Source organism: Winogradskyella psychrotolerans, from assembly GCF_018860545.1.
Classification (GTDB): domain Bacteria; phylum Bacteroidota; class Bacteroidia; order Flavobacteriales; family Flavobacteriaceae; genus Winogradskyella; species Winogradskyella psychrotolerans_A.
Window position 1 is genome coordinate 1 of the sequence record NZ_JAHKPN010000052.1, and the last position, 57671, is coordinate 57671.

Consider the following 57671-nt stretch of genomic DNA (forward strand, 5'->3'; position numbering starts at 1 on the left):
CATATTTCAGGACGAGACAGTTGATAAAACTTACGAATGACCAATAAACATCCAATAACTGAAGAATTAAGTTCATCAAAAAAGTATGCTGGAATACCTCAATTAGTTGATTTAAGTTTTGACTTATGGACATTAAAAGTTAAGCTTGAGTTTTCTGATTTGCAAAATCCAATTTATCTGACTTTTAAAAATGTGCAAGGGTTTAGAGTTTTGGACGAAGGAAATTTAATGGAGTTTTGGAACAACGAAACACGAAGTAATGGTTGGTTGTGGAAAGTAAAAAAAGGTGGATGGCACGACCAAGAAAAAGAACGTGACGGATTTTTTACTGGTAAAGCACATTTAATCGATTATGATGAATATATGATTGTCGGAATAGGAATGTGCTTGAATCTAATTGGAGGAATCGAACCGATAATTACTGAACCTTAAAAATTGGAATGAATAAAAAACTGAATCAAACAATTCAATGGTCAATGTCGTTTACGACACTTATGACTTATTTGGTTTTCATATTAGCTGGTAGAATATTGGCGGACATTATGAATCTGAATGATATTTCTGGTTGGCAAATGCAAATTAGAAACTCTGGAATTGATGGAATATTTGAAATATCTCTGATTATATTCCTCATAACTTATTTAATACTTGACATTAAAAAACAATACCGAAATATTCTGATTTCAAAATTTCATTTAGTCAGCATTTCAATATGTGCAATAATTAACAGTTTCGGAAATATTGATATTAAAATATATTTGAGCTTTGTTGTATATGCAATATTTTTGTTTTTAATTAATGTTTATTTGACTGTAAAAAACGTTGCACAACACCGTGTATAATTAATTGCTAGGTTCTTCCCTACTTGCGGATATTCCTGCGGAATTTTCATGGGTTCGTAAAAGTTTACTAACTTAGTTGCTGAACCACGCAACTAACCATACAAAATCACCTTTACCACAAGCATGAACACCCAATGAAATTCAACAAAACATTCATATTCTTATTGCTTATAATAAGTTGTTCAGACATAAAACCTGATAACCAAACTTCCGAATTTGAAAAAGTGTTAGGAATTGAAAATGTTGCGACGTTGGACTTTCTTGTTTCTGATTTTGAGAATGATTTCCTAAAAAGACAATATCCGAATTTAAAAACTGAAAATGCTTACCGACAGTTTTTAATCGAATTACGTGATGAAAAAACCGAAAACTGGAAACACATATCCGAAAAGGCAAGAACCAAATTTAAAACGAGTGACTTACGACTCGAAATGTACGAATACCCAGATTCAGTATGGATTATAGAAAATAGTGATTTTGACAAAATAGAGTCTGATTCTTTGGAATACATAAAACATCCTGTTCCTTACATAAAATCGAGATTTAAATACGCTAGTCCAGACGGAACTATAGAATATTCATATATAAGAAGTCATTCTTCAGAACTTAAGCCAAATTCCAATTTTGAATCTATTATAAACCACGAATTAAATTCACCGCATTTTAATTACATCGGAAAATATCTGCAAGCACTAGAATCTATAAAAAACAAAAATAAGTTTTACGACAAATTATTCGATGTAAAAAAGGAATTTGGCTATGTGTCACCAAAACTAACTGCTTTTGAAATGTTGGATTATGGCTTTGATTTAAATGATGAGTTGAATAGACAAATAATAGTACTTGAATTAGCTTATTGAAAATAAAAAATATACGTTTGCTAACAACGTACTTTGGCCGTAAAAAGTAAAACTTCATTAATTTTTCACCAAAGCACATTTATAATTCCATTAAAATAATAAAATCTAAAACAGTGCCGGATAAAGTAACAAAAAGAATCTATCAATTAGACTTATTGAGATTTATAGCGGCTTTAATTGTTGTACTTTATCACTATTTTTTTAGAGGTTTTTCAGCAGATAATTTGTCTGATTTAAACTTTAATGAGATCAGTAATTACTTTAAATATGGCTTCTTAGGTGTTAATATCTTCTTTATTATTAGTGGCTTTGTGATTTCACTTTCTATTAAAGATAGATCGATTATAAAGTTTATAATTTCTAGAATTTCACGGTTATATCCAATGTATTGGATTTGCGTTTTACTAACCTTCCTAGTCATTGTCTTCTTTGGAGCGCCAAGATTTACGGCCGAATTAAATCAGTTCTTTTATAACCTTACTATGTTTCATAATTACATAGGAGTCGAAAGTATTGATGGTGTTTATTGGACGCTTTTTATAGAAATGAAATTCTATATTTTTGTCATTGGATCGTATCTCGTCTTAAACAAATTGAAGGCTATAAAATTAGATTATCTAATTTATACTTGGCTAACACTGTCAGTATTCTATTTCTTTTTTAACGAGTATTTTATTTTTAAGATTGCTAAATCTCTCTTTATTTTAGACTGGAGCTCTTATTTTATAGCAGGAATTATTTTTTATCAGATCTATAAAAGCAAACTGAATTTAAAATATACTTTTCTATTGTTAATTACCATATTATTATCCATACAACACACTATTATAGAGACTGCAAAAAAAGCTAGGCATTTTAATATTGAATTCTCCCCTTTTATTGCTTGTGGGATAATTGTTCTATTTTATGTGCTCATATTATTAGTGGCTTGCCATAAATTGAAATACTTAAATTCTTCAAAGTTTATAAAAATAGGACTGCTCACCTATCCCCTATACTTAATTCATCAAAAAATTGGGTATATCATTTTTGATAATTTCGGAAATGATGCGAATAAATATGTCGTCGTAATTGCGACAACTTTTTTTATGATCTTTATATCGTTTATTTTAAGTGAGTTTTTTGAACCAAAAGCATCTCACTATTTAAAATCCAAATTAAAACAGCTATCGACAAAGTATATAACGAACTCGACTCATTAAGTCTTAGATGAAAGTATTATTAAACAATATCGAAGTCACTAAGTAAACATTAACCGTAAATAGTGGTATGAACTACGGTAGAAACTCTAACGAATATACCGAAGCTTATGAAATTCAATTAAGCACGTCTGTCAATTAAAATATTTACCCTAAAATCTTAACCAACAACTCTTTAAGTAAGTCTCCTTGAGGTATTGCATTAGCACCAACACCTTTGCTTTTTACATCCGTTTCGCGAAGTATACCAATGATATAGCTTACTTTTTTCATCGGATAGTTCCTGGCAGCATCTAAATATTCATTTACAAAATAAGGATTCACTTTTAATGCTGAAGCAACACTACGCGGATTTCTATCCGACATCCCATGAAGATGTAATAATTGAGAAAAGAAGCTAAATAACAAGGCGACAGAAACCACAATAGGATTATCTTTTGGGTTTTCTGCAAAGTATTTCGCTATTTGATGTGCTTTTAAGACATTACGCTGACCAACGGCCTTTCGTAATTCAAAATTATTAAAATCCTTACTGATTCCAATGTTTTCTTCAATATGATCTGGTGTAATCTGTGTGCCTTCTGGTAAAACGATTTTAAGCTTATTAAGCTCGTTATCAATTTTACTAAGATTCGTACCTAGAAACTCCACTAGCATCTGAGCAGCTTTAGGTGAGATATTATAATTCTGACCCGCTAAAACACGTCTAATCCAATCGGCAACTTGGTTTTCATACATTTTCTTACTTTCGAAAACAATCCCACCATTTTTATTAATCGCCTTAAATAACGCCTTACGCTTATCTAATTTCTTGTACTTATAATTAAGAACTAAAACGGTTGATGGTTGCGGATTATTGGCATATTCTACTAACTTCTCAATGGTTCTGCTTAAATCTTGCGCTTCCTTTACAATTACAACTTGGCGTTCTGCCATCATAGGATATCGCTTGGCGTTACTTACAATGTCATCTATAGTGACATCACGACCATAAAGCACCATTTGGTTGAATCCCTTTTCGGAGTCGTCTAATACGTTGTCTTCAATATAATCTGAAATCTTATCTATATAATAGGCTTCCTCACCCATTAAAAAATAGATAGGTTTAAGGTCTCCCTTTTTTATTGCAGCTACTAGTTGTTTTACGTCGTCCAAAATTGATATAAATTCCAAAAATTATATTCCAAATTTCCATGGTTTGTATTCAACATTATATTAAATAAAATGGATTTTGGTAATCGAAAATTGTGATTTGTGGTATACTACTTTAACTTTGAAAAAAATTAGCGATTCTAAGTGTTGCAAGAACTCAACTTTCCAAAGTTTGAATACCGTTTCAAAAGTACAGAAAATAAAGTTTCTATTTTTGATGTCATTCGTAAAAAATTCATCATTCTTCAACCCGAAGAATGGGTGAGACAACATTGTGTGCATTATTTAATGTCGATTAAGAACTACCCAAAGTCATTGATTAATGTTGAAAAAGAACTGATTATAAATGGCTTAAAAAAACGATACGATATTGTTATTTTTAATTCGGATGGTAGCATTCATTTAATTGTAGAATGTAAATCGCACAGCATTGAAATAGACCAAACCACCTTCGACCAAATTGCACGTTATAACTTGACTTTAAATGCCTCGTATTTAATGGTAACTAACGGTTTAAATCATTATTATTGTGAAATGGATATGGACGCAGAACGGTTTTCGTTTTTAAAAGACATCCCTAATTATACTCAGAAGTAAATGCTACAAACCAAGGACTTAGCAATTGTTATTTTAAACTGGAATGGAAAAGCCTTACTCAAACAGTTTTTGCCTTCTATTATTAATTATTCTGATGATGCTGTAATTTATGTAGCTGATAATGCCTCAACCGATGATTCTGTAGCTTTTCTTAAGGAACATTTTCCAACAGTAAAAATTATTCAGAATACAGAAAATGGAGGCTATGCCAAAGGGTATAATGATGCCTTAAAACATATTGAAGAACCCCTACTCTGCTTATTGAATAGCGATATTGAAGTGACCGAAAATTGGCTTCAACCTATCATTTCTGAATTTAATAGTAACGCTACTACAGCGATTATTCAACCAAAGATTTTAGATTTTAAAAATAAATCTCTTTTTGAATATGCAGGAGCTGCTGGTGGCTTTATAGATAAATATGCTTATCCCTATTGCAGAGGTCGAATTTTTGACACGATTGAAGAAGACAAAGGGCAATACAACGATACCAAAACTATTTTTTGGGCGTCAGGAGCTTGTTTTTTTACTAGAAATGAGGTGTTTCAAAACTTAAAGGGGTTTGATGAATCGTATTTCGCTCACATGGAAGAGATTGATTTGTGTTGGAGGGCCTTCAATTCTAATTATATTGTAAAATATGTTGGCGCTTCTACCATATATCATGTTGGTGGTGCTACATTGAATAATACCAACTCTAAAAAAACCTATCTCAATTTTAGAAATAGTCTGTTTACACTAGTAAAAAATACGGATTCTCATGTGTTATTTAGAGTATTATTTAAAATGGGGTTAGATGGTATAGCTGGTATACGCTTCTTGTTTCAATTAAAACCGGCATTTTTATTAGCCATTTTAAAAGCCCATATGTCGTTTTATTACAATTTACCTCGACTTTTAAAGCAGCGAAAACAATTTTCTCAACGTTCTAGCTATTACGAAACAGTGTCCATTGTGTGGTCTTATTTTATAAAAAAACGAACACAATTTTAATTGTTTATAAAACTGTTAAAATTTATGTTAATCCATGTCCAACGGACTTTTGTTTTCCATAATTTTGTTACGTTAAACTTAACAATTTAAACTAGAGTTCAATTATGAAAAAATTAATGTTATTAGGTGTTTGCTCAATGGTATTTTTGGCATCTTGTGTGTCTAAAAAAGATTATTTAGCACTAGAAGCACAACAAAAAGAAACCCAAGATTTATTAAATACCGCAACCGTTAAACTAAATAGTTGTTTATCTGATGTCGCGGCAGCTAATGCAAGAGTGGAAACTATGAAAGATCAATTGGCTGATTTACGTAGAAGTAATGAAGCATTGATAAAGAGCTCTCAAGATATGACAGAGCTTACTAGCCAAGGAGCAAAAAATATAGAGGCTTCTTTAGAGAGTCTTAAGGAAAGTAACTTGAAAATATCACGATTACAAGATGCATTAACGCGTAAAGACAGTGTTACCCTTGCAATTGTTACAAGTCTTAAAAAATCTGTAGGTATTAATGATCCAGATATTGAAATTAATGTTGAAAAAGGAGTTGTATTTATTTCTATTGCAGATAAACTGTTATTCCAAAGTGGAAGTTACAACGTATCTTCAAAAGCTAATGAAATCTTAGCGAAAGTTGCTAAAGTCATTAATAGCAAGCCTGATTTTGAAGCTATGGTAGAATCTCATACAGATAATGTATCTTACAGTAGACCTCCATTATTAGATAACTGGGATTTAAGTGTTAAACGTGCGACTTCTGTTGTAAGAGTTTTAGAAAGCTTAGATGTAAACCCTCAGCAATTAATTGCAGCTGGTCGTAGTCATTACGTGCCTTTAGTAGAAAATGATACTGCAGAAAATAAAGCAAAAAACAGACGTACACGTATTGTTGTAATGCCTAAAATTGATCAGTTCTACGAAATGGTTGAATCTGAAATGAAAAACTTATCTGAAGGAAACTAATTCTGAAAGATTTTTGATATAAGAAAACCCAATGCGTTTGCATTGGGTTTTTGTTTTTTATAAGGTTATTGTTTCAACTTTACGTTTAGTGTCCTCATCACTAAGTCTAAATACTTTTATTTCTTTCTCTTCATTGGGCTTTCCATAATTCCTAAAAATAGTCACTTTTAAACCTGCTGGACCTGTGATTTTTTGAACACTATCAGAATAGTAGTCTACAGAAATTTCATAATTTCCTTTTTGAGCTTTTTTAATCCAATAGCTTTCTGGTCCATAGCCATCAACTAAATCTTCAGATATTCTACCACCAAATTTTGAAGTGTCATGACCATAGTAAATCTCTTCATCATCTGGATTTTTAACATATAAATCTAAATCCGTTTCGCCATGATTCCAATCGACAACAACTCTAATATCCGTTTCAATAGGTTCATAGGTTCCTCTCAATGCTATAGCTCTTTCACTATGGTTTGTATTCACTAAATGGCATAATTCAACATAGGCAATTTGCTCTATACCATAGTATAATTCGTCTTCGTCTTTCTCTAATAGCTGGCCATTAACAATTTTTAATAATAAATCAATGGCAGCGTCTATGTCTCCATTAGCTTCATAAGCCAATGCTAAATCTCTATAAGATTGTGGATGTTCTGGTCGTAACTCTAATACATTTTTGTAAACATAAATCGCTAAGTCATATTTTTTATATTGCTCAAGTTTATAGGCTAAGGCTCTAATGAGTTCATGATTATCTAAATCAATCTCTATGAGGTTGGTCGCTACTCTTAAAGCAATATCAATTCTATTTTTACTTTCAAAGAAATCAGCTATATCTAAAAAGAACGACGGAGTATTTCTATAATTTTCTCTAATTTTCAAATAGGCTTTATATGCTTCTTCAACTGAATTCTGAGCCTTTAAATACTGGATATAAGACGCATTCTTATCCCAATTTTGTAATGTTGATTGCTCTACTATTTTTTCATTAAGTACTTCTATTTCTTTTTTATGATTTACCGCTCCATTCTTTGTTGTAATTACAACAATTCCGTTAGATCCTCTTGAACCATAGATTGCAGTTGCAGCTGTATCCTTTAGAACTGTTGTTGAAATTATTTCATCTGTACTAATTTTAGATAAATCACCTACATAAGGTATTCCATCAACAATATATAATGGTTCCCTATTTCCATTCATAGTACCAAAGCCTCTAATTTTAATGGTTGTATTTGATCCAGTAGTTCCGTTTACAGTATTAACATTGACACCTGCTACTTGACCAGATAACAATTGCGTTGCTATACTTTCAGACCTTACTGTAGTTACTGCTCCTGTAAAAGCTTCCTTGGTTGTTGTGCCATAGCCGATAACGATAACTTCATCTAGAGTTGACGCGTCTTCATTCAACTCCATATTTAAAGTAGTATCAGAACTTAACCTCTGTTCTACAGTAGTCATACCTACAAATGAAAACACTAAGGTTTCATTCGGAGATGCGTTAATTACAAACTTTCCATCAAAATCAGTTTGCACTCCTCTACTTGTACCTTTAACAATAACTGAAGCCCCTGGTAACGGTAAGCCATCACTTGATGTCGTAACAACACCATGAACAAATGCTTTAGTAGAATCTATATTATGTGTAACAACTAGTCTCGTGTTTGTGCTTTGATTGTTACTAGTATTGGTTGAAGTTGTTTCAGAGGTATTGTTAGTATTTGGGTTAGTATGAGCAACCTTTTTCTCTGGTTTATTCGCTTTTGGATTAAAGTCTTTATCATACCATGATCGAATTGATTCATAATCCGATTTCAGCTCTTCTCTTCTATCAAATAATGCATCACGTGAATGCTGTTGTTGTAATTTTGATTGTGCTAACCTACGATTGTATTCTTCTTTTAATTCTGAAGGAGGTTCTATTTTGTAGCGCACATAATCTTCTATTCTATCTAATACAATCATAGAGGTATAAGGAGAAATTAAATGATACGCTTTAGCTAATTCTATAATGTCATTTTTATTTTCTTCTTTCTTTTTCGTCAAATGCTGAAGTTTAGCTTTTGCCCAAAGACGCTTAGATACTTCAGAGTTTGAAGAGGATGTCAAATCTACAAATATACGTTCTGTGATTTCATTGCCATAACCAAATAGCAATTCAATAGACTTCTCTTCCATAAACTTACCACTTAAATTAAAGTTTTCGTTAACGCTACTTTTCGGTTTGGGATACACTTCAAATAGTGAGTTATCATGATTTACACCAAGAAATTGAATGGCTTCATGTTTTAATAAATCTACCGCTGAATTATTAGTGAGACTATTCAAATTGATATAATTTCCACTGTTTTCTGTCGCTAAATCATTTAGTAATTGATGATTTGCAGAATTGACTGAATTAATACAATATAGCCTAGAACTATTACTTAGTTCTAATTCTCCTAGATTATGCAATCCGTCCGAAAACAATAATATGTCATCAGATTTTGGAATTGATAAACCTTTATAAGATGTTCCTCCATCGTATGTAATCTTTTTTAAGGTATTTATTAGCTCTTGGCTATCTCCATTTTTTATTCTAAAAGTAGAATTGCTAATTAGAGTATTACTGAACACCACTAACGATACCTTTACATCTTCTAAGGATTTTAAATAACTAGTAATTAAGTTTAACTCTGCTTCTAATTTTTTATAGTGCATGGAATAAGATGCATCCCATAAAATTGTAATTGATTTCGCCTTTGATTTTAATCTTCTTTTCGGAACAAAGGTTTTATTAATATGAAAATACGCTTCGAAAGTCTGCAATGCAAATACATCTTTTATAGGTATAGATAGTTTTAAGTTTCTATTTAGGTCAACAGAATTTGCTACATATGTTCCGACAACATTTTTTCCTTTCTTAATGAATTTAAGATCCTTTTTAAAGCTTTCAGTTACCGATGGTAATTGCTCTAGATTATGACAAACAATGTCAATGCTAAAATCATTCAAAGGCTTACTAAATCCAAGAGGCATATTAAATTGATAGTGATTGTCATTAACCAATAAATTTTGCTCGTAAGTAATAACGATTCTCTTATGGCCTTTTGCAGGAATAGGATAAACTCTAGCTTTGTAATTGTTTCCCTGAGTTTGCTCCAACAATGCAGGGTCTATACGTTGCCTAATTGTATTTTCATAAGCAACTCTTCCAAGCTCTTTTTCTACGATAACTGCTGATCGTAATTTTCCATTTAAGTCCATGGCAAAATGCGATACACTTTGTCCTTCTGCCAATGGAAATGCTAGTTCACCTTCTAAAACTCTGTCATGACCATTATAAAATGTCATGTCGTAAGTTACTGTCGCATAATTTCCTGATATTTCTGCATTTATTCGCAGTTTATCAAGCATTAACTCAGACTTGTCTTCTAATGTTACGGTTGGAAAATTTTGTGATTGAATTGATATGGATAGCATCAATACAATCAAAAAGGGTATTATTTTTTTCATTGGTTTGGCATTTAAAGTTTAATCAAAACTAAATGTCATACCAATAAAATAAAACCCAAAATGAGTAAACTCCTTCTTTGAATGAGTTAACGTCCTAAAACAGCTTTTAAGGTTTTTTTACGTTGAATTTTCCCGTTTACAGTTTCTGAGAACTGGTCTACAGTATAAATTTCCTTTGGAATTTCGAACTTATCTAAAGTCTTCAATTCTTTAATTGCCTTTGCAATATCTTCTTTAGAATCTGATGGGTTTTCAACAATAAGAATCAACTTTTCTCCAAGTGTTACATCATCTTCACCTGCCACTATATAACGTTGTTTGATAGCTGGCTGTAATTTGTCTTCAATTTGTTCTGGGAATAATTTTACGCCACCAGAATTTATTACATTATCAAAACGCCCAAATAACTGAAAACTGGTTTCAGATTTTAACGTTACAATATCATTAGTGATTAAATCTTCTTCAACGAGTTTTGGTGCATGTATAATTAAACAATTTCTATCATCTTGGGCAAAGGTAACATGTTCTAAAGCTTTAAAATACACTTCTTTTTCAGCAGACTTAGACTGTAACTGTCTTACAGCAACGTGTGTTACGGTTTCTGTCATTCCATACGTTTCATAAAACTTAGGCTCACAGTTTTTTATTTGTTCTAAAAGTGGCTTAGTGACTTTAGATCCACCAACAATAATCGATTTTATATTATGGATGTAATTAATGGTATGTTTTAATTGCAATGGTACCATAGCACAGAAATCATAAGTCTTTTCATAGTCAAAAATTGGCTGAGCAGATGGCTCTACAAAATCAATTTCTAGACCCAAAACTAAAGCACGTATAAACATCATTTTACCTGCAATAAAATGACTTGGTAAACAATGTAATGCTTTATCTCCTGGTTCTAACCCGAAAAAATTACCTGTTGCTATAGAAGAATTAACCATTGCTTGTTTCATCAGCTTAATTTCCTTTGGCTTCCCAGTAGAACCCGATGTGGTTACATATAAATAGTCCTTATTATTTAACCAATCAATTAAAAAATCACCAGTCACTTTTTCATAGGGTTCTCCTTCTTTTATGAGACTATATGCCACTTCTTTTAGCTCTTCATGACTAAAATGAAGTCCATTAAACTTAAAACGGTTGTGTACTTTGTTGTATTCTGGTGTCATATTCTAATCGATTATTTTATAATTATCTTTTGGTGGTTCTTCAACTGTTCCGAATAATTTATCTTTCCAATTGGTCCATCCGTATTTTTTTGAAAGTATCAATAGCATTATAGGGTATACAATTAAGACAGGCAACATAATTTCTGAAATTGATCCTAATCCTGGTTCAGACATATCTTTAAATAACGCATCAGTTTGCAATGCTGTCCAATCTGCGGTTACTAATAAAGAGGCAATTAAGTTATTACCTAAATGAAAACCTAAAGCTAACTCTAAACCTTCATCCATTAACGTCATGATCCCTAAGAGTAATCCTGTTCCTATATAAAATATCATCATTTGCCAAAATCCAACAGCGCCTACCTCTGGGTTTGCACTATGAGCAATACCAAACAAGATCGAGGTAAAAATTAACGGAAACCATTTATTCTTAACTAAAACACCAATGTGTTGCATTAAATACCCTCTAAAGAGATACTCTTCTAGTCCAATTTGAAATGGAAATAAAATAATACTTACTATAAATAAAATAGAAAATTTAACAGGATTAAACTGAAATACAATATCAGATGAATCTATAGTATACATTGTAAAAAAGGAAACAATGGTATAGATTGTAATCATTAAGAACGAAAATAAGATACGTTTATAGTCGACCTTAGGTCTCGAAGTTGTTAATGACAAAAGGCTTCGCTGGTGAATAAATTTAACTAAAACAAATAAGAGGCCAAGCAAAAACACAAAGGGCAATAAGTTAATGACTAACAATACACTTGAAGGTAAATTCCAGCTCTTCATGGCATCCATCGCAGCATCTAAGTCACTTGGGTCTGTCATTAGATAAAACACAAAATTACTAATAAAGATGCCTGCAACTAAAATTGTAGTTAGGATAAACATCCAAAGTTCGCGTTGTCCTTTGTAGGCTTGTTGTATATAATTCATTCTATAAATTAAATTTCCAATGTTGTTCTGAATTGTAATGCAAAGTACCATTTTTTACGCTTAATGGAGAAAGAAAATTGTTAGTAAATAAACTTCCTGTTCCTAAACCTTGAGGCATGCTATTTTTTAAGGTATAAGTCCACTGTGCAATAGCATTTAAACCAATATTGCTTTCTAATGCGCTGGTAATCCACCAATTAATATTCAAATTTTCTGCACTTCTAATCCACTGCTCACTTCCAGTAAAACCACCCACCAAACTCGGTTTTAAAATTATATATTGCGGTTTTATAGTTTGAAGTAACTCTTGTTTATAATCTTCTGAAAATACTCCAATCAATTCTTCATCTAAAGCAATTGGTAAAGGCGTTTCTTTACAAAGTTGAGCCATCGCTTCAAATTGCTTCGGCTTTATAGGTTGTTCTATGGAATGTAATTGATATTCTGAAAGGCGATTTAACTTTTCTAAAGCATCATTAGGTGAAAATGCACCATTGGCATCCACTCTTAGTTCAATATCAGACACTGAAAACTCTTGTCGTATCGATTTTAAAATGTCTAATTCGGTTTGAAAATCAATAGCTCCTATTTTTAATTTGATACAATTAAATCCGGTTTCAATTTTTTCTTTGATTTGGGTTCGCATAAAATGGTCATCACCCATCCAAACTAAACCATTAATTGGAATACTGTCTTCACCTCTTGAAAATTGAGATGGAAATAGTTGAAACTGATTTGCACTATTTAATGATTTAAAAGCAGTCTCTAGTCCAAACTGAATACTTGGAAATTCAACTAATTCTAATAAAAGCTTATCTAAGCCAAGCTGAATATTGTTGCAAGTCCATTTTAATTTAGCTTCATAATCTGATCTATCATCAATTGACAAACCTCTTAAAATACCACACTCACCTACTCCTTTACTATGGTCATTTTCTAATAAAATAAACCACGTTTCTTTAGTGGTCATTACACCTCGCGATGTACCACTTGGACGTTTAAAGTCTAAAATATACTTATGGTAAGTTGCATTTATCATAGATATCAAAAATAGTTAAATAATTTCGTAAATTACAGATCCAATATCGACTGTTAATGCCTGATTTCCCAAATATTATTCTATATGCTATACCATTTTTTGTATTGGCCATGTTGTTGGAATTATATGTAACTACAAAACAACACATTAACACGTATGAAACTAAAGACGCCTTCTCATCTATTGCTATGGGCTTGGGCAATGTCATTTTAGGGTTTGCAAGTAAAGCGCTAGTTATATTAGTCTTCTTTTGGGTTTATGACAACGTTAGACTGTTTACAATTCCTGTAGCATGGTGGTCGTTTTTATTCATATTCTTTGCAGATGACTTGGCGTATTATTGGTTTCACCGTGTATCGCATGAATGTCGCCTATTTTGGGCATCACATGTCGTTCATCATTCTTCAAAGTATTATAATTTAAGCACTGCACTGAGACAAACTTGGTCTGGCGGCTTTTATACGTTTATATTTTGGTTGTGGTTACCCTTGTTAGGCTTTCATCCAGCAATGATATTATTACAAATGTCTATTAGTTTGTTGTATCAATTTTGGATTCATACAGAAGCCATTAAAAAAATGCCAAAGTGGTTTGAAGCTGTTTTTAATACTCCATCACACCACAGAGTGCATCATGGTAGTAATCCTATTTATTTAGATCGTAATCATGCTGGAATTTTAATTATTTGGGATCGCTTATTTGGTACTTTTCAACCTGAACTAGACGATGAAAAAGTAATCTATGGTTTAGTAACAAATATTAAAAGTTATAATCCAGTTAAAATAGCTTTTGTTGAATGGTGGCAATTATTGAAAGGTGCATTTACTGGACGAATGTCTATAAAGCACAGATTCCTATACCTCTTTAAATCGCCTGGATGGAAACATGATGGAAGTGGAAAAGTTAGTGATGACTTACGTAATCAGTGGTTAGGTAAAAAAAATCAATAATGATAGCACTTTCATTATTTTAAAGCTGTTAGCTTATAAACTTCAAGCAATTTATCAATCATTAAATGTTCTGAAAAATTATTAACCGAATGGTCATATGCTTTTTCACCCATGCCATGTAAAACGTCGGGATTTAAAGTGATGTCTTCAATTATATCCGCTAATTGAAGAAAATTTTCAGACTCAAAAAGGAAGCCTGTTTCTCCTTCTATAATTTGATCTAAAGCTCCTTGTATATTCGAACGAATTACTGGTTTTTTCATCATCATTGCTTCCAATGGTACTAAAGGAAAACCTTCAACTCTCGATGGAAGAACTAATACATCTATAATATTATAGATATCGGAAGGATCACTAAAAGGAATTAACGTAATTAGATGTCTTACTTCACACGCATTGATTAAACTGTTTAACCATTCAATATTACCATCTCCAAGAATAATAAGATGCATTTTTAAGTGTTTACAGCGTTCAATCGCATGAATTAAAATATCTATGCCTTTACGCTTACCGATTGTTCCGACGAAACCAAATATAACATGATTTGCAGGTGTTTTGTAACGCTCTTTTAACTTTTGAATTGCAATGCTATCAAGCGGTTGTTTATGATTTTTAACACCATTAAATATAAGTTTCACAGCAGTTTTATCATAGTTATAATCCGAAACTAAACTTGATTCTAATTCTCTACTAATCGCTATAGCATAATCCCCTTTTTTATTTAAAAAATGCTTAGGAATATTCATGTTATGATGCGTTACAATAAACTTTTTACCACACATTAATCTGTATATCGCACCTAAATATGTTGTCACAGGATAATGCGCATGTACAATATCAGGTTTTATTTTATATAATTGAAATAAGCCAAATGGTGTCGCAGTGATATATGATAGTAATTGTTGGAATCTCGTGAAATAATTAATTTTATTGTAAAGAGGAAAAGGGACTTTGACAAATTGAACTCCGTTTACTTTAGCTTTCTCAAATAACTTTATAGCATTGTAATCCTGACCAGGACCTCTAGATAATATATAAACTTCATTTCCTCGTTTTATAAGGTTTTCAGCTAAGGTATACATATGGGTGGTAGAACCTTCAGCCGGTAAATATCTTGCAAAGAAAATAATTTTCATAAGGCTCTAAATATTAATCGAATCCACTTTACTGATCTTTTTATAGAATATCTTAAACGCCTATGCTACATTGACGATTAAAATTCTAAACCTACATATTATTTATATATATTCATAGATTATTCGATAATATTCACATATTTTAATATTAATAAACAACAATGGATAGGAAACGACATACAACATGATAACTATTAAAATAATATAACAAAGATTTGTCTAAGTTTTGTTTATACTATACTGGCCATTAAAGCTTTAATAGTGTTGGCTCATCTCAAAGACCACTATATGGAATGATTAAGAAGTTCCGTATTTTCGAAACGTTTGCTCCATAAAGTTATTAGGAAAGTCAAGTAAGGTGAGCTTAAATGGATTTGAATTTCCAAAATTTATTATTAGGTAAAGGGGCTTCAAAGGTATGCATAGCCTCAGAATTAGAATCTTTATATGTTATTTTCCACGCATGAAGACAAACAGCTAATGGTAAATAATTTTGATCTGATCCATATTTTTCATCTCCAAGAATTGGAAGTCCAATATGTGCCAATTGCGCTCTTATTTGATGAAATCGACCCGTTTTTGGTTGTATTTCTAAAAGGTAGCCAAAGTCGTTTTGATCAATCACTTTGTAAGAAAGTCTACAATCTAAAGTGTTTTTTGATTTTGATTGAACGATATCCGCTCTTTTTTCTAAGTTATTCTTCACAAGAAAATTGATCAAGTGACCTTTAGTCTTGGTCGGTTTATTTTTAACAATTGCTAAATACGTTTTTTGAACTTTCCGACTGCTGAACAACGAATTAAATGTTACTAGACTACTTTTTTTCTTAGCAAATATAAGCACACCACTTGTGACACGATCTAATCGATGAATAACACCAACATAAGGTTTTCGTTTACTTTTAATAAGATGGTTAAATACTTGATTTTCAACTGTGATATTTTCATAAAGACTTTTTTCTGTAATAAGTCCTGCTGATTTATTAACGACAATATAATCGTTAGTTTCCTCTATTATTTCAAGTTTTGACATGAGACTACACTTTATTAGCGTCTTTTCTTTCTCGATTTATGCTTCTTTTTTCGTCTATGCCCTTTTGAAAAACTTGAATCTGTTGAAGGAATGGCATCATCAAATGTATTTTTAACCGCTTTAAGATTTACACTCTTCCACCCTTTTTCTTTAGTTTCAGGTAGAAGTACGTTCAATAAGTCTTGTCTACCTACCTTGTTTAAGGTCTTTCTAATCCAGTCTTTGTTTTCTTTTTTATACCAAAAGAAGAAGCGATGTTGTTCCTCTTTTTCCTTTCTAGATTTTGGTGTTTTTGTGGGTTTTAGAGTATATGGATGGTAACCACTATAATAAATAACTGTAGCAACGGTCATTGGTGTTGGTGTAAAGCCTTGAACTTGCTCTAACTGAAAGCCCATATCTTTAGTTTCGGCAGCTAAATTTGCCATATCCTCCACCTCACATGCTGGATGGTTTGAGATAAAATAAGGAATCAACTGAAGTTTAAGATCTTTCTTAATATTAATCTTGTCAAAGCGCTCTTTAAACTTATGAAAATATTTAAACGAGGGTTTACGCATCAATTTCAAAACAGGATCAGACGTGTGCTCTGGTGCCACTTTTAAACGACCAGAAATATGTTTTGTCATCACCTCTTCCGTATAATCATCTAATTCTTTAGGGTCGGCATTTTTATTAAATTCTGGCACCAACATATCATGACGAATACCACTTCCAATAAATGACTTTTTAATTTTAGGATGCTTATCAACGGCTTGATATAATTGCGTTAACGGCTTATGAGACGTGTCTAAATTACTACAAATTACTGGCGAAATACACGAAGGTGCCACACATTTATCGCATATAGACTGCACCTTGCCTTTCATTTTATACATATTAGCAGAAGGTCCACCAATATCTGACAAATAGCCTTTAAAATCTGGCATATTTGCGACTTTATCAACTTCTTTTAAAACCGATTCTTGACTACGACTTGCAATAAATTTCCCTTGGTGAGCAGAAATGGTACAAAAACTACAACCTCCAAAACAACCACGATGAATGTTGATGGAAAATTTAATCATTTCAAACGCAGGAATTGGTCCACGTTTATTATATTTTGGATGCGGTAATCTTGTGTAAGGTAAATCAAAAGAGGCATCAATCTCTTCTTCCAACATTGTTGGAAATGGTGGGTTAATAACTAAAGTTTTATCATTTATCTGCTGAAATATGCGGTTGGCTTTCAACTTATTTGATTCTTGTTCAATAACCTTGAAGTTAGAAGCAAATTTTTTCTTATCGCTTAAACAAACTGTATGGGAATGAATTTCCACATCATCCCAATTTTTATTCTTAGGAATCGCTTCATTTTTATCGACTAAAACAGCGGTTTGTTTAATAGTCGTTAAGCTCGAGAAAGGCACTCCTTTTTGTAATAACTCTACAATTTCTCGCAAAGGTTGTTCCCCCATACCATACACCAACATGTCCGCTTTAGACGTTTCTAAGATGGATGGCATGAGTTTATCACTCCAATAGTCATAATGGGTTACACGACGTAATGACGCTTCAATACCACCTATTAAAACAGGGACATCTGGAAATTTTTCTTTTAATATATTTGAATATACAGAGGTTGCATAATCGGGTCTAAATCCTATATCACCATTTGGTGTATAAGCATCTTTATCACGACGCCTTTTACTAGCAGTATAGTTACTCACCATAGGATCCATACAACCACCTGTAACTCCAAAAAATAATTTTGGAGTTCCTAGCTTCGTAAAATCTTGTAAATTATCGTTTACACTTGGCTGTGGAACAATAGCCACTTTAAGTCCATAACTCTCTAAAATACGACCAATTACGGCAGGTCCAAATGATGGATGGTCCACATAAGCATCTCCACTAAAAAGTATCACATCGAGCTCTTGCCAACCCCTGATTTTTACTTCTTTCTTTGTTGTGGGTAACCAATCTGTAAGTTTATTCATTTCCATAGTGCTGCAAAGATACAGTTAAATTTGTTTCACAACTCAACACTGAATATATTACATATATAGAATTAATCTCTATAACCGTTTAAAATCCAAATTAAGGCTTTCTCTTTAGTAGCCCTAAAAATGGTATTGTGTTTTTCTTTTGGCTCATCTGAATATGTCCAAGTTAAGGATTCAGGCGCATAAGTTTCTAATGTAGTAGCTAAATTATTGGTATGAATGGAAATGTCTTCAGTATCAGAACCTGCAAACCAAAGGCGCGTACTTTGGTTTGGAAAACGTTCTAAGTAATGCTTTGCCTGTCGTTCTAAATAATGATCATTCCACCATAACGACGGATCCATAGCGATATAAAAATCGAAAATGTTTGGTTTAAGGAGAAACGTTTCCATCACAAACAAGCCTGCTAAGGATTCTCCTATGATACCTTTTTCCTCTGTTGTTCTATACTTACCGTTTATTTCAGGCATTAATTCGTCGGTAATAAAAGCTCTAAAATATTTTGCTCCATCTGTTAATGGACAATACGCTTCATCTGCTTTTACCTCAGAAGCTCCAGATAAATCTTTCCGTCTATCAATATTTTCTATTCCAACAAGTATAATTGGTGGAATACTCTTGTTTTCAACTAATTTTGAAATTGTATTTGCTATATGTGGAAAATCTTCCATAACAATTCCACCATCAGGCATATAAATTACAGGTAAAGAGTCATTACTCGTTTTATAATTTGGTGGAGTCCATACATTTATAACGCGTGTTTCTCCTAATACTGATGACTCTAATTTAAAATTATCGTGAGGTGGAATGGGATCCTCATATTGAGGTGCATTAGCGCAACTTAACATAAGTACGAGCAATATTAATGCGAAAGATAATTTATGCATAATTTATATATTAAATTGGTCTAATATTTGGAAAATAAGCACTACCAAGATAGGCAACTATTATAAGCTATTTTCTATCTGCCATACCCAGTTATCTATTGAATTTTTTATAAAACAATAGAATATTTATAGCTCTATCTGCTCACCAATCTCTAATAACATTAGATCTTTTCCTTTATCGAAGAATTTTCGTTTGGCGTCTTCATGATTAATCTCTATATACCCAAACGTGTCGTAATGGTAGCCTAGAATTTTATCACATTCAATAAAATCACTCGCAAGAATAGCATCTTCAATTCCCATCGTAAAATTATCACCGATTGGTAAAATTGCTAAATCAAGTTTAGTTTGCATCGGAATTAATTTCATATCCATAGTTAATGCTGTATCACCAGCAATGTAAATGGTTTTATGCTCTCCTTCAATAATGAATCCACCTGGTTGTCCACCATAAGATCCATCAGGAAAAGAGGACGTATGAATAGCATTAACATATTTTAAATTTCCAAATTCAAAATCCCAAGATCCTCCGTGATTCATAGGATGACCTTCTAATCCTTTATTTTGAAAATGGGTTACGATTTCAAAATTAGAAATTATAACAGCCCCTGTGCGTTTCGCAATAGCTTCAACATCTAAAATATGATCTTGATGTGCATGTGTAACGAGTATATAATCGGCCTTTAATGTGTTAATATCTATATTAGAAGCTTTGTCGTTTCCTGTAATAAAAGGATCGACTAAAATATAAAGATCCTTCATTTGAATACCTAAAGCGGCGTGACCGTAAAATTTGATTTTCATAAGTTTTTAATTTAAAATCTAAATACCTCTTTAAATTTAATACAAAATATAGCCAACTCCTAAAAGAATAGCCATTAGGAATGTGGATAAGGCTAAAACTTTTAATTGACCGTCAAAATCTTGAGCGTCTTTTGCTGCGTTTATCTTTTTGATATGAATTAATAAAGGTATAAAAGCAATTAGATACAAGAAATTATAGGGCTCAACATAATACAATAATGAAAATAATAAAGTAACCAACATAGCTCCTAGGATAAGGGCAAAATGATAACGTTTAGCATCTTTTTTACCTAATTTTATAGCTAGTGTGATTTTCCCTGCATTAGTATCCGATTCAATGTCTCTCATATTATTTAAGTTCAACACTCCCATACTCAACAAACCAACTGAAATCGCAGGTAAAATAACAACATGGTCAATAGCATGCGCAAAAAGGAAATAACTCCCCAATGTGCTTACCAATCCAAAAAAGATAAATACAAAAACATCTCCTAAAGCACGGTAACCATAAGGAGAATTACCCATAGTGTAATTTAAAGCCGCATAAACTGAAAGTCCTCCAAGCAGTAAAAACAATAGAATATTTAATATACTCCCAGAATCGAATGCGTTCCAAATAAGAACCATTGTAGACATAATAACGAAAATGATATTAAACTTTATACCATCCATCATTTCCTTTGGAGAAATTGCACCACTTTGAATAGCCCGTTGCGGTCCTAAACGTTCATCATTATCAGTACCTCGTACACCATCACCATAATCATTAGCTAGGTTTGATAATATTTGTAAACTTATAGTGGTTAATATGGCAAAGCCAAAAACCCAATAATTAAACTGACCATTATAGTAGGCAAAACATCCACCAAGTATAATTCCGGAAACAGAGAGTGGTAACGTTCTTAAACGCATAGCACTAAGCCATGGTGAAATTTTATTCATGTAATTGAATTTAAATTAAGGAATCCATTTTTTTGGAAAGTTAGGCTTCCTTTTTTCTAAAAAGGCATCTCTCCCTTCTTTAGCTTCATCTGTCATATAAGCTAATCTTGTTGCTTCACCAGCAAAAACTTGCTGACCAACCATACCATCATCAGTAAGGTTCATAGCAAACTTCAACATTTTTATAGAGGTTGGTGATTTTTCTAATATTTCTTGAGCCCATTCATAGGCTGTAGCTTCTAATTCATCGTGTGGAATAACGGCATTGACCATACCCATTTCAAAGGCTTCTTGTGCAGAATAATTGCGTCCTAAGAAAAAGATTTCTCTAGCTTTTTTCTGTCCAACCATTTTTGCTAAATACGCAGAACCATAACCTCCATCAAAACTTGTAACATCAGCATCTGTTTGTTTAAAAATGGCGTGCTCTTTACTCGCTAATGTTAAATCGCAAACTACGTGTAAACTATGTCCACCTCCTACAGCCCATCCAGGCACAACGGCGATCACAGCCTTAGGCATAAAACGTATTAATCGTTGAACTTCTAAAATATTTAAACGATGATAACCATCGTCCCCTACATACCCTTGATGTCCTCTGGCTTTTTGGTCTCCACCAGAACAAAAACTCCAAATGCCATCTTTACTAGATGGGCCTTCTGCACTTAAAAGTACGACTCCAATGTTAACATCTTCACCTGCATCATAAAAGGCATCATAAAGTTCTGAAGTGGTTTTTGGACGAAAGGCATTTCGTATATCTGGTCTGTTAAATGCAATTCTGGCAACGCCATTACATTTATGATAGGTTATATCTTCATAAGACTTGGCAACTTTCCAATCTATATGGCTCATATTTATTACGGTTTTGACCGTAAAAGTAAGAAATTAATAATAATAAAATAAACTCTCTTTTTTACTAGATTTTATTATGCGCGCATAGTACATTTGCGCACAAATTATTAATATAGAATGAATTATAACCCTGAAATAATTAATAAAGCATACACTGTCTACAATATAAAATTAGGAACTGTATATTTTTACGAAAATTTTTTGGTAGCAGAGTTTAAAGAAGGAGTAGATATCACTTTCAAAAACTTTGATGAACTCTCTTTTCTAATAAAAACGCACTTTAAGGATAAACCTATTGGTTTTATAACTAATAGAGTAAATTCGTATTCAGTCAACGTTAATGATGCCAAAGATTTCAACAAAACATTTGTTAATCTAAAAGCATACGCTACAGTATGTTATAACAGTCTAACTGAAGGTGTTATTGAAATAGAAAGTCAATTTTTTAAATTCAACAGAAAAGTGTTCAAAAACATGGACACTGCTATAAGTTGGGTTGAAAAAACATTGGCTGAACAAGATCTCGAACTTTATAATAAATAAATTCCGTCTTCTTTTATTTCTATCTGACGTTCTTTATATAAGGAACCAATCGCTTTTTTAAAGCTTTTTTTACTCATTTGAAGTAATTCCTTAATTTGTTCTGGATTCGATTTATCGTGCACAGGTAAAAAGCCACCATTATCATGCAATTCATTTAAGATAAATTCAGCATTAGGTTCAATATTTCTATACCCTATTTGATTTAATGAAATATCTAATTTATTATCATCGCGGACTTTTTTAATAATTCCTTTCAGTCTATCCCCAACACTTATATCTTTATAAATATCATCATGAAAAACTAAACCTAAGTGGGTTTTATTGACAATGACATTCATTCCTAATTCTGAAGGATGAGACACAATAAGATCAACCTCGTCAAATTGCGCAACAGTTAATTCTTTATTATCTAAAAATCGATTTGTTTTACTAGATGCCACAAGTCGTTCTGTTTCTTCATCAAGATAGCAGTGTACTAAATACCATCCGCCTGATTTCATTTTGAATGCTTGTTCTCTAAAAGGACAAAACAATTCCTTTACCAAACCCCAATCTAGGAATGCACCATAATCAGTAACCTGATTACAACGTAGCAATACAAAATCACCTTTTTTAATATAAGGTTGATCTGTAGTGGCAACTGGTCGTTCTTCGTTATCTAAATAAACAAAGACCTCTATTTTATCCCCAATTTCAAATACTTTTGGCACATACCTATTTGGTAAAAGTACTTCACCCTCTTCACCATCACCTAAAAATAATCCAGGTTCGGTATCTCTTAAAATTTCTAATGTATTGTATTCGCCTAAATGTATCATTCTGCAAAGGTAAATATATTTTTATGAGATATAATAGGAATTTGAATGGATAGTGAAATATATTAAGCATAAAAAAAGCGTTATAACTATAAAATTATAACGCTCATTTATGATATACAATATTACTTACGAGTAAATAGCTTCTTTTTTAAAGTGTTTCGTCAATAAATAATATACGACTACTCTATATTTTGATCTATTAGAACGACCATATGTTTCCATTACACCGTCAATAGCTTTATCTAATTCAGCACTATCTGCTAAACCTAATTTCTTAATTAAAAAATTATTTTTTACTGTTGCTAGTTCTTTTTCATCAGAACCAGATACTGTAGATGAATCTGCATTATAAATCGAAGGACCTAAACCTACAGTGACTTTAGTTAATAAATCCATATCTGGATTAACACCACATTTGTCTTTTAAATCTGCCGCATACTTTACGATTAAATCATCTCTTTTACTCATCTTTATATTTGTTTTATGTTAAAAAATTATCTCTTTAAAGATACTAATATTTAGACACAATAAAAATCTAAAAGTCACATCTTAATAATTTCTTTCTAATTATTTAATATATTTAAAGAAGTCTAATAAAATTTTATCGTTTATCCGCGATGGTGTAAATATTTCTAATAACTTTGGATGTTTAGTACCTTTATAAAATGTTTCTAATTGTTCTTCCAATTGCTTTTCATCTTTAGCTGCACTATATTCTAAGCTATACATTTCACATAATTGCTTTGCTGATAAATGATGTTTGGTTTCAAAGAAGCGGTCAAAGTTTTCTGTGTTTTTATTACCTGGTAAAATTCTAAATATTCCACCTCCTTCATTATTAATGACTATAATTCTAAACGTTTTGGGAATATGATTATTCCAAAGTGCATTACTATCGTAAAAAAAACTTAGATCACCTGTAATAAAAGTAGTTCGCTTTTCTGATACTGTTGACGCCCCTATTGCTGTACTTGTACTTCCATCAATACCGCTTGTACCTCTATTACAAAACACATCAATAGTTTTACCTAATTGAAACAATTGTGCGTAACGTATTGCAGAACTATTACCAACTTGCAGCTGACTTTGTTTTGGAATGCTTTTTAAAACCGAACTAAATGCCTTAAAATCAGAAAAAGGAAGCGTCTCTAGATAGGCTTCTTGCAATTTTCGACGCTTTTGGCGAACAGCCAGCCAAGAACTTTTATACGTACTTTTAGTATGATGGGTGACTTGAGGTAAAAATGCACTTAAAAATGTGTTTGGACGTAATTTAATATGTTTGTCTAAACAGAAAAACGTATCATTTGCTCGCGTTAAACCAATATGGCAATGAAATTCGGGCTTATAAGTTCTCAAAAAAGCTTTTATCTTCTTAGAAACAATTAAGCCGCCAAATGTGATTAATACATCTGGTTGAAGTTCTTTAAAATCGTTATCATATAGAGGTGCTATTAATTTATCAATTCCTGGAAAAAAGTCAGGATGGTGTAAATTAGAAGTTGTTTCAGTCAACACGATGACGCTATCATCATCTGCAATTTCTTGAATCCATTGTGCTTCAATAGAATTTGGTTGTAAAACACCAACTAAAATCATTTTTCGTTTCGCACTATGCCAAATATCTAGCAAGCTTTTAATTTCAAAACGATCGATTTTTTCTTCGTTACTTTGAATTTTAAAAGGTTTAGGGTTAATGACTAGCTCTTCTGTAGTTTCATATAAGGGTTCATCAAAGGGACAATTAATATGAACTGGTCCTAAATTTAACTTTGAAACCGTAAGGGCATCATGAATTTCAGATTCATTATGCGTTTGAATATCTTTTTGAAGGCCTAAAAAACGTTCAAGCTTATTCTCTAAACTTTTTAGAATTGGTCTTTCACTTTCCAAATTAGTTTGAACTCCTTCTTTAATATCTAATTTTAAATTGGCATTATACAACACATGTTCACCATATACATTTTTCTGTTTTATGGTTTGTCCATCACCAATATCTATCAAATGTTTTGGTCTATCTGCAGAAATTACGACTAAAGGAATTTGACTATAAAAGGCTTCTGAGACTGCTGGATAATAATTTAACAACGCACTACCCGATGTACAAACTACAGCAACAGGTTCTTGCAGTTGCTGTGCAATTCCTAAAGCGAAAAATGCGGCACAACGCTCATCAACAATACTGTAACATTTAAAGAAATCATCGTGTGTAAAACCAATGGTTAAAGGTGCATTTCTACTACCTGGCGAAATGACAATATGCGAAACATTATGTGTTTTGCATAAAGTCACTACGGTTTGTGATAAAGGTATATTTGAATATATCATAGACTCAACTTCCTCATGATAAACGGAAGTGTTTCATTTTTTGAAAATTAATAAATTTTATTCTAAAACCGATCCTATTGTTTTTGTTTTATTTACAGTTTCTTCCCACTCATTTTCAGGAATAGAATCTTTAGTAATACCACCACCTACATAAATGTTTGCTGTGGAATCTTTAAGTTGCATACAGCGCAAATTGACATAAAAGTTAGACTGGGTTTTTATAACAGAATAGGCATTATTTTCAACGTTGCGTCTATTGGTATTTCGAGTTGTAGCTTGTTTTAGATTTAATTCACCTAAAAAACCTGTATAATAGTCGCGATTATAATTTTCATGCTGAAGGATAAAATATTTTGCTTCAGCTTTTGGAAATCCACAAACGGCAGGTGTTGGGTGCAAGGCTTCAATTATGGCTTTGAGATCAGTATCATCTTTTAAAACACTAGTTATTTTTGTTTTCAGGTGTAATAAGTTACCTGCCTTTACAGTATCTACATCAGACGTATTAATCATTTTACTATAAGGGCCAATCTGTTCTGTTATGTAATCGGTTACAATTTGTTGTTCTTCATATTCTTTGGTAGTCCAGTTGACGTCTTCTTTTTCATTAAATGCCTGTGTCCCTGCTAACGCTATAGTGGTAAGTCGTTTGCCTTCTACCTTAAATAATAATTCTGGTGTGGCACCAATCCATAAACCAACCTTAGGATGAAACCAACAATATACCATTGCGTTTTTATACTTATTAAAAAGCCGCTTAAAAATGACCAATGGATTTGTGTCTTGAAGTGATTTTGTTTCACAACGCGATACTACCACTTTCTGTAAAGTGTCGTTTTTAATGCTGTTAATTCCTTTAGTAACCAATGCTATATGTTGAAGTCTTTCAGTTTCATTAGGAATAATTTCAGTTGGTGTAAAAGATTCAGTCTCTATATGGCTGCATTCTATTTCTAAATAGTCACACCCCTCTTTTGGGAAAAGAATATTATTTTCTTCAAGATTAAAAGGAGCGAATATAAATCCACTTTCTGTAAAATTATTGGAGGTATGAAGCGCACCATCGTTTTGCAACCAGCACTTAATTACAGAATTTATAGGTCGGCTATAAACTACAAATGGTAATTGTTGCGCATACTGAATTTCTATCGTTTCAAAAAACAAGTTTTGATCCATTAGTTACTTCTTTTTTGGAAGAGAAATTGTAGATAATCTACAGATAGAAATTAAATTATCCGCCTCGTCGGTCACCCTAATATCTAATAATTGTGTGGTACGACCTTTATGTATAAATGTAGCTTTAGCATAAATAAATCCTTCAGAAATACTTTTAAGGTGATTGGCTGTAATTTCTAAACCGCGAACAAACATATTTTCGGTATCTATAAAAATGTGTGATGCAAAACTACCTACACTTTCTGCTAAAGCTGCAGTTGCACCTCCATGTAATACACCATCTGGCTGATATACTTTAGATGTCACTGGCATTCTCGCCACTAAAAAATCATCACCAAAATCCACCATCTCAATATCTAAGGTTTCCATAAGCGTATTTTTGCTTGCCTTATTTGCTTTATCTAGGAAGTCCTTCTTATTCATTTGCATATAAAAATAGTATTTTTGAATCGATTACAAAGATACAGAAACCACTAAGAAAAATGATTCTACAAGAGAAAGAAATCACATATACAGCTACTAACTCCTACTCTACTTTAAATACATTTACAGAACGTACAAAAACGATTTGGTTGGTTTGCCATGGCATGGGGTATTTGAGCCGTTATTTTCTAAGATATTTTGATAAATTAAATGCTGAAGGGAATTATATCATTGCACCACAAGCTCCAAGCAAATTTTATATTCAACCTAAAATGCATGTGGGAGCAAATTGGCTCACTAAAGTTGACACTGAAGCTGGCACAGAAAGTATTATAAATTATTTTGATGCGGTTTTAAAGGTTGAAAAAATTCCGGATAATATTAATTTTATAGTTTTAGGATATTCACAAGGTGTAAGTGTTGCTTTGCGATATTTAGCAAAACGACAATTACCATGTAATCAATTAGTGATACATTCTGGCGGTATACCAAAAGAATTAACGTCTAAAGATTTTGAATATCTACCTAATGAAACAGCGGTAAAATTAATATATGGTACGGAAGACGAGTATTTAGACGAGGCGCGAATACAACATGAAACAGCACGAGCAAAAGCCCTTTTTCATTCACGCGTCTCAATCATACCTTTTAAAGGGAAACATGTGGTAAATGTTGATCTAATCAATGCATTAGTTGAATAGCAACTGTAGTGCTATTATTCTTTTTCAAGATTTGCCATTATAGACCTTAACTCGTTTGGCTTTATAGGTTTAATGATATAATCTGAAATATCACTTATTTGGTTGGCTTTTTCTATATCTACAGGATCTACAGAGGACGACACCATGTATATTGTTATTTTTTTATTCCATTTTGGTTTAAGTTTTACATATTCTTCCATAAACTGAAAACCATCCATAATAGGCATATTAATATCTAAAAAAATAACGTCTGGTAATTCATCGTCATTATACAGATTGGCAATCATAAAATCTAAGGCTTCTTCCCCATCAGAAAATGCAATGATTTTTTTGTTGAGTTTAAGAGATTGTAAAATTTTAGTAATTGTGAATTGGTAGATGTCATCATCATCAATAATACATATATTGAATTTATCGCTCATGTTTAAAACTGTATTGTAAATGTGGTTCCTTCATTAATTTTACTCGAAACTGTAATTGTGCCACCCATAGCTTCAATTTGGGTTTTGGTCATATACAACCCTATACCTTTGGCTTCTGGATGTCTGTGAAAAACTTTGTTTAAACCAAATATTTTTTCACCATGTCTATCTAAATTAATACCCAAACCATTATCATGGATTTTCAGCTCAATTTGACCGTTGTTAATAGCTGTTTCAATATAAACTTCTGGATTTCTATCCTTTGCTTTATATCTTAAGGTATTGCTGAGCAAGTTAAGAAAAATACTTTCTAAATAAATTTTATCATAATTAATTATTGGAACTTTTGAAAAATCAGTCTTAATTATGGCGTTAGTTTCAATGATCTCACCTGCTAAAATTTCGGTGGTGTTTTTTAAGACATCTTCAAATTTAATATCTTCCTTTTTTCTTGTCTTATCACTTCTTATTTTTATAGCTTCTACTAAGGTATTTAACGTATTTGTAAGATGCTGCGTTACCTTTTCAAATTTCTTAAACAACATCGCTTTCTCATCGTCATTTGAGTCATTATAAAACCCTAAGAGTGCATTAAGATTACTTACTGGAGCACGCAAATTATGAGATGTAATCTGAGCAAAATCAGCTAATTGTGTATTTTGAATGATTAATTTTTGAGCTAATCGTTCTAAATCGTTTTTAGCATTAATTATTTTTAATTGCGCCGACTTTTGAATGGTAATATCTCTAATAGCTGCTGAAATTAAAAGCCCTTCTTCGGTTTCAAGTGGACTTAAACTCACCTGGATTGGTATATCTTTGCCGTCCTTATTTTTTCCTATAAACTCTTTAACCTTTTCAGCGCCTAAGGCATTTAAATCACTTTCGCTAAGTTCTGTATGTGGTTGCAACTTAAAATTACTAGTAAACTGATTAGGAATAAGAATCTCTACCGATTCCTCAAATAAATCATCAGCAGAATAGCCAAATAACTTTTCAGCTTGCTTGTTTATGAGCTGTATATCGCCTTTTTCATTTACGATAACCATAGCATCTGGTGCCGACTCTAACAGACCTCTAAACTTATTTTCTGCCATTCTTTGCGCTGTAACATCTTGGCATGTACCAAATATTTCAATAATTTCACCAGAACCATCAGTAATTACTTGAGCTCGTAACTGTGCAATTTTTACTGTACCATCATCTAATTTTATTTTGTGTACGATATCGTCAAATATTTTTTCCTCATTAAGCTTATCACGGTGTTTAATTACCATGTCTTTATCTTCTGGATGAACAAAATTCAAATACGTATCATAGGTTATCTCTGCATTATCAGCTAAACCTAAAATACGATAAAGATTATTCGAGTATTTTACCTTATCATTTACAAAATCAATTTGCCAATTTCCCATTAAGTTTAACTCTTCAGCAAAACTTAATAATTGGTTTTTTCTAAGAAGCTCCAATTGAGATTGTTTTCTTTCAGAAATATCTGTAGACACTCCTAAAAAGCCTATTTTTTCTCCTTTTTCATTTTTAATGGCTGTTAATGTTAATTCTACAGGGAATGTAGAACCATCCTTTTTACGAAAAGTCCACTCTCTGGTATCAAAGGCATTATTCTTAGCTATTTCATTATAGGGATCAAAACCTTGTACCGTTTTATTGTACTTTTTTGCTATGTCTATTTTAAAACGTTCTAATTCTTCTTCAATGTGAAAAAATTCTGGTTCTTTTTTACCTACAATTTCTTCAGCTTCATAGCCCAATAAAAATTCAGCACCAGCATTAAAATGATTTATGATACCATTATTATCCGAAGACATTATTGCTACAGGTCCTGAGTTGAATATAGCCTTTAGTTGCGTATGTGCTTCGTATAATTTTTTTTCAGCAGCTTTGGAAGCAGAAATATCTTGACAAGTACCTATCATTTCAATGATATGACCATTTTCGTCGGTAATAACCTCTCCTAAAAGCTCTATATATTTTTCCTTACCATCACCTGCAATAATGCGATGCGTAAATACATTGAGTCGTTTATCATGCTCTATATTATTAAAATACGCGGTAACACTATCTTTATCATCAGGATGTACAAAATCAAAATAAGTCTCAAAACTCAAATCTCGTATACTCGTATCGAGTTGAAAAATGTTATACAAACTATCGGACCATTGTATACTATTAGCTATAGTATCCCATTGCCAATTCCCCATTAAGGTAATTTCTTCTGCAAAATTTAATAGTTGATTTTTTCGTAATAATTCGTTCTCCGCAATTTTTTTCTCAGTAATATCTGTTGAGACACCCAAATATCCAATATGGTTGCCTTCTTCATCCTTAATGGACGTTAATGTCGATTGTACAGGTAAAAGGCTTCCGTCTTTTCTCAGATAGCTCCATTCGCGCATATCAAAATGATTGTGCTTAGACATTTCTAATTGAGCATCAAAGCCTTCTACTCTTTTACCATAGCGCTTTGCAATATCTACCTTAAAAGCATTTAATTCAGGAGTTAAATGAAAAAACCTTGGAGTTTCCTTTCCAATGACTTCTGAAGCCGAGTATCCTGTAAGAATTTCTGCACCTGGATTAAATTTATTTATATTACGATCTAAGTCTGTCGTAATTATGCCTATTGCTTTAGTGTTAAATATAGCGTTCAATTCTGCATTTGCCTTTTTTAATGCTAGCTGTGAGAGTTTTCTATTATTAATATCTTGCAGTAATCCGTATAGTCTAATACTTTTTCCATTAATTCTTTCTACTTGACATATTGAGCGTACCCAAATTACCTCGCCTTTAGTATTAACCATTTCTAACTCTAAATCATAGGGTGTACCGTCATTTACAGCAGCATTCAGTGCTTTAAGTAGTGTTTCTCTACTTTTCCCTTCTTTATAGAATTGAATCCCCTTTTCTGTAGTTATTGTGTAATCTTTTGATATACCATGTATGTCTCGCACTACATCACTTAGAAAGGATTTATTATTCTGTAAATCGACTTCCCATGCTCCAATTCTTGCAACTTCATTAATTTTAAATAATATATTCTCTAAGCGTTTATTTTTAGTTTCCTTATTTTTTGATTTTGTGATATCTCCCGTACTTATAACAATCCCTCCTATAGAACCAGCTTCATTATACCAAGGACATGTATCCCAATAAACCCATTGCACTGTTCCATCTTTTCTAACAAATGGGGCTTCATCACAACGGTTTGTTTCTCCATTAAGGCAACGTTTATTGATTTCTCGCCACGCTTCACTTATTTCAGGAAACACATCGTAATGTAATTTACCTATAACCTCTTCATCCTCTAACTTAAAAACATTAATCCATTCTCTAGAAACCGAAATATAGCGCAAATCATTGTCTAGCATAGCTACCGCTGCGGGAATTTGTTCAATAAAGGTCTTATTAAACACTTCTCTTGATTCTAAATCCGATTGTAATTTGTTAAGTTCGTCAAGGTTTTGTGATAATTTTTCTTCTGATACTTCTAAAGCTGTATTGGCTTTTAATAGCGCTTTACTTTTGTCTAATAATTTTCGGGTGCTTGGCATCACCATAAATAGAAATTCGCATAAGACTATGAGTAAAGCAATACCTACAAATATGTAAATTTTTGCTTTAAGACCTTTTAAATGACGCTCAGTAGCTTTTTGATATTCTAAAACTAGTATATCTGTATTGAGTAAGTAAGGTTCTTCTAGGCTAGAAATTATATCAACATCGTTCTGAATATTAAGTTCACCATAATTATCTACAATACGCATACCTGCGCTATAGATTTCTTTTTGATATTTTTCATTAACCACCAATAAAGAATCTATGGCGTCGTTTTTCCACTTGTCGTTATTTATAGAATGAAGATATCGATGTCTGGTTTCCCATTCTGTTAAAATAGAGTCTAAGGTTTTTATGTAATTGTTTTCAACATTATTAGCCTCATTGTAGTTTATTTTAAAAGCTAATTTTGTTAAGTTCTGACTTAACATGCGTTGACGTCCCGAAATATTAATTAAATGCGCATCCGAAACTTGAGAGTTAATACTATGTTGAATAAAAATTAACATAGCAATAATTATAAAAATAAATGTAAATACAAATAGTAGGTATTTATATTTAAGTGATTTTTCTAATATTTTCATTTATTGTCCTTAAATCAAACCCAGTTACTACTAGCACAATACAACACCATTATTGGTGTTCTCTTTTAAATAGAAAATTTAAAAAAATCTACAATCTATTTACTCAAAAAGATAATGCAAGTGATACGAATTGGGGTCTTAAATTATCATAATAAATGTTAAAATACAAAAAATTATTAAATAGAAAACAATTAAATCACAACATTATAATGTCAAGTATTAGTTTTAATTGGATTTATATTTATATGAAATAAAGAACGTTAAACCAAAAATAAAAATTTTAATCAGCCTTATCCTGCTTCTGCTTTATTATGCGCTTAATAGTCATTTATTTTTAAATCGAAAACATTGGTTTTATGAAGTGTTTTAGTTTCACATAATACATACAACTTTTTTATAAATTTAGATAGATTCTAATTTAAATATAGCTGGCGAATGTATAGTTGCAACATAAAAAAATGCAAATTCCTAAAGAATTTGCATGATTGTAATTTTAATTTAAACTTGCTTTTGTAGTGTCTTATTTTTTTCTTTGAGGATTGCTAATTGCTTTTCTAAAAAGGTGATAGCCTGCTCAGTTTTGTAACTCGATTTTGAAGCAAAATCTTCTAAATCTTGTTTGAATTTTTCTTTACCAGAAGATGCCGCTTTAGATAAGTCTTCTTTGACTTCTGTAAAATCATTGGTGATTTGATCTTTGATATCTCTACCCTCTCTTTTTAATTTTTCTCTTGTAACACTGCCTTTATCTGGTGCTAACAAAACGCCTGCAGCTGCTCCAATTAATGCTCCTAATACTAATGTTCCTTTATTTATCATAACTTTTTTCTTTTTTATTAAACTTGTGTTCTACATTATACGTCGTAAAACGAACTGTTTTGTTACAAACAAATTTAATGCCAAGAGTTTATGGAAATATTAAGCTATTAAAAACGGTTATTTAACTTATGTATTGAATTCTCCAAAATGCCAAAGTATACCTGAAGGGTCATGAAGAAAAAACTCATTCCCCCAATCGTTATAAATAATTTCTGAACATTTTGTATTTTTATACTTCTCAACTATACCGCTCTTCTTTAGATGTTTTAAATGATGATGAACATTATCTACTTCAAGAAAAACCATAGTATTATCAATCCAATCTTTGGCGTAATAATCTTGTAAATAAAAAGCGAAGTCTCCAGTCCTAAAAACAGACATGTTATGCGAAATAACAAATTCTTCAAAGCCTAAATCGCGATAGAATTCTCTTGAAAGCTTATAATCTTTAGCACCTATAAATGGTCTTATGGATTTTGGTTTTAGTTTCATTTGTCTTTATTTTGATTTTCTTAATTAATTCAATTTCGAATATTTAGCGAATCATTTGTTTTATTTATGATGGACATAAAGAATTGAATAAAATTAAGATTTTCATAACGCTTCGTCATAACCATGTCTAACGTAGTTAAATTGTTAGATTTGTAAATCTTATCCGTTTAACCAGGACGCTTTTTTCTTCAATAAATATACTTTCTCTAAACTATTAGTCACTGTTTCTAAAGCTAAATTAATTTGCAGTAAAGCTTCATCAAAATTATCGGTTTCGGCATAATAATCTGCTTTTGCTGCGTAAAATAAATAGGCACGTTGCTCTAATTCTTCAGGTTTTAGTTGCTTTAAATACGTATTTGCTGTTTTGTAATCCTTAGTTTGCATGGAAATTACTGCTATAGTTAATAAATGTGACGCCATGGGTTGTAACCGATATAATGCTTGGTACCATTGTAAAATTTTGTTCCAATTGGTAGCTTCAAAAGTTTTAGCTTTTAAATGTTCGGCAGCAATGGCAGCTTCATAATGATAACATGAAAAATAGTCTGTTTCAACAGCTTTAAACATCATAGAATTGCCAAGTTCAATTAATGGCATATGCCATAAGGCTCTGTCTTGTTGTTTTAAATCAAGCACTTCATTTTTAATGTTTGTTTTGGCTTCTAATCTCGCCGAATGAAAACACATCAATGCAAAAAGCGCATAACATTCTGGTAATTGCGTTTGTTGATGGTTGAGCAATAATTGACACAAACGTAAGGCTTCACCACATAGATCTTCTCTAATTAATTGGTCTTTAGTATTAGAATGAAACCCTTCATTAAAAATAAGGTATAACACTTCTAATACGCTATCTAAGCGTTCTTTTAAATCTTTACCTTGTGGAATATTGAATTGTAAATGGGCTGATTTAATCGCTTTGCGAGCACGTAATAATCGTTTTTTTACCGTTTCTTCTTTAGTGAGTAATGCCGAAGCAATTTCTTTAATACTGAATCCGGAAACCGTTTTTAAAGCAAATGAAATGCGATCTCTAGGATCTAGTTGAGGATGGCACGCTGTAAAAATCATTCTGAGTTGTGCATCTTCTATTTCTGAGTCTAAAAATAATTCATTTATGGCGATGGCATCTGTTCCTTGAGTAATATGAAGACTATTATTCTTTTGAGCTTTTAAAGCTCTAAAAATATCTAAAACTCTGTTTTTAGCTGCTTTTGTGAGCCAGGCTTCAGGATATTCTGGTTGTTCTTTTCTCCAAGATAAGCTCGCTTTTACAAAGGTGTCTTGTACGGCATCTTCAATAATATCGAGATGTTGTAGTCCAAATATTCGTGTTAAAACAGAAACCATCTTTCCACTGTGATGGCGAAAAAGATGGTCTATTAATTTTGGTTCCATTAACGGTTATTGATCGAATACCATAATTTCACGAATTTCCACTGTATTTCCTAAATCATAATCCGGAAAATCTTTAGCAATTTCCTGTACGGCATCAAAATCCTTAGCTCTTATCAAATAAAAACCACCGACTATTTCTTTAACTTCTGCAGAGGTTAAATCCGTAACAGTTCTGTCTTTACCTGTAACACGTCTAATTTGTGGGGTTAAAGCTTCGCCTCCTTTCAAAATGCCTGCTTGTTCCATTTTGGCGCCCCATGCAAACCATTTTTCCATTCTGTTTTGTAACTCGTCTGGTGACATGCCTAAATCAACATACTCCTTACCAACGAAAATCATCATAAAATCTTTCATAATTTTTAAAATTTAATAGTTATATCCTTATGACGTTTACCAAAAGATAAAAGAGGACAATTCTTGAAAAAAATTTTGAAATAAATATATAGACTTTTTTCTAAAGTAGAATGTTATTATTTAAAAGGTAAGGTATTAGGTGTGTAATAATATTGAAATTCTATAATTTCACCTGTATCTAAAGTGTCACGAGCCAAAAGATAATAGCTTTTTCCAACGTGATTGTTAAAATACGATTTTGCGGCATGAAACGTAATAACATCACCTGGTTGGTAGCGTTTTACAGATTTCGCATCCTCATTATTATGGTAAGAATCATTAATGGTCTTTGATGTTATAGCCATTAATTAACCAATTTATCTACAATACTTTTTATAGGTAGAATTTCTTTGGTGTGTTCAATACTTGGACCAGCAACCCAAACCGTTTTATAAGTGGCTTTTTTAGCCGCGTTTTCGGTAGCTTTCATTCCTATTGAAAAACGAATCATTTTCACCCATTTTTTCAGACTTTTATTCTTGTTTAACAAGTTTTCAATCCAAGTCGCTTTCGTTCCTATTTTCTGAACATAAGGAGTGTTAATCACTGTACAAGGTGTACCAGAAATACGCTCTGTCATTATGATATCTTTTGCTCCATAATCCACACAGGCTTGTTTATAGTCGTCTGTTACACCTGCTTCAACTGAAGCAATAAAAGGACTTCCGACAGAAACACCTTCCGCACCATAGCTCAACATTTTATCGATATCAGCTTTGCAGCCTACTCCACCTGCTGAAATCACGGGAATGCTTAATTCTTTACTTAATAAATTTGTTAATGCTTCTGGAGATATATTTCCTCGATGTCCACCAGCTTCATTATTTACAGCGATTGCAGCATCAGCTCCTAATTGTTCCACTTTTTTAGCGAATCTCAAATCCGTAACATCACAAAATACTTTTATTCCTGCAGCATGTGCCTGTTTAATCGTTTCTTCTGGACTACCTAATGAGGTGATTATAAAATCACAACCTTCTTCACAAAGTATCTCTAATTGACCTTTGTATTTCACATTAGATTTGTTTACAATGAGATTGAAGCCAAACGAACCTCCCTCAACTTTATTCGCTTTCAAATCTTTGATAGCTGCCCTCAACGCTTCTAAAGTTCTATAATTTAATGCCGGAATACAACCGGCAATTCCAGCTTTCATGGCTTCTGTCACCATAGCAACGTTAGAAACTAGAAACATTGGAGCTTGTATTATTGGATATTTTATATTGAGAAGTTGTGTTAGTTTAGTTTCCATGATGTATTGAATATTTAGATGACAAATATACTGAATTTTACTATGCACGCATAGTACTTTGCAATTAATAAATAATCGTATAACCAATCAACTCATAGAATTTTACTCCAAAAAGCGATAATAACCACATTTTAAATAGGCACCTTCTGCAAATCCAATAGGATGATCACTATCATGTTTTGTTTTTAATTCGGTCTCAAAAAGTCGTGATTGTGAATTAAGCACACGTTCATTCAAGTCAAAAAATGATTGAGCTAATACTCTAGAGGAACAGGAAGCCAAGACTAAAAGTCCCTTTTTAGATGTTAGCTGAGCACCTAATTCAGCCAGTTGTGCATATTTTTTTTTAGCTAAATCAATTTCAGATTGTTGTTTTGCAAAACTTGGTGGGTCAATAACGACCACATCATAGGTTTTCCCTTTTTCAATCAAGGCTTTCATTTCTGCAAAAGCATCACCAGAAATAGTTTTGTGCTGACCAGAATAGTTATTCAATTTTCCATTCGCACGTGCCATATCTAGGGCTTGCTTACTGATATCTAAACTTGTTACTTCCTTTGCTTGGTTTGCCAAAGCATGAACAGAGAACCCACCAGCGTAGGAAAACACATCTAATACTGTTTTGCCTTTACTCATTTCCCCAACGCGTCTCCGATTGTCTCTATGATCTAAGAAATAACCTGTTTTATGTCCCTTAATCACGTTAGCAGAAAAATTGACATCATGTTCTACAAATTCTACAACTTCATTATTTAAAGTTCCATAAATGACCTGCCCATCTTTTAATGAATGATTTTTGCTATTCTGAAGACTTCTACTTAAACGCATTACAATAGTTTCCGCTTTAGAAATTTGTTGTAAACTTTCTAAAATAGATTCTAAATATGGCAACCAAATTTCAGAATATAATTTTACCACAAGTACCTTATTATAGACATCGGCTATCAAACCCGGAAAGCCATCATTTTCACCAAACAGTAAACGATAACTATTGGTGTTAGTTTGAAGTAATTCTACTCGTTTTTTAAAAGCCAATTCTATTTTATGATGAAAAAAATCAGCGTTAACTTCAACTTTAGTTTCAGCATTATGAATTATTTTAATTCGAATGGGTGAATTAGCGTCGTATAATCCCAAACCAACCACTTTATTCTTATTCTTACTAAAAATAATGGCTAAATCACCTGTTTTGGCATCGTCGTTGATTTTTACGATACTATTAGAAAATACCCAAGGATGTCCTTTCACAACGAATTGCTCTCCTTTAGCGTTAAGTTTTATGGCTAATCGTTTAGGTGTGTAATTGGTTTTATTTTGAATTGAAAAAGACATTCTTATATATTAGGCTTCGAAAGTACAAAACTTAAATATATTGTCAATCTTATGTCGATAGTAATATGTTTTATATAATGAAGACCTTCCTATAAAGGCATTAAAAATCTTAACTAGACGCTTCTGTATAAAAAAAAACGCAACCAAATTAATGGTTGCGTTTTTTTATATAATTGACGTTAGATCCGAATGATATTCGGGATAAGCGACTCACTCAACTTTCACGAAAAAGCGAAAGTTGGTTCTCTACTTACTTTACTTCTTCGAAATCTACATCTTCAACATCACTGCTGTCATCAGCAGCTTGTCCTTTTGCACCTGCACCTGCGTCAGTAGGTCCACCTTCTGGTGCTCCACCTTCTGCTTGTGCTTTGTACATTTCTTCACTTGCTACTTTCCATGCTTCATTGATTTTCTCTAAAGCTGGTGTAATAACTGCGATATCTTTTGTTTCGTATGCTTTTTTCAATTCTTCAAGTGCTGCTTCAATTGGTGCTTTTTTATCATCAGATAATTTATCACCAAATTCTTTCAGTTGACTTTCAGTTTGAAAAATCATAGCATCAGCTTCATTCAACTTATCAGCTGTCTCTTTTGCTTTTGCATCAGATTCTGCATTAGCTTCTGCTTCAGCTTTCATCTTTTGGATTTCTTCTTCTGTTAATCCAGATGAAGCTTCAATACGAATATCTTGTGTTTTGTTTGTAGCTTTATCTGTAGCAGATACTTTAATGATACCATTGGCATCAATATCAAACGTTACTTCAATCTGAGGTGTTCCTCGTCTTGCTGGTGGAATTCCATCTAAATGGAAACGACCAATCGTTTTATTATCTGCTGCCATTGGGCGCTCACCTTGTAATACGTGAATCTCTACCGATGGCTGATTGTCTGCTGCTGTTGAGAATACTTGCGATTTCTTAGTAGGAATCGTAGTATTAGACTCAATTAACTTCGTCATTACATTACCCATAGTTTCAATACCAAGAGATAATGGTGTTACGTCTAATAAAAGAACGTCTTTTACATCACCTGTTAATACACCACCTTGGATTCCTGCACCTAAAGATACAACTTCATCAGGGTTTACACCTTTACTTGGTGCTTTTCCGAAGAATTTCTCTACTGCTGTTACTACTGCTGGAATACGTGTAGAACCACCTACTAAGATAATTTCATCAATATCTGACTTCGATAAACCTGCTGCTTTTAATGCCGATTCACATGGCTCAATAGTACGCTTGATTAAATCGTCAATTAACTGCTCAAATTTAGAACGTGTTAATGTACGTACCAAGTGCTTTGGTCCACTAGCTGTTGCTGTAACGTATGGTAAGTTAATTTCTGTTTGTGCAGAAGATGATAACTCAATTTTTGCTTTTTCAGCAGCTTCTTTTAAACGTTGTAAAGCCATTGGGTCTTTACGTAAATCCATATCTTCATCCTTGATAAACTCTTCAGCTAACCAATCGATGATTCTTTCATCAACATCATCACCACCTAAGTGCGTATCTCCATCTGTAGATAATACTTCAAAAACACCATCACCTAACTCTAGAATAGAAACATCATGTGTACCACCACCAAAATCAAATACTACGATTTTTTGATCTGTACCTTTTTTGTCCATACCATAAGCTAATGCCGCAGCTGTTGGTTCGTTAATAATTCTACGAACTTTAAGTCCTGCAATCTCACCAGCTTCTTTTGTAGCCTGACGTTGTGCATCGTTAAAATATGCTGGCACTGTAATTACAGCTTCAGACACATCTTGTCCTAAATAATCTTCAGCAGTTTTCTTCATTTTTTGAAGAATCATAGCCGATAATTCTTGAGGTGTATATAAACGACCATCGATATCTACTCTTGGAGTATCGTTGTCACCTTTTACCACTTTATATGGTACACGCTCTGCTTCTTTTTTAGACTCAGAATACTTATTACCCATAAAACGTTTAATAGAATAAACTGTTTTTGTTGGGTTAGTCACCGCTTGTCTTTTTGCTGGATCTCCAACTTTAATTTCACCACCTTCTACGAAAGCGATAACTGAAGGTGTTGTTCTCTTACCTTCAGCGTTTGGGATTACAACAGGCTCATTTCCTTCCATTACAGAAACACAAGAGTTGGTTGTACCTAAATCAATTCCAATAATCTTACTCATAATTATATTTGTTATTTGTTTTCCGCTTTCACGGAAAGTATCGTGTTATTAATTTTTAAACTCGGTATGTATTAGTCAATGATTATGCCATGACAAAAAATATGACATGATGTCACTTTATTAAATTGTTACGAATAGAAATCACTCATAACACTAAACAAACCTAACCGTAACATTTACACCTAATTCTTTACTCTTATATAATACTGAGTACATCATAAAGAAACTTATGCTTAATAATTTTACAAGAACTAAAAACAACCAAAAATTATGAAACATTTTTTACGATTATTTTTTATCTTTTTTAGCTGTATTGCCAGTGCTCAGTTAACTACTGGTGACATGGCATTTACTGCTTTTCATGCCAATGATGATGACGACTTTGCTATGGTAAGCTTTGTTGATATTCCTGCAAATACCATTATATACTTCTCTGACAAGGAATGGACGGGTTCAGAATTTAATTCTGGTGAAGCTAATTACGAATGGCAAACAGGTGCTGATGTAATATCTGCAGGAACAGTTATTACATTTTACACTATTAGTGACATACCTAGTGTCTCTCACGGTACTATTGTTGGGGAACCTGGTGGGATCTCAGCGTCATCTGAAGCTATATTTGTTTATCACGGAACGGATATAGATACACCAACAACATTCATAACTGCTGTTGCCAATTCTTCTTCAGCATACGACGATGGTGCTGGAACAGGTTTAGCAGGCACAGGTCTTACCGAAGGCTCTACTGCAATTACCTATGCCAACGGAACATCTTTGGCAGTTTATAATGGACCAAGAACAGGTTTTACAGCTAACGGTTATATTGTAGCCTTAAATGACATGAGCAATTATAACTTTGAAGAAGACGCCACTTTACCTTTTGATAACACTGTATTTGTAATTTCTACGACAGATACCAATCCTCCAAGTGTTGCCAACGTTTATTCAATAAATCAAACGACTGTAGAAGTTGTATTTACCGAAGAAGTCACACAAGCTTCAGCAGAAGCAATAGCTAATTATATGTTTGCCCCTGCTTTAACTGTAACTTCTGTAGTCCATGACAATGCGACTTTAACCGCAACTGTGACGCATACGGGTTTAACGGAAGGTACTGCTTATAATGTTACTATAAATAATCTTGAAGATATATATTCTAACATACAAACAACTGCTTATGTAAGTGAAGATTTATATTTCAACGCTATAGTTTCTGGATTAATAATCACTGAAATCATGTATAATGCACCTTCTGATGATTCCGATGCGTTAGAATTTTTAGAAATCTATAATAATAGTAACTACTCTATAAATTTAGGAGGAATCACGGTCAACGATGAAGGTAACTTTATTTTTACATTTCCTGAAATGGCACTTGCTGCAGGTGAAATTGTTTTATTAGCAACTGACAAAGCAACGGCTGACGCTTTTTATGGTGTAACGTTCTTAGATATGCCACAGGCTATTTCTAATGCCTTAGGAAATGGTGGTGAATTATTAGAAATTAAAAACACCAATGGAAATACCATATTTCAAGTTGAATACAGTGATGATGCACCATGGCCAACTACTGCAGATGGTGATGGGCCTTCTTTAGAATTATTAAATCCTGAAGCTGATTTTGATGAAGGCACTAACTGGACACCTGCAACCAACTTAGTGGGACAATCTTTAGGTGACGATGTATTTGCATCTCCAGGAAGTTTTACACCAGTAACTAACGTTACTCCACAAATAAGTTTTACAGAAAGTACTTATGTCGTAAGTGAAGATGAAACAGCAATAGACGTTACAATTGAATTATCCGTTGCACCTAGTGCTTCAGTTTCAATAGATATTAGCTTGGTAACTGAATTACTAACAGCCACTGAAACTGATGATTTCACATTCACAAATCAAACCTTAAATTTCCCAGCAAATTCTACTGATGCCATTACAATTACTATTCCTGTTGTAAATGATGCCATCGCAGAAATGGATGAACTTTTCATCTTAAAACTTTCTAATCCTGTTAATGCGACACTTGGTGCTCATGAAACTGCTGGAGTTTATATTTTAGATGAAGATAATGTTATTCCTGTACCAACAGATGTATTAGATATTGAATATCTATCCAGTTATTTAGTTGATGGAGCGGGTTCTGCAGAGATTGTTGCTCACGATCCGGTTTCAGAACGTTTATTTGTGTTAAACTCCATTGGTCAGAAATTAGAGATTATTGATTTCTCGGATATCAATGCGATTACTACAATCAGTTCTATTGATTTATCAACTTATGGTGACCCAACAAGTGTAGCTTATATGAATAATATGGTTGCACTAGGGATTTCAAAAGGGCCTTTAGAAGATGGTGTTGTTGTATTTTGTGATATTGACGGTACTATTTTATCAACCGTAACCGCTGGAAATCTTCCTGATATGGTTGGATTTACTCCAGATGGCACAAAACTTTTGGTCGCTAACGAAGGCCAACCAAATGACGATTACTCTGTAGATCCTGAAGGCAGTATTTCTGTTATTGATGTTACTGGAGGTTTAGGAAACATTACGCAAGCTGATGTTCAATCCATCAACTTTAATAGCTTCGATAGTCAATTAGCGTCATTACAAGCTGCAGGTGTTAGAGTCTTCGGACCTAACGCATCAGTATCTCAAGATATGGAACCAGAATATATTACGTTTTCAAGTGATTCTCAAACAGCATACGTAACGCTTCAAGAAAACAATGCTATTGGAGTTATTGATTTAACAACAAATACTATTACAGACATTTTACCTTTGGGTTTAAAGGATCATGCTTTAGCAGGAAACACATTAGACGCTTCTGATGACACGGACTTTATTTTCTTAGCCAATTGGCCAGTAAAAGGAATGTATATGCCAGATGCTATGGCGTCTTACGAAGTTGGAGGTGTGACTTATTTAGTAACGGCTAACGAAGGTGATGCTAGAGAATATGATACATTTGAAGAAGAAGAACGTGTAAGTGACCTAAATTTAGACCCAACCGTTTTCCCTAATGCTGAATTCTTACAATTAGATAGCAACTTAGGAAGACTAACTGTAACAAATGCAAATGGTGATTTAGATAATGATGGTGACTTTGATGAAATTCATGTGTTAGGATCGCGTTCATTTAGTATTTGGAATACAGCCACAGGGGCATTGGTTTTTGATAGTGGTGATGATTTTGAACGTATTACGGCAAATGACCCGACTTACGGAGATTTATTTAATGCTAGTAATAGTAATAACAACTTTAAGAACAGAAGTGACAATAAAGGTCCTGAGCCAGAAGGTGTCACTGTAACAGAAATCAATGGTCAAGTTTATGCGTTTATCACTTTAGAACGTGTAGGTGGTTTTATGACATACAACATTACTGATCCTAATAATGCTGTTTTTGAAAAGTACATTAACAATAGAGATTTAGGTGACGATGAAGGTGGTGATTTAGGCCCAGAAGGCATAATCTATGTGACTCCAGAACATAGTCCTAATGATACTGGCTTAGTAATTATGGCAAACGAAGTAAGTTCTACATTAAGCTTCTATGCACTTAATAATAACACTTTAAGTGCTGATGAATTTACTTTACAGTCTGAAGCTTTAAAAATGTTTCCTAATCCTTCAAAATCTAACCAAACGGTATACTTTAATAAAATGGTATCTGTTTCACTATTTGATATTCAAGGTCGTGAAATAGTGTCTAAAGAAAATACAATGGATTTTCAATTGCCAACCTTAACTGCTGGTACCTATATTTTGAAAACAATAAATGGTGAAAGCTTTAAGCTTTTAATTAAATAAATCTGCTAATTTATTTCCATGAAAAGCACCTTCATTTGAGGGTGCTTTTTTTTATGGTTATAATTTAGCTCATTTTCATTGAAGAGTTAAATCCTAATAATATCTAAAAAGGGCATACTGTTTGATAATAAATAGCAATACATTAGTAATTAATTAAATTTTATATCATCATGAGAAAATTAGCCTCTTTATTATTTGCACTTACCTTTATATTAACTTCTTGTACGGGAGATCAAGGTCCTCCTGGCTTTGATGGACAAGATGGATTGGATGGAGTTAACTTTGTGGGACAATCGTTTGAAAGAACAATTGATTTCTTGCCTGAAAATAACTATGAAGAGTATATTGTTATTCCAAGCTCAATCGATCTTTACGATACTGATATGACTTTAGCATATGTACTTTGGGAACAAGATCCTGTTACAGGTAATGATGTATGGAGATTAATCCCTCAAACTATTTTTACTGATTCTGGAGAATTATTTCAATATAATTATGATTACAGCTTTGACGAAGTCCGGTTATTTATTGACGCTCCTACCAGCTTCGATTTTAATAGTTTATCATCAGCTGCAACATTAAACCAAACTTTTAGAATTGTTGTTCTACCAGTTGATTTTGTAAATAGCAGTGATTTAGATATCACAAATTATGATGATGTCATGGAATTCGTTGAATAAATACTCGAAATTTTAACGTTATATTTTAAAGCTTGGAATCAATTTCAAGCTTTTTTTTATTTCTAAAATTGTCATCTTTGAATTAACAAGATGCTATATTTGTAGCAAACAAAAACGATTTCTTACATGGAGTGTATTTCAGTTTTCGACATGCTTAAAATTGGTGTAGGTCCTTCAAGTTCTCACACCTTAGGACCTTGGAGAGCAGCAGAACGTTGGATTAAAGAGTTGAAAGCTAAAAAGCGTTTTGATAAAGTTGAAAAAATAACGGTAGATCTTTATGGATCTTTATCATTAACCGGAAAAGGACATGCCACAGATTTTGCTGTCATTTTAGGTTTAACAGGTGCTGACCCTGAACGCATGCCTATTGAAGACATCAACTCAATTATTGATGATGTTAAAACGACTAACGTTTTAATGTTTAATAATGAAAGAGCGATTCCTTTCGATTTTAAATCCAATATTGTTTTTAACCGAAAAGCGCTACCCTTTCATTCTAACGGCATGATTTTTACTGCGCTAATTAACGGCCGGAATTACAAATACACCTACTACTCTATTGGTGGTGGATTTGTAGTGCAAGAGGAACGAAAAGTCTCTAAAGCCAATAAAATAATATTCTACTGTACATTTCCTTATCCCATCGCTTATGGAGAAGAACTTCTTAAGTTTTGTGATCAATTACAACTACCTATCTCTGGTGTTGTCTTAGAGAATGAAAAATCAATACGAGATGAAGATTCTATAAATTTTGAATTAAAACGCATTTGGAATACCATGCTAGAATGCATGTACACAGGCTGTCATACTGAAGGTAATTTACCAGGCGGCTTAAATGTAAGACGACGTGCTTTTGACATGCACAAAAATATCATTGGCGATCATACTTATCATAATCCACAAGAATGGTTAGAAACCATTCGGAAAACGGAAGTCAAGTTTCGTCAAATATTAAAATGGGTCAGTTGTTTTGCTTTGGCCGTCAATGAAGTTAACGCCTCTTTGGGTCGTGTGGTAACCGCTCCTACGAACGGAAGTGCTGGTGTTATTCCATCGGTATTAATGTATTATTTAGTGATTGAAAATCATGAAGCGGATTTTGAACATATTAAAAAGTTCCTTTTAGTGGCTAGTGAAATTGGCAGTATCTTTAAAAAGAATGCCACTATTAGTGCTGCTATGGGAGGCTGCCAGGCCGAAATTGGAGTCTCTTCAGCTATGGCTGCAGGTGCTTTAACCGAATTATTAGGAGGAACACCAGAACAAGTTTTAGTCGCTGCAGAAATCGCCATGGAACATCATTTAGGACTCACCTGCGATCCAATTGGTGGTTTAGTACAAATCCCATGCATAGAACGAAATTCTATGGGAGCTATAAAAGCCATTAATGCCGCAGAATTGGCCTTAGATACGGATCCTAAAAACGTAAAAGTACCTCTAGATAAAGTGGTACAGACTATGTGGGAAACTGCAAAGGATATGAGTTCTAAGTATAAGGAAACTTCTGAAGGTGGCTTAGCGGTTGGAGTTCATTTGACGGATTGTTAATTTCGACTTCGCTCAGTTATCCAAAAGAGCCCATATTATCCTTTATAATAAAAGTAAAATTTAACGTGGACAGCAGTTAATTAAATTTTAATCTTTAAATTCATTTGACCTTTCATAATCTTTATAGTCTATTTGGTGGTATTGATTCAGTAATTGTATTTGTTCATCATTATATTCTAAATTCACATATGAAGGATGATTCATATCACTTCGAATTGAACCCTGAATTATGGCATCTTTCTGTCTATCAATAAAAAGTAAATACAACCTAAAACATTCCTGTAAATATATTTCTAATGTATAAGGGTTTTCGGAATATGGTTTTTCAAAATCAACATATTCTTGAGTAGATGTACTGATGTCTTCAAAAGTTATGTTTACTAAATCTTTATCATCATGAACTTCTAAAATTAAACCAGGTAATCCATGAAATTTCCATGGACCAGTTGATACTGGTATTTCATAAGTAAACCAAACTTCATAATTTCGTCCTCTGAAATTTTCTGTTGTTGCTTTATAACAAAGATACTCTCCAATATTTTTTGTTTCTTCTGTGATTTGCCAATTAAAATCTATATTCTTTTCACTAACAATATTAATATAATAGCCATATAGTTGTCTAGATGTGAGCTCTTTGTTATCTATATCTAAATAAAATCGATTTCCAATTTTATCATAATTTCCAAAATGAGATATGCCGTTAATTCTTCCTGTTCTGTCTTTAACAAATCTACGGAAACCTTCCGCTTCTTCTAAGTGAACATTGTCGTACACAAATAGACTTGTACTGTCATTATAATATAATTTTGATTTATATGGAAGTCCTTCAGAATAACTATTTAAATTAAGATTAAAGGTATAAGAAACCTGTGTTAACTTTTCATCATTTTGGCAGTAACTAAAAGCACTTAAAATCGTAATAAATAAAACAAAGCTTTTTTTTAACATTTGAAATATAATTAGCAGAAATGTTAAGGTAATATATTTTTCATTTCAAACATAATTCGGTGTAAACTATTCAATTTTACTATTTTTACATTCAACTAATAAAAACACAATGTCTACAGCAAAAAAAGAATATAAAAGAATCACGGTTAAAAGCCTCATAGATATGAAATCTAGAGGTGAAAAAATATCAATGCTTACGGCTTATGATTATACCATGGCTAAAATCGTTGACGGCGCTGGTATTGACGTCATTTTGGTCGGTGATTCTGCAAGTAATGTTATGGCAGGGCACGAAACTACATTACCCATTACATTAGATCAGATGATTTATCACGCCTCTTCTGTTGTAAGAGCTATCGATCGTTCTTTGGTAGTAGTTGATTTACCTTTTGGAAGTTACCAAAGTGACCCGAAAGAAGCCTTGCGTTCTGCCATTAGAATCATGAAAGAATCTGGCGGACACGCTGTTAAAATGGAAGGTGGAAAAGAAGTCAAAGAATCTATAAAGCGCATTTTACATGCCGGAATTCCTGTTATGGGTCATTTAGGATTGACACCTCAATCTATATACAAATTTGGAACTTATACGGTCAGAGCCAAAGAAGAGCAAGAAGCAGAACAACTAAAGCACGATGCTTTAATGCTTGAAAAAGCAGGATGTTTTGGCATTGTTTTAGAAAAAATCCCTGCAGCATTAGCTAAAGAAGTTGCTGAAAGCGTTTCTATTCCTGTCATCGGAATTGGTGCAGGAGCAGATGTGGATGGCCAAGTTTTAGTATTACACGATATGCTTGGTATGACTCATGAGTTTAATCCTCGTTTTTTACGTCGCTATATGAATCTTTATGAGGAAATGACAACTGCTATTGGTCAATATGTAGATGATGTGAAGTCTGAAGATTTTCCTAATGATGAGGAACAATATTAATATAGATTGTTGGATCTTTGGATTATTGGATTATTGGATTGTTGGATTATTGGATTGTTGGATTATTGGATTGTTGGATTGTTGGATAAGTTGATTAAAATGAGATTACCAAAAACTTAAATATTAGTAATTACTTGTCAATTAATAGTTGAAAAACAATGCATCGATTTAAAGATTTAGAAATTTGGAAAAAAAGCAGACTATTTTGTACTTCAATTTACGAAATCACATCTAAATTCCCTGATTCTGAAAGATTTGGACTCACCAACCAATTAAGAAGAGCTTCTGTCTCTATACCTTCTAATATTGCAGAAGGCTCATCAAGAAGTTCTAATAAGGATTTCTCGAGATTTCTTCAAATTACCCTTGGCTCTGCATATGAAATTGAAACACAATTATTAATTGCATTTGATTTAAAATTTATAAGCAATCAAGAACTAAACGATTTACTAAAAGAACTTGAATCCATTATTAAAATGACCTCAAAATTTAAATCTACACTCAATTGAATTCAAAGATCCAAAGATCTAAAAGTCTAAAGATCTAATAATCCAATAATCCAACATGTCTAAGAAAATCTTATCAAATAAAAACAACCTACAAGTTATTCACGAGGATAATCACATCATTGTGATTAACAAACGTGCTGGTGATATAGTGCAAGGTGACAAAACAGGAGATAAACCGCTGAGTGAAGTGGTTAAGTCGTATTTAAAGGACAAATATAATAAAGAAGGGAATGTTTATCTAGGTGTAGTACATCGTTTAGATCGACCAACCACAGGTAATGTTATGTTTTCAAAAACAAGCAAAGCTTTACCTCGACTTAATAAATTATTTGCAGAAAAAACTGCCAAGAAAACCTATTGGGCATTAGTAAAGCAACAGCCACCAAAAACTGAAGATACGCTTGTGCATTGGCTAAAAAAGAATCCTAAAAACAATAAATCTACCGCATATATTAAAGAAGTTGAAGGCAGCAAAAAAGGAATTCTGCATTATAAAGTCATCCAAAAACTTGATAACTTTTATTTACTTGAAATTGATTTAGAAACCGGAAGGCATCACCAAATTCGGGTGCAATTAGCCTCCATCGGCTGTCCCATAAAAGGGGATTTAAAATATGGGTTTGATCGCAGTAATAAAGATGCTAGCATTAGTTTACATGCTAGAACCTTACGTTTTGTACATCCTGTAAAAAAAGAAGAGGTATTTATTACCGCACCATTACCAAACGATCCACTTTGGAATGCCTGCAATGTTTAGGTAGTTTTGTAGGGATATTTCAAGGACAAACTAGTACCCTTTTCAATTTGTGACTCCAAAAGAAGTATTGCATTTAATAATTCTGCTCTTTTCCCCATATTAATAAGTCCAGAACCCTTTTCAGCTTTACTAACATCAAAACCTTTACCATCATCCTCAGCTTTGATGTTTAAGACGTCCTCTTTATACTCTAAAGATACTCGCAAGTGCTCAGCTTCAGCATATTTTAGGGTGTTTGAAAAAAATTCTTGAAGAATTCTAAATAAGATAATTTCATCTTTTTTATTCTCAAAATTTACCTTCTCTCCTGTTATTGATAATGTAGAATCAATAAGCCCCGATTTATTTAAGCGGACCACTTCATTTTTTAAGGTTGCCTCAAAACCTAAATTAAAGATGACATCGCTATTTAGTGATCTAGATAACGCTCTTACTTCATCTAATGTGTTTTTTAGAGTTTCTGCCGCATTATTAACTTTAGTCTTAGCTTCGTTATTCACAGCGGTTAAAGCCGCATTCATTTGCATTGTAGACATCACGAGCATTTGCCCAATATTGTCATGCAATTCTCTACCAACATGTTTTAAGGTTTCTTCCTGAATTTCTTGTTGCGTCTTTAACAACTCTTCATCAAATCGTTGCTGCTGTTCAGCATTTCTTAATAAAAGCTGATTTTTCCGTTTTTGGTAAAAGACAAAAAAGAGAATGACTAATGAGCATATAATGATTAATACAATAATCATATATATAATTAAATTCCGTTCTGCCTGAGTACTAATTATTGGGCCTTTGGCTTGCAAAATAGCAACGCAGCTGATAACGTCATATAAAGAAAAATGTTTAATGATAAGTGAATTTTCCATTTAAAAAGTACATAAGCCCAGTCGTCTTCCAAAAAATATGATTCAAAAAACTCTAATGGGATAACTATTAGAATCCAAATAAAAAAAATAGCATTAAAATAAAAATACATGGATTTATAGAACAAAACTATTTTCTCCGATGCTAAGGTCTCAAAAAAGTAAATGATTATGGATAAAATCACGATCCATAAGCTAGCAATACTTATAAATTCATCGGAAACAAATAAGTTTTCAAATTTAAATATGATATATAATATAACTTGCAACAGATAGATATAAAAACCATATTTAATAATTTGCTTAAACCGAACCGTTTTAACGATTTTATAATTCACAAAAACCATGATGAACGCTAAACCAATCCACCAAAATAAAGTGTACCACCAATAATTACTTTCAATCAAAGTACCTTCAATGAGATGAAAATAACCTATATCCCTTAAGTAACTTGGATAACCGCCAATTAAATCTACAAAAAATGCATATACTAAAAAGTAAATGATATACTTAACTGGTGTGTATTTAAATTTTTTAAAAGAAATTACACCAATAATTGCGGCAAATAATTCTACCAAAGACGTAATTAAACTATAATTTTCTTTAAGAAAATCATCCATAAAAAATACTATTGAGGATAATTTGCGCCTGGTGGCATGCCTTCCTTACCAAAATTTAAACCATCGGAATCCTCTAGGTCATTGCCTCCATCTTGCGTAGCTATAAAACCACCTTCAGAGGTGTTCTTGTAGCCTGTAGGCACAAACAGTAATGTGGTTAAACCTACAGATTCTTCAGTATCTGGATGCGCACCTAAATACAAACGTAATCCATCTAGTGTATTTCCATTGTCTAAGGCCTGCTGCTTTGCATAAGCTATATAATTCTCTATATCTTCTATTTTATACCAAGATGATCTGTTATCTCCTGTTTTAGAATTTTTAAATAACGAATCATTTATAATCTCATAACGCTCATTATAAGCTTGGTCTAATGTTTTAATTTCTTCAGGTGTAATTATACCTGATGGTGGCTTAATTGTTGGCGGTTTTGTTGACATATCTTGGTTATTGTTTAAATAGTAATACATAGCTAGTGCTCCCAATAAAATTCCTAGAATAAGTGATCCGAATTTTTTCATGATAATTAGTTGATTTTGTAAATAGTGGGTGTAAATTATTACTTTTATCTAACATAAAAAATTTATATCAAACGTTTTCGTACTTTAAAATTCACGTCGTCTTAGTGTTAGGTTATTACCAGTAGTTTTCTGACTCAGCATATTGACCGATTTTTCAGTTAATTGCAACACTCTAGGATAACCTCCAGTGGTTTGACAATCTCGCATTAAAACGATAAGTTGTCCTGATGGAGTTAGCTGCACCGTTCCTGGTAATACAGGAGATGTCAATACAGATTCTAAATCATTATGAACTAAAGGCTCTAGCTGATATGCCATACGATTGTTATATTTTGAAACTTGAAACGTACTACTAAAAAGCATATTTTTCTGGTATTTAGCGAGTTGATCAAATTCTGGCCCTTTCATAACATCCAAAGTGTCCTCATTCAAATACAAGTTATCAAACTTTAGCTTTGCGTTTTTAGGAATTATAACATTTGAAGCATTACTCATTTCTAAATAGTCCCCTTTTTGAATTCTGAAGTTATCTGTTATCCCTTTTAGCATACTTCTACTACCTAGCACCATTTCGGTTAAAACACCACCTTTTACAGCCAAATACGTTCTAAAACCATTAGTTAATTTTCCAAAAGTCAGCATATCGTTCACATTCACAATAATAGATTTAAACATGACGATGGGTTTACCATTCAATTTAGGACGCATATTAGCACCAGTAACAGCTATCGTTGTAGCTTCTAAAAATAGTAAATCAGCACCTGTCATTGTCATTTCTATAACTGCTGCATCTTTAGGATTACCAAGAAGCGCATTTGCGAATTGACTAGAATACGCATCCATAGCACCAGAACATGGAACCCCATAATTTAGATACCCTAAACGCCCTTGATCTTGAATCGTGGAATAGAATCCTGTTTTTAAAACCTTAATCATGTAATTCTAAGGTTTTGAAATCAAAGTTTTGATTGTTGACTTCGGATTTTATATTTTGATATTCTGATTTTGAAATCGGATGAAATTTTACTTGATCTCCTGCTTTTATAAAACACGGTGGATGTTGTTTTGGATTAAATAATTCAATGGGAGAATTTCCTATAATATGCCAACCTCCTGGACTGTCTTGTGGATAGATTCCGGTCTGTTGTCCACCGATGCCAACGGCCCCTTTTTTCACCTTCAGGTTAGGTATCGTTTTTCGGTCTAAATGCAAGCTTGAATTAAGTCCACCTAAGTATAAAAATCCCGGTAAAAAACCAATAAAATATACCGTATAAATCGTTTCAGAATGTAACCTTACAACAGCATCTTTTGAAAGGTTTTTTACTTTAGAAAAATCATCCAAATCCATTGCAAATTCTTCATCATAGCAAACAGGTATTCTAAATGTTTTAGAATTTGTTTTTTTGACATCTCTTTGAATTGAATATAGTTTCTTCAAGTCCAAAATTCTATCATTGACATTATCAATAGTTATTACGTAAACAATTAATATTGAGCTATATGAAGAAATTACTTCAACTGATTGTTTAGGGTATTTATTTTCAATCACTTCTTTAAAAACTAAAACATCTTGGAGTATGTTTTCATTAATATCCGCTGGCCATTCTATTAAAATAGAACGCTCATTGTATTGCGAATATCGAAGTTGAAAGCTCATGATTTTTTATTGAATTTAAAAATTGTTTTTCTTTAAATTATCAGATAAAAACCTTAAAATTTCAATGGCATTATCTGTATCTCCATGCACACAAAATGTTGATGCTTTAAGTGGCACTTCTACTCCACTTACGGACGTCACTTTTTGATGTTTTATCATGTTCAAAACATGATTCAAAACAGCCTCCTTTTCATGTAAAACAGCATCATTACTTTTTCGAGAAACCAATGATAAATCTTCGTTATAATTTCGGTCTGCGAATGCTTCAAACACAACTTCAACATGGTCTTTTTTTGCTCGTTTAGCGATCACAGAATTATAAGGTGCATATAACTTAACTGAAGAAGAAAGACTCTTAATGACTTCAATAATCACTCCTGCTGTTTTTTCATCTTTAGCAGCTAAATTATAAAGTGCTCCGTGAGGTTTTATATGATGTAAAACTGCATTTTCATGATGCAAAACAGTTTGCAAAGCACTTATTTGATCTTTTAGGCTCGCATATAAATCTGAATCCGAAAGCTCCATAAGCACTCTTCCAAAATTCAATTTATCTGGAAACGAAGGATGTGCACCAATTTTCACCTTATAACGCATAGCAAGCTTTACAATAGAGGTCATGCTCTCCAAATCACCTGCATGACCACCACAAGCTATATTACAAGACGACAAAAACGGCATAAGCTCCGCCTCGTTACCTATACCCTCTCCTACATCTGCATTAAGATCTATTTGTAACTTATTCTTCATTTTTTAGATCACATTAAATACACTTAAAACACCTTTCAGACCTAAAAATATAGTAATTACGACTATAATAAGTCCTAACACATTTTGAAGTTTCGAATTGACATTAACTCCTAAAACGGATGATTTATTCATTACCCACAATAAAAATCCTGCAATAACAGGTAATAGTAAACCATTAGTGACTTGAGCAAACTTTATGATTTCAATAGATTTAAATCCACTACTAGAAAACACAACTCCCAATACCACGATAATCATCCAAACAGATTTAAACTTTTTAGATTTTAAATCTGGCTCCCATCCTAAACATCCGCTAGCTACAAATGCAGCCGCCAAAGGCGCCGTAATCGCACTCGTAATTCCCGCAGCAAACAAACCGATGGCTAAAAAGTATTTTGCAAAACTCCCAAATAAAGGCTCTAATCCTAAAGCCAAATCCGACGTATTAGTAATAGGTTGTTTTTGAATGGCTGATGCCGCAATGATAATACACATAGAAACCGTTCCGCCTAGAATCACAGCAACCATAGTGTCTTTCCTTGCTAATGGCAAGTCATCTTTATATTTCCATTTGGTCTTCGCTAAAGATGCATGTAAAAAGAGATTGTACGGCACAACAGTGGTCCCGATTAATGCAATAATCGTTAAAATACTACCTTCTGGAGCCACGGGAATCATGATGCCTTTTAGGATTTCTAAAAGATTAGGCTTTGTAAGAATTGCCGTCGTTATAAACGCGAAACTCATAAGAATCACTAAAAACACAAAGGTTTTTTCTAAAACTTTATAATTTCCGATATAAAGTAACACAAAAGCAATGGCACCTATAATTAAACTCATGATATTGAAATCCAACTGACCAACTTCCCAAATCACATTTCCAACAATGGCCTCCATTCCTAAAGCACCTCCACTAATGTTTCCGGCTTCGTAGGCCGCATTCCCAATAACAATAGCACTGATTATTAGAAGTACAGCTACACTTTTTACAATTGGATGTTTAATTTCTTCTCTAATAATTTCAGACAAGCCTTTTTGAGACACGATTCCCAATCGCGCTGCCATTTCTTGTAATATTACCGTCGCAAAAATAGATAAGGCCATGGCCCACAACAATGCGAAACCAAAATTAACTCCCGCTAACGTGCAAACCGTCACGGTTCCTGGACCAATAAAAGCGGCTGCGACTAAAGGTCCTGGACCAATATTCTTGAAGAATTTCTTCATTCGTTATCTATCGAATTTAACGCGTAAATAGCGAAACTCCCTAACCAATGTCCACCTTCGTAGCTATCTCCTACAATACTAGGTAGTGAATAATTAATATGTTTATTCGCTAAATTTTGAAGATGTTTATATTCTGGTAAATCTTTAGCAATATAATTAAGACTCCATGCTCTTGAAAAGTTGACACCATCGAGATGAACTAATTTACCGTCAGTTCTATCAGAGACTTCACCTACTGCAATATCAAACGTTTCACTACTAAGCTGTGGCATAAAATCATTGATCCACGCTTTAAATTCTGTTACAGACAACACACGCTTCATTAAAGCTGCCTCTTCTAAACATGGCGACAAAAAATCGAAACCACTTGGCTCCCATTCTATTGGACAATCCTGATCATTTTCATAGAAATCCTTAGCCCTTTTTTCTATTAAAGTCATTAAGTCTTTATGATTAACGGCAACTGCGTAATCATAGGCAAAACTCAACCCAAAAGCCGTATTAGGATGTTCTCCTACTCTGATTGGATAATTTAATTTGGGTAGAAATTCTAAATATTTACCAACAATCATATCCGTCATCGGTTGCAAATTAGCTTCCAACTTACGAGCCAACGGATTATCCCAAGTGTGTAATTCTTCTGCAAGCTTCAATAACCAGGCCCAACCATAAGTGCGCTCAAAAGACGAATTGTATTCACCTTCAAAATAGACTAATTCTTGCGCTATGTTTTCCTTTGAAATATTCTGAAGTAATTTTTGGCCAATTTCCGCTCTATTATCCAAATCAGGAAACTCCTTTAGCAAAGACACCAAACTCCAATGCCCATGAACGGCTGAATGCCAATCGAAACAACCATAAAATGCTGGATGTAATTCTTTAGGTGTTTTTAAATCGGAAGCACTCCCAATAGTTTGATTGAGCTTATTAGGATATTCTGTGTTGATACAGTTAATAGGTAATTGTGCTAAGCGATTCGCTTGATCTATATTTATAACAGCCAGCTCTTCAACCTCAACACTAGATTTACTAGGTGATTCAACTTTTTTATCTTCTGAAGAATTACAACTTAATACGATTAAAAATAAGATAAATAGATATTTATTCATTTTAGCTAGGTTTTAGATGGTAAGTAAAAATACAATTTATAGCATCATGAGTAAACTAAAAATAATTTATATATTTAGACCGTTAAAAATCAGCTTGTTATATTTTTAAAAATTCACACAATACCCTCACCAATGTCTAGAGCACAAAATCAACTTAAACACCCATCTTTTAATTTAATTTATATCACCTCTATTCTAACTTTATTGCTATGCTGTTCATTCCATCTGAATGCACAATCAGACTATCATAATACAGATAAAAAAGTTAAGAGGTTATTAAACAAAGCTAATGAAGGCAATCCGAAATACCAATACCTTCTAGCTAAACATTATACCGACACTTATTCAAAAGATTACAATATTTACAAAGCGTTTAAATGGTTTAAATCTGCAGCGGATAATAATTATGAAAAGGCGATAACATATGTTGCAGATTCATATTTTTATGGAAAAGGAACAACACAAGATTATAAAAAAGCCTTTGAATATTACGAAAAAGCTTCAAAAACTAATGACCAATATGCAACCATGATGAAAGCAAGAATGCTTTTAGGTGACATGGACCACCCAAAAGATTTAGCGTTATCAAGACGATTAATAGACAGCTTATTAAATGATGGCTATAAAAGATCTGGATGGGTGTTAGCTGAATTTTATATGCAAGGCCTAAATGTTAGACGAGATTATGCAAAAGCTATTCATTTACTTATCGATGCACGAAAAATAGACCGAAAAACGCGTATGGATCCTATTGTGGATTGTAAAATAGCCGAGATTGGCCATTTTTACCCTTATAATAATTACAAAGAGCGTGTAAGACAGATGAAGGACGATGATTTTACAGAAGAACAAATAGAGCGTTACAGTAAAGCAATAAAAAATAGAACAAAATGCTATTTACAAGACATAGGTGAATGGGAGAAATACGTTTGTGATATCGCTTTATTTTGGCCTAAAAACAATAAGGGAAATGATTTTAAAAAAGCGTGTAAAGATTGCTTTGAAAACAGCAAAAGTTCTGGTAAAACAAAACAAGTAGAATATCTTTATGCAGACTACATTCTTAGAAGTAACTACAGCACTGAAGAAGAAAAGCAATTTGCCTTAAACATCAAAGAACAACAAAGTGCAACCGACCCAAGTTTACAGTACAAGCTAGCTCAACTTTACAGAGACGGCTCAGAAGACACAGATAAAGATCCTGAAAAAGCATTGTTTTATTTTAAGGAAGCAGCTAAAAATGGCTATCAAGATGCTTTTAGTCCTTTAGCTAAACTATTAATTGAAAGTAACAATACAGAGGATATTAAGCTTGGGTTGTATTGGCTAGAACGAGCTAAAGATTACCCTACTTTAGCAACCCATTACACCAGAGGTAAATATATCAGTAAAGATTATAACAAAGCCTACAATTACGTGATATTAGACATCAATTGGGAACTAAATCCATACAATGCCCTATCATCCTATAA

General features: G+C 32.8%; 53 protein-coding genes (1 of these 53 running past the window's edge). 17 read left to right on the plus strand and 36 right to left on the minus strand.

What is annotated here, in order from left to right:
• The first annotated feature begins 36 nt into the window (after positions 1-36).
• From KO515_RS16075 to KO515_RS16090, 4 genes are all read left to right on the plus strand, one after another.
• Positions 37-432, plus strand: a complete 396-nt coding sequence (locus KO515_RS16075) for a hypothetical protein (RefSeq protein ID WP_215937358.1) — start codon at positions 37-39, stop codon at positions 430-432.
• A gap of 8 nt (positions 433-440) precedes the next feature.
• Entirely contained in the window at positions 441-842 is a 402-nt protein-coding gene (locus KO515_RS16080) for a hypothetical protein (protein ID WP_215937359.1), read from the plus strand.
• A 134-nt stretch (positions 843-976) separates the two neighbouring features.
• Entirely contained in the window at positions 977-1702 is a 726-nt protein-coding gene (locus KO515_RS16085) for a hypothetical protein (RefSeq protein WP_215937360.1), read from the plus strand.
• A 113-nt stretch (positions 1703-1815) separates the two neighbouring features.
• The gene (locus KO515_RS16090; RefSeq protein ID WP_215937361.1) at positions 1816-2904 is read left to right on the plus strand and encodes an acyltransferase family protein; all 1089 of its coding nucleotides are present in this window, start codon (positions 1816-1818) and stop codon (positions 2902-2904) included.
• A gap of 144 nt (positions 2905-3048) precedes the next feature.
• Here the strand turns inward: KO515_RS16090 and holA are convergent, their stop codons facing one another.
• Positions 3049-4056: a DNA polymerase III subunit delta gene (gene holA, locus KO515_RS16095; RefSeq protein ID WP_215937362.1), complete on the minus strand. Its 1008-nt coding sequence runs from the start codon at positions 4054-4056 to the stop codon at positions 3049-3051.
• A gap of 144 nt (positions 4057-4200) precedes the next feature.
• Between holA and KO515_RS16100 the strand changes: the two genes are divergently transcribed.
• The 3 genes from KO515_RS16100 (at position 4201) to KO515_RS16110 (ending at position 6605) form a co-directional block, all read left to right on the plus strand.
• Complete coding sequence (locus KO515_RS16100; RefSeq protein ID WP_215937363.1) at positions 4201-4650, plus strand: type I restriction enzyme HsdR N-terminal domain-containing protein; 450 nt, start codon at positions 4201-4203, stop codon at positions 4648-4650.
• Positions 4651-5643 (plus strand): glycosyltransferase family 2 protein, encoded by a 993-nt coding sequence (locus KO515_RS16105; protein ID WP_215937364.1) that lies wholly within the window; start codon positions 4651-4653, stop codon positions 5641-5643. It begins immediately after the preceding gene.
• Between the two features lie 104 nt (positions 5644-5747).
• Positions 5748-6605, plus strand: coding sequence for an OmpA/MotB family protein (locus tag KO515_RS16110; protein WP_215937365.1), 858 nt, complete (start codon positions 5748-5750; stop codon positions 6603-6605).
• Between the two features lie 57 nt (positions 6606-6662).
• Here KO515_RS16110 and KO515_RS16115 read toward each other — a convergent pair whose 3' ends face one another.
• From KO515_RS16115 to KO515_RS16130, 4 genes are all read right to left on the minus strand, one after another.
• Positions 6663-10097 (minus strand): VIT domain-containing protein, encoded by a 3435-nt coding sequence (locus tag KO515_RS16115; RefSeq protein WP_215937366.1) that lies wholly within the window; start codon positions 10095-10097, stop codon positions 6663-6665.
• 86 nt (positions 10098-10183) lie between these two features.
• The gene (locus KO515_RS16120) at positions 10184-11269 is read right to left on the minus strand and encodes an AMP-binding protein (protein WP_215937367.1); all 1086 of its coding nucleotides are present in this window, start codon (positions 11267-11269) and stop codon (positions 10184-10186) included.
• A gap of 3 nt (positions 11270-11272) precedes the next feature.
• On the minus strand, positions 11273-12214 hold the full coding sequence (locus KO515_RS16125) for a CPBP family intramembrane glutamic endopeptidase (RefSeq protein WP_215937368.1): 942 nt from the start codon (positions 12212-12214) through the stop codon (positions 11273-11275).
• A gap of 1 nt (position 12215) precedes the next feature.
• Positions 12216-13250 (minus strand): o-succinylbenzoate synthase, encoded by a 1035-nt coding sequence (locus tag KO515_RS16130; RefSeq protein ID WP_215937674.1) that lies wholly within the window; start codon positions 13248-13250, stop codon positions 12216-12218.
• Positions 13251-13309: 59 nt separating this feature from the next.
• On the opposite strand from KO515_RS16130, the gene KO515_RS16135 reads away from it, so the two are divergent.
• A complete protein-coding gene (locus KO515_RS16135) occupies positions 13310-14203 on the plus strand; it encodes a sterol desaturase family protein (protein ID WP_215937369.1) in 894 nt (297 codons plus the stop codon).
• Positions 14204-14217: 14 nt separating this feature from the next.
• On the opposite strand, the gene KO515_RS16140 is transcribed toward KO515_RS16135, so the two are convergent.
• From KO515_RS16140 to KO515_RS16170, 7 genes are all read right to left on the minus strand, one after another.
• On the minus strand, positions 14218-15339 hold the full coding sequence (locus tag KO515_RS16140; RefSeq protein ID WP_215937370.1) for a glycosyltransferase family 4 protein: 1122 nt from the start codon (positions 15337-15339) through the stop codon (positions 14218-14220).
• Positions 15340-15703: 364 nt separating this feature from the next.
• The gene (locus KO515_RS16145) at positions 15704-16372 is read right to left on the minus strand and encodes an RluA family pseudouridine synthase (protein WP_215937371.1); all 669 of its coding nucleotides are present in this window, start codon (positions 16370-16372) and stop codon (positions 15704-15706) included.
• 14 nt (positions 16373-16386) lie between these two features.
• Positions 16387-18357 carry a YgiQ family radical SAM protein gene (locus KO515_RS16150; RefSeq protein ID WP_215937372.1) on the minus strand — a complete coding sequence of 657 codons (1971 nt, stop codon included), beginning with the start codon at positions 18355-18357 and terminating at the stop codon, positions 16387-16389.
• A 65-nt stretch (positions 18358-18422) separates the two neighbouring features.
• Positions 18423-19244: an alpha/beta hydrolase gene (locus KO515_RS16155; protein ID WP_215937373.1), complete on the minus strand. Its 822-nt coding sequence runs from the start codon at positions 19242-19244 to the stop codon at positions 18423-18425.
• A gap of 126 nt (positions 19245-19370) precedes the next feature.
• The gene (locus tag KO515_RS16160) at positions 19371-20048 is read right to left on the minus strand and encodes a metal-dependent hydrolase (RefSeq protein ID WP_215937374.1); all 678 of its coding nucleotides are present in this window, start codon (positions 20046-20048) and stop codon (positions 19371-19373) included.
• 36 nt (positions 20049-20084) lie between these two features.
• Positions 20085-20990: a 1,4-dihydroxy-2-naphthoate octaprenyltransferase gene (gene menA, locus KO515_RS16165; RefSeq protein WP_215937375.1), complete on the minus strand. Its 906-nt coding sequence runs from the start codon at positions 20988-20990 to the stop codon at positions 20085-20087.
• Positions 20991-21005: 15 nt separating this feature from the next.
• The gene (locus KO515_RS16170) at positions 21006-21845 is read right to left on the minus strand and encodes a 1,4-dihydroxy-2-naphthoyl-CoA synthase (protein WP_215937376.1); all 840 of its coding nucleotides are present in this window, start codon (positions 21843-21845) and stop codon (positions 21006-21008) included.
• A gap of 117 nt (positions 21846-21962) precedes the next feature.
• Between KO515_RS16170 and KO515_RS16175 the strand changes: the two genes are divergently transcribed.
• Positions 21963-22388 (plus strand): hypothetical protein, encoded by a 426-nt coding sequence (locus tag KO515_RS16175; protein WP_215937377.1) that lies wholly within the window; start codon positions 21963-21965, stop codon positions 22386-22388.
• Here the strand turns inward: KO515_RS16175 and KO515_RS16180 are convergent.
• From KO515_RS16180 to KO515_RS16200, 5 genes are all read right to left on the minus strand, one after another.
• The gene (locus KO515_RS16180; RefSeq protein ID WP_215937378.1) at positions 22376-23206 is read right to left on the minus strand and encodes a CvfB family protein; all 831 of its coding nucleotides are present in this window, start codon (positions 23204-23206) and stop codon (positions 22376-22378) included. The genes KO515_RS16175 and KO515_RS16180 overlap by 13 nt on opposite strands.
• Before the next feature lie 126 nt (positions 23207-23332).
• Positions 23333-23674 (minus strand): DUF2853 family protein, encoded by a 342-nt coding sequence (locus tag KO515_RS16185; RefSeq protein ID WP_215937379.1) that lies wholly within the window; start codon positions 23672-23674, stop codon positions 23333-23335.
• Between the two features lie 99 nt (positions 23675-23773).
• Positions 23774-25534: a 2-succinyl-5-enolpyruvyl-6-hydroxy-3-cyclohexene-1-carboxylic-acid synthase gene (gene menD / locus KO515_RS16190; RefSeq protein WP_215937380.1), complete on the minus strand. Its 1761-nt coding sequence runs from the start codon at positions 25532-25534 to the stop codon at positions 23774-23776.
• A 57-nt stretch (positions 25535-25591) separates the two neighbouring features.
• Entirely contained in the window at positions 25592-26710 is a 1119-nt protein-coding gene (locus tag KO515_RS16195; protein ID WP_215937381.1) for a chorismate-binding protein, read from the minus strand.
• Positions 26711-26713: 3 nt separating this feature from the next.
• Positions 26714-27139 carry a PaaI family thioesterase gene (locus KO515_RS16200; protein ID WP_215937382.1) on the minus strand — a complete coding sequence of 142 codons (426 nt, stop codon included), beginning with the start codon at positions 27137-27139 and terminating at the stop codon, positions 26714-26716.
• Between the two features lie 53 nt (positions 27140-27192).
• Here KO515_RS16200 and KO515_RS16205 point away from each other — a divergent pair, with 53 nt between their 5' ends.
• Complete coding sequence (locus KO515_RS16205) at positions 27193-27834, plus strand: alpha/beta hydrolase (RefSeq protein ID WP_215937383.1); 642 nt, start codon at positions 27193-27195, stop codon at positions 27832-27834.
• 14 nt (positions 27835-27848) lie between these two features.
• On the opposite strand, the gene KO515_RS16210 is transcribed toward KO515_RS16205, so the two are convergent.
• From KO515_RS16210 to dnaK, 10 genes are all read right to left on the minus strand, one after another.
• Entirely contained in the window at positions 27849-28256 is a 408-nt protein-coding gene (locus tag KO515_RS16210) for a response regulator (protein WP_215937384.1), read from the minus strand.
• A gap of 2 nt (positions 28257-28258) precedes the next feature.
• Positions 28259-32416 (minus strand): PAS domain S-box protein, encoded by a 4158-nt coding sequence (locus tag KO515_RS16215; RefSeq protein WP_215937385.1) that lies wholly within the window; start codon positions 32414-32416, stop codon positions 28259-28261.
• Between the two features lie 498 nt (positions 32417-32914).
• Positions 32915-33235, minus strand: coding sequence for a YtxH domain-containing protein (locus KO515_RS16220; RefSeq protein ID WP_179320017.1), 321 nt, complete (start codon positions 33233-33235; stop codon positions 32915-32917).
• A 126-nt stretch (positions 33236-33361) separates the two neighbouring features.
• Positions 33362-33727, minus strand: a complete 366-nt coding sequence (locus KO515_RS16225; protein WP_215937386.1) for a VOC family protein — start codon at positions 33725-33727, stop codon at positions 33362-33364.
• Between the two features lie 159 nt (positions 33728-33886).
• The gene (locus KO515_RS16230) at positions 33887-35128 is read right to left on the minus strand and encodes an RNA polymerase sigma factor (protein ID WP_215937387.1); all 1242 of its coding nucleotides are present in this window, start codon (positions 35126-35128) and stop codon (positions 33887-33889) included.
• A 6-nt stretch (positions 35129-35134) separates the two neighbouring features.
• The gene (locus KO515_RS16235; protein ID WP_215937388.1) at positions 35135-35482 is read right to left on the minus strand and encodes a YciI family protein; all 348 of its coding nucleotides are present in this window, start codon (positions 35480-35482) and stop codon (positions 35135-35137) included.
• A gap of 116 nt (positions 35483-35598) precedes the next feature.
• Positions 35599-35826 (minus strand): hypothetical protein, encoded by a 228-nt coding sequence (locus KO515_RS16240; protein WP_215937389.1) that lies wholly within the window; start codon positions 35824-35826, stop codon positions 35599-35601.
• Positions 35826-36773 (minus strand): NAD(P)H-dependent flavin oxidoreductase, encoded by a 948-nt coding sequence (locus tag KO515_RS16245; protein ID WP_215937390.1) that lies wholly within the window; start codon positions 36771-36773, stop codon positions 35826-35828. The genes KO515_RS16240 and KO515_RS16245 overlap by 1 nt, the downstream gene beginning before the upstream one ends.
• Positions 36774-36875: 102 nt before the next feature.
• Entirely contained in the window at positions 36876-38105 is a 1230-nt protein-coding gene (locus KO515_RS16250; RefSeq protein WP_215937391.1) for a class I SAM-dependent rRNA methyltransferase, read from the minus strand.
• 250 nt (positions 38106-38355) lie between these two features.
• On the minus strand, positions 38356-40269 hold the full coding sequence (gene dnaK / locus KO515_RS16255) for a molecular chaperone DnaK (protein ID WP_215937392.1): 1914 nt from the start codon (positions 40267-40269) through the stop codon (positions 38356-38358).
• Positions 40270-40539: 270 nt separating this feature from the next.
• Here dnaK and KO515_RS16260 point away from each other — a divergent pair, with 270 nt between their 5' ends.
• From KO515_RS16260 to KO515_RS16270, 3 genes are all read left to right on the plus strand, one after another.
• On the plus strand, positions 40540-44079 hold the full coding sequence (locus KO515_RS16260; RefSeq protein WP_215937393.1) for a choice-of-anchor I family protein: 3540 nt from the start codon (positions 40540-40542) through the stop codon (positions 44077-44079).
• A gap of 170 nt (positions 44080-44249) precedes the next feature.
• Positions 44250-44759 carry a dihydrolipoamide dehydrogenase gene (locus tag KO515_RS16265; protein ID WP_215937394.1) on the plus strand — a complete coding sequence of 170 codons (510 nt, stop codon included), beginning with the start codon at positions 44250-44252 and terminating at the stop codon, positions 44757-44759.
• A 126-nt stretch (positions 44760-44885) separates the two neighbouring features.
• Complete coding sequence (locus KO515_RS16270; RefSeq protein WP_215937395.1) at positions 44886-46310, plus strand: L-serine ammonia-lyase; 1425 nt, start codon at positions 44886-44888, stop codon at positions 46308-46310.
• 87 nt (positions 46311-46397) lie between these two features.
• On the opposite strand, the gene KO515_RS16275 is transcribed toward KO515_RS16270, so the two are convergent.
• Positions 46398-47258 (minus strand): GLPGLI family protein, encoded by an 861-nt coding sequence (locus tag KO515_RS16275; RefSeq protein ID WP_215937396.1) that lies wholly within the window; start codon positions 47256-47258, stop codon positions 46398-46400.
• Between the two features lie 109 nt (positions 47259-47367).
• Between KO515_RS16275 and panB the strand changes: the two genes are divergently transcribed.
• The 3 genes from panB (at position 47368) to KO515_RS16290 (ending at position 49452) form a co-directional block, all read left to right on the plus strand.
• Positions 47368-48186, plus strand: coding sequence for a 3-methyl-2-oxobutanoate hydroxymethyltransferase (panB, locus tag KO515_RS16280; RefSeq protein WP_215937397.1), 819 nt, complete (start codon positions 47368-47370; stop codon positions 48184-48186).
• A gap of 158 nt (positions 48187-48344) precedes the next feature.
• On the plus strand, positions 48345-48695 hold the full coding sequence (locus KO515_RS16285) for a four helix bundle protein (RefSeq protein WP_215937398.1): 351 nt from the start codon (positions 48345-48347) through the stop codon (positions 48693-48695).
• 55 nt (positions 48696-48750) lie between these two features.
• On the plus strand, positions 48751-49452 hold the full coding sequence (locus KO515_RS16290) for an RluA family pseudouridine synthase (RefSeq protein WP_215937399.1): 702 nt from the start codon (positions 48751-48753) through the stop codon (positions 49450-49452).
• On the opposite strand, the gene KO515_RS16295 is transcribed toward KO515_RS16290, so the two are convergent.
• The 8 genes from KO515_RS16295 to KO515_RS16330 form a co-directional block, all read right to left on the minus strand.
• Entirely contained in the window at positions 49449-50195 is a 747-nt protein-coding gene (locus tag KO515_RS16295; RefSeq protein ID WP_215937400.1) for a sensor histidine kinase, read from the minus strand. The genes KO515_RS16290 and KO515_RS16295 overlap by 4 nt on opposite strands.
• Positions 50196-50230: 35 nt before the next feature.
• Complete coding sequence (locus KO515_RS16300; RefSeq protein WP_215937401.1) at positions 50231-50932, minus strand: hypothetical protein; 702 nt, start codon at positions 50930-50932, stop codon at positions 50231-50233.
• Between the two features lie 8 nt (positions 50933-50940).
• Positions 50941-51453 carry a hypothetical protein gene (locus KO515_RS16305; protein ID WP_215937402.1) on the minus strand — a complete coding sequence of 171 codons (513 nt, stop codon included), beginning with the start codon at positions 51451-51453 and terminating at the stop codon, positions 50941-50943.
• A gap of 84 nt (positions 51454-51537) precedes the next feature.
• Positions 51538-52389, minus strand: coding sequence for a biotin-dependent carboxyltransferase family protein (locus KO515_RS16310; RefSeq protein WP_215937403.1), 852 nt, complete (start codon positions 52387-52389; stop codon positions 51538-51540).
• Positions 52382-53113: a 5-oxoprolinase subunit PxpB gene (gene pxpB, locus KO515_RS16315; protein ID WP_215937404.1), complete on the minus strand. Its 732-nt coding sequence runs from the start codon at positions 53111-53113 to the stop codon at positions 52382-52384. The genes KO515_RS16310 and pxpB overlap by 8 nt, the downstream gene beginning before the upstream one ends.
• A gap of 15 nt (positions 53114-53128) precedes the next feature.
• Positions 53129-53863, minus strand: coding sequence for a 5-oxoprolinase subunit PxpA (gene pxpA / locus KO515_RS16320; protein WP_215937405.1), 735 nt, complete (start codon positions 53861-53863; stop codon positions 53129-53131).
• Between the two features lie 3 nt (positions 53864-53866).
• Positions 53867-55090, minus strand: coding sequence for an Nramp family divalent metal transporter (locus tag KO515_RS16325; protein WP_215937406.1), 1224 nt, complete (start codon positions 55088-55090; stop codon positions 53867-53869).
• Positions 55087-56199 carry a DUF2891 domain-containing protein gene (locus tag KO515_RS16330; RefSeq protein ID WP_215937407.1) on the minus strand — a complete coding sequence of 371 codons (1113 nt, stop codon included), beginning with the start codon at positions 56197-56199 and terminating at the stop codon, positions 55087-55089. The genes KO515_RS16325 and KO515_RS16330 overlap by 4 nt, the downstream gene beginning before the upstream one ends.
• Positions 56200-56331: 132 nt before the next feature.
• On the opposite strand from KO515_RS16330, the gene KO515_RS16335 reads away from it, so the two are divergent.
• Positions 56332-57671, plus strand: the 5' portion of a protein-coding gene (locus tag KO515_RS16335; protein WP_215937408.1) for an SEL1-like repeat protein. It continues 316 nt past the right edge of the window; 1340 of the gene's 1656 nt are visible here — the first part of the coding sequence; it begins with the start codon at positions 56332-56334; its stop codon lies off the right edge, out of view.

Coding starts and splice junctions, on each gene's coding strand:
- KO515_RS16075 (WP_215937358.1), top strand. CDS start 37: ATGACCAATAAACATCCAATAACTGAAGAATTAAGTTCATCAAAAAAG.
- KO515_RS16080 (WP_215937359.1), top strand. CDS start 441: ATGAATAAAAAACTGAATCAAACAATTCAATGGTCAATGTCGTTTACG.
- KO515_RS16085 (WP_215937360.1), top strand. CDS start 977: ATGAAATTCAACAAAACATTCATATTCTTATTGCTTATAATAAGTTGT.
- KO515_RS16105 (WP_215937364.1), top strand. CDS start 4,651: ATGCTACAAACCAAGGACTTAGCAATTGTTATTTTAAACTGGAATGGA.
- KO515_RS16110 (WP_215937365.1), top strand. CDS start 5,748: ATGAAAAAATTAATGTTATTAGGTGTTTGCTCAATGGTATTTTTGGCA.
- KO515_RS16115 (WP_215937366.1), bottom strand. CDS start 10,097: ATGAAAAAAATAATACCCTTTTTGATTGTATTGATGCTATCCATATCA.
- KO515_RS16120 (WP_215937367.1), bottom strand. CDS start 11,269: ATGACACCAGAATACAACAAAGTACACAACCGTTTTAAGTTTAATGGA.
- KO515_RS16125 (WP_215937368.1), bottom strand. CDS start 12,214: ATGAATTATATACAACAAGCCTACAAAGGACAACGCGAACTTTGGATG.
- KO515_RS16135 (WP_215937369.1), top strand. CDS start 13,310: ATGCCTGATTTCCCAAATATTATTCTATATGCTATACCATTTTTTGTA.
- KO515_RS16140 (WP_215937370.1), bottom strand. CDS start 15,339: ATGAAAATTATTTTCTTTGCAAGATATTTACCGGCTGAAGGTTCTACC.
- KO515_RS16145 (WP_215937371.1), bottom strand. CDS start 16,372: ATGTCAAAACTTGAAATAATAGAGGAAACTAACGATTATATTGTCGTT.
- KO515_RS16150 (WP_215937372.1), bottom strand. CDS start 18,357: ATGGAAATGAATAAACTTACAGATTGGTTACCCACAACAAAGAAAGAA.
- KO515_RS16155 (WP_215937373.1), bottom strand. CDS start 19,244: ATGCATAAATTATCTTTCGCATTAATATTGCTCGTACTTATGTTAAGT.
- KO515_RS16160 (WP_215937374.1), bottom strand. CDS start 20,048: ATGAAAATCAAATTTTACGGTCACGCCGCTTTAGGTATTCAAATGAAG.
- menA (WP_215937375.1), bottom strand. CDS start 20,990: ATGAATAAAATTTCACCATGGCTTAGTGCTATGCGTTTAAGAACGTTA.
- KO515_RS16170 (WP_215937376.1), bottom strand. CDS start 21,845: ATGAGCCATATAGATTGGAAAGTTGCCAAGTCTTATGAAGATATAACC.
- KO515_RS16175 (WP_215937377.1), top strand. CDS start 21,963: ATGAATTATAACCCTGAAATAATTAATAAAGCATACACTGTCTACAAT.
- KO515_RS16180 (WP_215937378.1), bottom strand. CDS start 23,206: ATGATACATTTAGGCGAATACAATACATTAGAAATTTTAAGAGATACC.
- KO515_RS16185 (WP_215937379.1), bottom strand. CDS start 23,674: ATGAGTAAAAGAGATGATTTAATCGTAAAGTATGCGGCAGATTTAAAA.
- menD (WP_215937380.1), bottom strand. CDS start 25,534: ATGATATATTCAAATATACCTTTATCACAAACCGTAGTGACTTTATGC.
- KO515_RS16195 (WP_215937381.1), bottom strand. CDS start 26,710: ATGGATCAAAACTTGTTTTTTGAAACGATAGAAATTCAGTATGCGCAA.
- KO515_RS16200 (WP_215937382.1), bottom strand. CDS start 27,139: ATGCAAATGAATAAGAAGGACTTCCTAGATAAAGCAAATAAGGCAAGC.
- KO515_RS16205 (WP_215937383.1), top strand. CDS start 27,193: ATGATTCTACAAGAGAAAGAAATCACATATACAGCTACTAACTCCTAC.
- KO515_RS16210 (WP_215937384.1), bottom strand. CDS start 28,256: ATGAGCGATAAATTCAATATATGTATTATTGATGATGATGACATCTAC.
- KO515_RS16215 (WP_215937385.1), bottom strand. CDS start 32,416: ATGAAAATATTAGAAAAATCACTTAAATATAAATACCTACTATTTGTA.
- KO515_RS16220 (WP_179320017.1), bottom strand. CDS start 33,235: ATGATAAATAAAGGAACATTAGTATTAGGAGCATTAATTGGAGCAGCT.
- KO515_RS16225 (WP_215937386.1), bottom strand. CDS start 33,727: ATGAAACTAAAACCAAAATCCATAAGACCATTTATAGGTGCTAAAGAT.
- KO515_RS16230 (WP_215937387.1), bottom strand. CDS start 35,128: ATGGAACCAAAATTAATAGACCATCTTTTTCGCCATCACAGTGGAAAG.
- KO515_RS16235 (WP_215937388.1), bottom strand. CDS start 35,482: ATGAAAGATTTTATGATGATTTTCGTTGGTAAGGAGTATGTTGATTTA.
- KO515_RS16240 (WP_215937389.1), bottom strand. CDS start 35,826: ATGGCTATAACATCAAAGACCATTAATGATTCTTACCATAATAATGAG.
- KO515_RS16245 (WP_215937390.1), bottom strand. CDS start 36,773: ATGGAAACTAAACTAACACAACTTCTCAATATAAAATATCCAATAATA.
- KO515_RS16250 (WP_215937391.1), bottom strand. CDS start 38,105: ATGTCTTTTTCAATTCAAAATAAAACCAATTACACACCTAAACGATTA.
- dnaK (WP_215937392.1), bottom strand. CDS start 40,269: ATGAGTAAGATTATTGGAATTGATTTAGGTACAACCAACTCTTGTGTT.
- KO515_RS16260 (WP_215937393.1), top strand. CDS start 40,540: ATGAAACATTTTTTACGATTATTTTTTATCTTTTTTAGCTGTATTGCC.
- KO515_RS16265 (WP_215937394.1), top strand. CDS start 44,250: ATGAGAAAATTAGCCTCTTTATTATTTGCACTTACCTTTATATTAACT.
- KO515_RS16270 (WP_215937395.1), top strand. CDS start 44,886: ATGGAGTGTATTTCAGTTTTCGACATGCTTAAAATTGGTGTAGGTCCT.
- KO515_RS16275 (WP_215937396.1), bottom strand. CDS start 47,258: ATGTTAAAAAAAAGCTTTGTTTTATTTATTACGATTTTAAGTGCTTTT.
- panB (WP_215937397.1), top strand. CDS start 47,368: ATGTCTACAGCAAAAAAAGAATATAAAAGAATCACGGTTAAAAGCCTC.
- KO515_RS16285 (WP_215937398.1), top strand. CDS start 48,345: ATGCATCGATTTAAAGATTTAGAAATTTGGAAAAAAAGCAGACTATTT.
- KO515_RS16290 (WP_215937399.1), top strand. CDS start 48,751: ATGTCTAAGAAAATCTTATCAAATAAAAACAACCTACAAGTTATTCAC.
- KO515_RS16295 (WP_215937400.1), bottom strand. CDS start 50,195: ATGATTATTGTATTAATCATTATATGCTCATTAGTCATTCTCTTTTTT.
- KO515_RS16300 (WP_215937401.1), bottom strand. CDS start 50,932: ATGGATGATTTTCTTAAAGAAAATTATAGTTTAATTACGTCTTTGGTA.
- KO515_RS16305 (WP_215937402.1), bottom strand. CDS start 51,453: ATGAAAAAATTCGGATCACTTATTCTAGGAATTTTATTGGGAGCACTA.
- KO515_RS16310 (WP_215937403.1), bottom strand. CDS start 52,389: ATGATTAAGGTTTTAAAAACAGGATTCTATTCCACGATTCAAGATCAA.
- pxpB (WP_215937404.1), bottom strand. CDS start 53,113: ATGAGCTTTCAACTTCGATATTCGCAATACAATGAGCGTTCTATTTTA.
- pxpA (WP_215937405.1), bottom strand. CDS start 53,863: ATGAAGAATAAGTTACAAATAGATCTTAATGCAGATGTAGGAGAGGGT.
- KO515_RS16325 (WP_215937406.1), bottom strand. CDS start 55,090: ATGAAGAAATTCTTCAAGAATATTGGTCCAGGACCTTTAGTCGCAGCC.
- KO515_RS16330 (WP_215937407.1), bottom strand. CDS start 56,199: ATGAATAAATATCTATTTATCTTATTTTTAATCGTATTAAGTTGTAAT.